This is a genomic window from Cellvibrio sp. (genome assembly GCF_039207905.1).
In the GTDB taxonomy this organism is placed as follows: domain Bacteria; phylum Pseudomonadota; class Gammaproteobacteria; order Pseudomonadales; family Cellvibrionaceae; genus Cellvibrio.
This window is the reverse complement of sequence record NZ_JBCECX010000031.1, coordinates 1-56969: the sequence shown is the minus strand read 5'-3', so window position 1 is coordinate 56969 and position 56969 is coordinate 1. Positions and strand designations below refer to the sequence as shown.

At 47.2% G+C, this 56969-nt stretch carries 48 protein-coding genes, 1 tRNA gene and 1 pseudogene; 43 read left to right on the top strand and 7 right to left on the bottom strand.

Annotated elements, in window-relative coordinates; all coding sequences use genetic code 11:
* Window positions 1-306 (bottom strand): annotated as a pseudogene (locus AAGC78_RS16800) (TIGR04219 family outer membrane beta-barrel protein); the annotation flags it as partial.
* 93 nt (window positions 307-399) lie between these two features.
* Complete coding sequence (locus AAGC78_RS16795) at window positions 400-1293, bottom strand: LysR family transcriptional regulator (RefSeq protein WP_435785256.1); 894 nt, start codon at window positions 1291-1293, stop codon at window positions 400-402.
* Between the two features lie 163 nt (window positions 1294-1456).
* Between AAGC78_RS16795 and leuC the strand changes: the two genes are divergently transcribed.
* The 19 genes from leuC (at window position 1457) to AAGC78_RS16700 (ending at window position 22838) form a co-directional block, all read left to right on the top strand.
* Window positions 1457-2881: a 3-isopropylmalate dehydratase large subunit gene (gene leuC, locus AAGC78_RS16790; RefSeq protein WP_435785255.1), complete on the top strand. Its 1425-nt coding sequence runs from the start codon at window positions 1457-1459 to the stop codon at window positions 2879-2881.
* An 11-nt stretch (window positions 2882-2892) separates the two neighbouring features.
* Window positions 2893-3540 (top strand): 3-isopropylmalate dehydratase small subunit, encoded by a 648-nt coding sequence (leuD, locus tag AAGC78_RS16785; protein WP_435785254.1) that lies wholly within the window; start codon window positions 2893-2895, stop codon window positions 3538-3540.
* Window positions 3541-3564: 24 nt separating this feature from the next.
* A complete protein-coding gene (leuB, locus tag AAGC78_RS16780; protein WP_435785253.1) occupies window positions 3565-4641 on the top strand; it encodes a 3-isopropylmalate dehydrogenase in 1077 nt (358 codons plus the stop codon).
* Between the two features lie 37 nt (window positions 4642-4678).
* On the top strand, window positions 4679-5788 hold the full coding sequence (gene asd, locus AAGC78_RS16775) for an aspartate-semialdehyde dehydrogenase (protein ID WP_435785252.1): 1110 nt from the start codon (window positions 4679-4681) through the stop codon (window positions 5786-5788).
* Window positions 5789-6150: 362 nt separating this feature from the next.
* Window positions 6151-9384 carry a FimV/HubP family polar landmark protein gene (locus tag AAGC78_RS16770; protein ID WP_435785251.1) on the top strand — a complete coding sequence of 1078 codons (3234 nt, stop codon included), beginning with the start codon at window positions 6151-6153 and terminating at the stop codon, window positions 9382-9384.
* 85 nt (window positions 9385-9469) lie between these two features.
* Window positions 9470-10363 (top strand): tRNA pseudouridine(38-40) synthase TruA, encoded by an 894-nt coding sequence (truA, locus tag AAGC78_RS16765; protein ID WP_435785250.1) that lies wholly within the window; start codon window positions 9470-9472, stop codon window positions 10361-10363.
* 132 nt (window positions 10364-10495) lie between these two features.
* Window positions 10496-11122 carry a phosphoribosylanthranilate isomerase gene (locus AAGC78_RS16760; protein ID WP_435785249.1) on the top strand — a complete coding sequence of 209 codons (627 nt, stop codon included), beginning with the start codon at window positions 10496-10498 and terminating at the stop codon, window positions 11120-11122.
* Window positions 11123-11154: 32 nt separating this feature from the next.
* Entirely contained in the window at window positions 11155-12381 is a 1227-nt protein-coding gene (gene trpB, locus AAGC78_RS16755; RefSeq protein WP_435785248.1) for a tryptophan synthase subunit beta, read from the top strand.
* Window positions 12382-12449: 68 nt separating this feature from the next.
* Window positions 12450-13259, top strand: a complete 810-nt coding sequence (trpA, locus tag AAGC78_RS16750; RefSeq protein WP_435785247.1) for a tryptophan synthase subunit alpha — start codon at window positions 12450-12452, stop codon at window positions 13257-13259.
* Window positions 13260-13337: 78 nt separating this feature from the next.
* Entirely contained in the window at window positions 13338-14198 is an 861-nt protein-coding gene (gene accD / locus AAGC78_RS16745) for an acetyl-CoA carboxylase, carboxyltransferase subunit beta (RefSeq protein ID WP_435785246.1), read from the top strand.
* Between the two features lie 20 nt (window positions 14199-14218).
* Entirely contained in the window at window positions 14219-15502 is a 1284-nt protein-coding gene (gene folC, locus AAGC78_RS16740; RefSeq protein WP_435785245.1) for a bifunctional tetrahydrofolate synthase/dihydrofolate synthase, read from the top strand.
* A 55-nt stretch (window positions 15503-15557) separates the two neighbouring features.
* Window positions 15558-16178: an SPOR domain-containing protein gene (locus AAGC78_RS16735; protein WP_435785244.1), complete on the top strand. Its 621-nt coding sequence runs from the start codon at window positions 15558-15560 to the stop codon at window positions 16176-16178.
* Between the two features lie 76 nt (window positions 16179-16254).
* Window positions 16255-16776 carry a CvpA family protein gene (locus AAGC78_RS16730; RefSeq protein WP_435785243.1) on the top strand — a complete coding sequence of 174 codons (522 nt, stop codon included), beginning with the start codon at window positions 16255-16257 and terminating at the stop codon, window positions 16774-16776.
* Window positions 16777-16804: 28 nt separating this feature from the next.
* Window positions 16805-18334: an amidophosphoribosyltransferase gene (purF, locus tag AAGC78_RS16725; protein WP_435785242.1), complete on the top strand. Its 1530-nt coding sequence runs from the start codon at window positions 16805-16807 to the stop codon at window positions 18332-18334.
* 18 nt (window positions 18335-18352) lie between these two features.
* The gene (locus AAGC78_RS16720; protein ID WP_435785241.1) at window positions 18353-19558 is read left to right on the top strand and encodes an O-succinylhomoserine sulfhydrylase; all 1206 of its coding nucleotides are present in this window, start codon (window positions 18353-18355) and stop codon (window positions 19556-19558) included.
* Window positions 19559-19642: 84 nt separating this feature from the next.
* Window positions 19643-19719, top strand: a tRNA-Val gene (locus AAGC78_RS16715).
* A gap of 168 nt (window positions 19720-19887) precedes the next feature.
* Complete coding sequence (htpG, locus tag AAGC78_RS16710; RefSeq protein ID WP_435785240.1) at window positions 19888-21792, top strand: molecular chaperone HtpG; 1905 nt, start codon at window positions 19888-19890, stop codon at window positions 21790-21792.
* A 160-nt stretch (window positions 21793-21952) separates the two neighbouring features.
* On the top strand, window positions 21953-22414 hold the full coding sequence (locus AAGC78_RS16705; RefSeq protein WP_435785239.1) for a methylglyoxal synthase: 462 nt from the start codon (window positions 21953-21955) through the stop codon (window positions 22412-22414).
* Window positions 22415-22622: 208 nt separating this feature from the next.
* Complete coding sequence (locus AAGC78_RS16700; protein ID WP_133682220.1) at window positions 22623-22838, top strand: cold-shock protein; 216 nt, start codon at window positions 22623-22625, stop codon at window positions 22836-22838.
* A 79-nt stretch (window positions 22839-22917) separates the two neighbouring features.
* Here AAGC78_RS16700 and AAGC78_RS16695 read toward each other — a convergent pair whose 3' ends face one another.
* Together AAGC78_RS16695 and mfd are read right to left on the bottom strand one after the other, a co-directional pair.
* The gene (locus AAGC78_RS16695; RefSeq protein WP_435785238.1) at window positions 22918-23790 is read right to left on the bottom strand and encodes a CsiV family protein; all 873 of its coding nucleotides are present in this window, start codon (window positions 23788-23790) and stop codon (window positions 22918-22920) included.
* Between the two features lie 32 nt (window positions 23791-23822).
* Window positions 23823-27287 carry a transcription-repair coupling factor gene (gene mfd, locus AAGC78_RS16690; RefSeq protein WP_435785237.1) on the bottom strand — a complete coding sequence of 1155 codons (3465 nt, stop codon included), beginning with the start codon at window positions 27285-27287 and terminating at the stop codon, window positions 23823-23825.
* Window positions 27288-27873: 586 nt separating this feature from the next.
* On the opposite strand from mfd, the gene AAGC78_RS16685 reads away from it, so the two are divergent.
* From AAGC78_RS16685 to sthA, 14 genes are all read left to right on the top strand, one after another.
* Window positions 27874-28317 carry an NADH-quinone oxidoreductase subunit A gene (locus AAGC78_RS16685; RefSeq protein ID WP_435785236.1) on the top strand — a complete coding sequence of 148 codons (444 nt, stop codon included), beginning with the start codon at window positions 27874-27876 and terminating at the stop codon, window positions 28315-28317.
* A 26-nt stretch (window positions 28318-28343) separates the two neighbouring features.
* Entirely contained in the window at window positions 28344-29018 is a 675-nt protein-coding gene (locus AAGC78_RS16680) for a NuoB/complex I 20 kDa subunit family protein (protein ID WP_435785235.1), read from the top strand.
* Window positions 29019-29075: 57 nt separating this feature from the next.
* The gene (gene nuoC / locus AAGC78_RS16675; protein ID WP_435785234.1) at window positions 29076-30842 is read left to right on the top strand and encodes an NADH-quinone oxidoreductase subunit C/D; all 1767 of its coding nucleotides are present in this window, start codon (window positions 29076-29078) and stop codon (window positions 30840-30842) included.
* A gap of 39 nt (window positions 30843-30881) precedes the next feature.
* Complete coding sequence (nuoE, locus tag AAGC78_RS16670; protein ID WP_435785233.1) at window positions 30882-31391, top strand: NADH-quinone oxidoreductase subunit NuoE; 510 nt, start codon at window positions 30882-30884, stop codon at window positions 31389-31391.
* A complete protein-coding gene (nuoF, locus tag AAGC78_RS16665; RefSeq protein ID WP_435785232.1) occupies window positions 31388-32701 on the top strand; it encodes an NADH-quinone oxidoreductase subunit NuoF in 1314 nt (437 codons plus the stop codon). Before nuoE ends, nuoF begins: the two co-directional genes overlap by 4 nt.
* A 14-nt stretch (window positions 32702-32715) precedes the next feature.
* Complete coding sequence (gene nuoG / locus AAGC78_RS16660) at window positions 32716-35442, top strand: NADH-quinone oxidoreductase subunit NuoG (RefSeq protein WP_435785231.1); 2727 nt, start codon at window positions 32716-32718, stop codon at window positions 35440-35442.
* A complete protein-coding gene (gene nuoH, locus AAGC78_RS16655) occupies window positions 35442-36434 on the top strand; it encodes an NADH-quinone oxidoreductase subunit NuoH (protein ID WP_435785230.1) in 993 nt (330 codons plus the stop codon). The genes nuoG and nuoH overlap by 1 nt, the downstream gene beginning before the upstream one ends.
* 11 nt (window positions 36435-36445) lie before the next feature.
* Window positions 36446-36994, top strand: coding sequence for an NADH-quinone oxidoreductase subunit NuoI (gene nuoI / locus AAGC78_RS16650; protein WP_435785229.1), 549 nt, complete (start codon window positions 36446-36448; stop codon window positions 36992-36994).
* 31 nt (window positions 36995-37025) lie between these two features.
* The gene (gene nuoJ / locus AAGC78_RS16645; RefSeq protein ID WP_435785228.1) at window positions 37026-37517 is read left to right on the top strand and encodes an NADH-quinone oxidoreductase subunit J; all 492 of its coding nucleotides are present in this window, start codon (window positions 37026-37028) and stop codon (window positions 37515-37517) included.
* A gap of 103 nt (window positions 37518-37620) precedes the next feature.
* The gene (gene nuoK, locus AAGC78_RS16640) at window positions 37621-37929 is read left to right on the top strand and encodes an NADH-quinone/ubiquinone oxidoreductase subunit 4L family protein (protein ID WP_435785227.1); all 309 of its coding nucleotides are present in this window, start codon (window positions 37621-37623) and stop codon (window positions 37927-37929) included.
* The gene (gene nuoL / locus AAGC78_RS16635) at window positions 37926-39791 is read left to right on the top strand and encodes an NADH-quinone oxidoreductase subunit L (RefSeq protein WP_435785226.1); all 1866 of its coding nucleotides are present in this window, start codon (window positions 37926-37928) and stop codon (window positions 39789-39791) included. The genes nuoK and nuoL overlap by 4 nt, the downstream gene beginning before the upstream one ends.
* A 17-nt stretch (window positions 39792-39808) precedes the next feature.
* Window positions 39809-41368, top strand: a complete 1560-nt coding sequence (gene nuoM / locus AAGC78_RS16630; RefSeq protein ID WP_435785225.1) for an NADH-quinone oxidoreductase subunit M — start codon at window positions 39809-39811, stop codon at window positions 41366-41368.
* 7 nt (window positions 41369-41375) lie between these two features.
* Window positions 41376-42818, top strand: a complete 1443-nt coding sequence (nuoN, locus tag AAGC78_RS16625; RefSeq protein ID WP_435785224.1) for an NADH-quinone oxidoreductase subunit NuoN — start codon at window positions 41376-41378, stop codon at window positions 42816-42818.
* Window positions 42819-43025: 207 nt separating this feature from the next.
* The gene (gene sthA / locus AAGC78_RS16620) at window positions 43026-44441 is read left to right on the top strand and encodes a Si-specific NAD(P)(+) transhydrogenase (RefSeq protein WP_435785223.1); all 1416 of its coding nucleotides are present in this window, start codon (window positions 43026-43028) and stop codon (window positions 44439-44441) included.
* Between the two features lie 68 nt (window positions 44442-44509).
* On the opposite strand, the gene AAGC78_RS16615 is transcribed toward sthA, so the two are convergent.
* Entirely contained in the window at window positions 44510-44851 is a 342-nt protein-coding gene (locus AAGC78_RS16615) for a hypothetical protein (RefSeq protein WP_435785222.1), read from the bottom strand.
* Window positions 44852-44876: 25 nt separating this feature from the next.
* Window positions 44877-45449 (bottom strand): PilZ domain-containing protein, encoded by a 573-nt coding sequence (locus AAGC78_RS16610; protein ID WP_435785221.1) that lies wholly within the window; start codon window positions 45447-45449, stop codon window positions 44877-44879.
* A gap of 145 nt (window positions 45450-45594) precedes the next feature.
* On the opposite strand from AAGC78_RS16610, the gene AAGC78_RS16605 reads away from it, so the two are divergent.
* Genes AAGC78_RS16605 through AAGC78_RS16595 form a run of 3 tightly spaced genes read left to right on the top strand, consistent with a single transcriptional unit; the run spans window position 45595 to window position 48812 of the window.
* On the top strand, window positions 45595-46833 hold the full coding sequence (locus tag AAGC78_RS16605; RefSeq protein WP_435785220.1) for a lipoprotein-releasing ABC transporter permease subunit: 1239 nt from the start codon (window positions 45595-45597) through the stop codon (window positions 46831-46833).
* A 54-nt stretch (window positions 46834-46887) separates the two neighbouring features.
* Entirely contained in the window at window positions 46888-47583 is a 696-nt protein-coding gene (lolD, locus tag AAGC78_RS16600) for a lipoprotein-releasing ABC transporter ATP-binding protein LolD (RefSeq protein WP_435785219.1), read from the top strand.
* On the top strand, window positions 47583-48812 hold the full coding sequence (locus AAGC78_RS16595) for a lipoprotein-releasing ABC transporter permease subunit (RefSeq protein WP_435785218.1): 1230 nt from the start codon (window positions 47583-47585) through the stop codon (window positions 48810-48812). The genes lolD and AAGC78_RS16595 overlap by 1 nt, the downstream gene beginning before the upstream one ends.
* A gap of 53 nt (window positions 48813-48865) precedes the next feature.
* Here AAGC78_RS16595 and AAGC78_RS16590 read toward each other — a convergent pair whose 3' ends face one another.
* Window positions 48866-49405 carry a DUF2062 domain-containing protein gene (locus AAGC78_RS16590; RefSeq protein ID WP_435785217.1) on the bottom strand — a complete coding sequence of 180 codons (540 nt, stop codon included), beginning with the start codon at window positions 49403-49405 and terminating at the stop codon, window positions 48866-48868.
* 194 nt (window positions 49406-49599) lie between these two features.
* On the opposite strand from AAGC78_RS16590, the gene AAGC78_RS16585 reads away from it, so the two are divergent.
* The 7 genes from AAGC78_RS16585 to murB all read left to right on the top strand — a co-directional run bounded on the left by AAGC78_RS16585 (window position 49600) and on the right by murB (window position 56737).
* Window positions 49600-51978, top strand: coding sequence for a DNA internalization-related competence protein ComEC/Rec2 (locus AAGC78_RS16585; RefSeq protein WP_435785216.1), 2379 nt, complete (start codon window positions 49600-49602; stop codon window positions 51976-51978).
* Window positions 51979-52166: 188 nt separating this feature from the next.
* Window positions 52167-52793, top strand: coding sequence for a MotA/TolQ/ExbB proton channel family protein (locus tag AAGC78_RS16580; RefSeq protein ID WP_435785215.1), 627 nt, complete (start codon window positions 52167-52169; stop codon window positions 52791-52793).
* Between the two features lie 16 nt (window positions 52794-52809).
* Window positions 52810-53235 carry an ExbD/TolR family protein gene (locus AAGC78_RS16575; RefSeq protein WP_435785214.1) on the top strand — a complete coding sequence of 142 codons (426 nt, stop codon included), beginning with the start codon at window positions 52810-52812 and terminating at the stop codon, window positions 53233-53235.
* 90 nt (window positions 53236-53325) lie between these two features.
* On the top strand, window positions 53326-54411 hold the full coding sequence (gene lpxK / locus AAGC78_RS16570) for a tetraacyldisaccharide 4'-kinase (protein ID WP_435785213.1): 1086 nt from the start codon (window positions 53326-53328) through the stop codon (window positions 54409-54411).
* A gap of 22 nt (window positions 54412-54433) precedes the next feature.
* Complete coding sequence (kdsB, locus tag AAGC78_RS16565; protein ID WP_435785212.1) at window positions 54434-55195, top strand: 3-deoxy-manno-octulosonate cytidylyltransferase; 762 nt, start codon at window positions 54434-54436, stop codon at window positions 55193-55195.
* Window positions 55196-55207: 12 nt separating this feature from the next.
* Window positions 55208-55681 carry a low molecular weight protein-tyrosine-phosphatase gene (locus AAGC78_RS16560; RefSeq protein WP_435785211.1) on the top strand — a complete coding sequence of 158 codons (474 nt, stop codon included), beginning with the start codon at window positions 55208-55210 and terminating at the stop codon, window positions 55679-55681.
* 33 nt (window positions 55682-55714) lie between these two features.
* Window positions 55715-56737: a UDP-N-acetylmuramate dehydrogenase gene (gene murB, locus AAGC78_RS16555; protein ID WP_435785210.1), complete on the top strand. Its 1023-nt coding sequence runs from the start codon at window positions 55715-55717 to the stop codon at window positions 56735-56737.
* The last annotated feature ends 232 nt before the right edge of the window (window positions 56738-56969 follow it).

Here is a 56969-nt window from a genome sequence, read left to right as displayed (position 1 = left end):
GCCAATGCTGAAATTTTGGCTCAGAGTGCTTGTTTGTTCGCTGGTGATATCGTTATGTTGAACTTTGATGTTGGGAAAAAAAGGCACTGGATGTTCGAGTGCAATGTAGTAGTAAGTATTGTTGTCGTCATCCATGCCCAGATCTGCAGCTGAAGTTGCTGGCTTACCTGCGGAGCCGCTGTATTCTGTTTGCCAGGTTCCTGCTCCTGCATAAATACCAAAAATAGTATCCGCATTAGCGTGGCATGCAATGCCAAGAATAGCGGTGCTAATTGAGAGCTTAAGAAGGGGCGAAAAAAAATTCATAACATGATCCTGTTCTATAGGGAAAATCGGGTATCAGTCTACCCAAGCAGTAATGACAAATGTGTGGATTGAATATAAAAGTAAGGTAATTTTTTAAGGTGAGGTTGTTAATTGTTCGTGCTGGCTATTTTTTAATGAGTCCAGAAATACGCGCGCTGCATTATTTAACGTGCGTTGCCCGTGATGAATGTAGCCGAGTGGGCGCATAATCGGTGGATGTTCAACATCTAATGTGTGCAATTGGCTGTCAATAATTCGTCTGGGCAAAACGCCCCAGCCGAGCCCAATGCTCAGTAGCATTTTAATCGTGTCGAGATGGTTGGATACCATGCCGATATTGAGCGGCAATTGTTCGCGGTCAAATAAATTTTTGATCAGCTGTGTCGTGTAAGTGTTCGTATCCGGCATGATTGTCGGATGTTGGCTTAAATCGGCCAGCTGAAGATGCGGTTGCGTTGCAAGTGCATGGGTGGGCGAGACAACGAAGTGGAGTTGGTCGTGCCAGAGGGTTTCACTCTGGAGTCGTGCGTCCTGTTGAAGCGCGAGCGTAATAATGGCGATGTCGAATCTGCCTTGGAGTATTTCATGATAAGCCTGCTCCGAATCGAGAAAGTGTAAATCCAGTTTTACTTGGGGGTAACGCGTCGAAAAATCCCGCAAGTAGGGTGGTAAATAGTGCAGCCCCACATGGTGGCTGGTGGCGATACTCAGCTTGCCTTGAATATCTCCCTGTAAATCCGCAATCGCCCTCTGTGTAGCGGCGACCTCACCTAAAATTAACTTGGCTTTGCTTAACAGTAGCTGACCAGCTTGGGTTAAAGCGATTTGTCTGCCAATTCGGTCAAATAACGATGCTTTTAATTGTTCCTCTAACAGGGCTATGCGCTTGCTGATCGCTGGCTGAGTCAGATGTAAGCGCTCGGCAGCAGCAGAAAAAGAACCATGTTCGGCAATTGCAACAAAGGCATGTAAATGTTGAGTATCCATTGCTCTATTTTTAGTCTATTCCTTTTTGGAATGCAATATATAAAAAAGATAAATTTGTTTTATGGGTTGTCTGGACGTAAGATCGCGTTAATTGATTTGAATGTCAGGCGGGCGTTGATCTGCCGTATAAACACCGTGTAAGCCGATCTTTTGGAGATTCACCATGTCATCAGCTAAAACGCTTTACGACAAACTTTGGGATGCCCACCTCGTTCGCCAGAGCGACGACGGCTCAGCTCTCATTTATATAGACCGCCATATTGTTCACGAAGTGACCTCGCCGCAGGCATTTGATGGTTTGCGTATGGCTGGCCGTAAGCCTTGGCGCGTGGATTCAATCCTTGCGACGCCAGATCACAATGTGCCGACTACGCAGAAAGAGCGCGCCCACGGCGTGAAGGGGATCGAGGACCCGGTATCCTTGATTCAGGTGCAGACTCTTGATGATAACTGCGATGAATTCGGTATCGTTGAGTTCAAAATCAACGATCACCGTCAGGGTATTGTGCATGTGGTTGGCCCGGAAACTGGTGCCTGCTTGCCTGGTATGACCGTAGTTTGCGGTGATTCCCATACTGCAACCAACGGTGCCTTGGGCTCATTGGCGCACGGTATTGGTACCAGTGAGGTCGAGCATGTGATGGCGACTCAGTGTTTGGTCGCCAAAAAGATGAAAAACATGTTGATCAAAGTGGATGGCAAACTTGGCTTGGGTGTGACTCCAAAAGACGTTGTACTTGCCATCATCGCTAAAATCGGCACTGCGGGCGGCACTGGCTACGCAATGGAATTTGGCGGTCAAGTATTTCGCGATATGAGCATGGAAGGCCGTATGACGGTTTGTAACATGGCGATTGAAGCTGGCGCACGTGCCGGTATGGTTGCTGTGGATCAAACCACTATCGATTACGTGCAAGGCCGTACTTATGCGCCCAAGGGTGATTTGTGGGAAAGAGCTGTTGCTGATTGGAGAAACTATGTCAGCGATGAAGGTGCTCACTTTGACGCCGTAGTTGAAATTAACGGCGCTGAAATCAAGCCGCAAGTTAGTTGGGGGACTTCACCGGAAATGGTGGTGTCAGTTGAAGATAAAGTGCCTGATCCTGCTAATGAAGCTGATCCGGTTAAGCGCAACGATATGATTCGCGCATTGCAATACATGGGGTTGCAGGCGAACCAGCCGATTATCTCGATCCATGTGGATCGCGTATTTATCGGTTCTTGCACCAACTCGCGCATTGAAGATATTCGTGCCGCTGCAGAAGTTGTAAAAGGTCGTCAGAAGGCCGGCTCTGTTAAAGAGGCGATTGTTGTTCCCGGTTCTGGTGCTGTGAAGGCGCAAGCGGAAGCGGAAGGTTTGGACAAGATTTTTATCGCGGCAGGTTTGGAGTGGCGTGAACCTGGTTGTTCCATGTGTTTGGCAATGAATGCCGACAAGCTCGGGGCTGGAGAACATTGCGCTTCTACGTCAAACCGCAATTTCGAAGGTCGTCAGGGTTACGGTGGCCGCACGCATTTGGTGAGTCCTGCGATGGCAGCAGCAGCAGCGATTGCCGGTCATTTTGTTGATGTTCGCACATTTAACTAAAGGGGCACAGCATGAAAAGTTTTACCGTATTGCAAGGCATCGCTGCTCCTATGGATCGCGCGAATGTCGACACAGATATGATTATCCCAAAACAATTTTTGAAATCCATCAAGCGTACTGGCTTTGGCAAAAACTTGTTTGATGAATTGCGTTATCTCGATGAAGGCAAGCCCGACCAAAGTTGCGAGGGGCGTCCGGTGAATACCGAGTTCCCGCTGAATTTTCCGCGTTATAAAAATGCCAGTGTTTTGCTCGCACGCGAAAACTTTGGTTGTGGCTCCAGTCGTGAGCATGCGCCTTGGGCATTGGATGATTACGGCTTTCGTAGCGTCATTGCTCCAAGTTTTGCCGATATTTTCTTCAACAACTGTTTCAAAAATGGATTGTTACCTATCATCTTGAACGAAGAGATTGTCGATAAACTGTTTAAAGAAATGTACGCAACTGAAGGTTATCAATTAATCATTGATTTGCCTGCGCAAGTAGTCAAAACCCCAAGTGGTGAAGCCTTTTCATTTGAAATCGACGCCTTCCGTAAGCACTGCTTGTTGAATGGTTTTGATGATATAGGTTTAACGCTCGAGCATGCAGATGCTATTCGCGCCTATGAAGCCAAAAAGCGTGTAGAGACGCCTTGGTTATTCGACGTAGTGAAATAAATATTTTTTTAATTGGAGTGTCCTGTGGGAAAGCATATTTTAATTCTGGAAGGTGATGGTATAGGTCCGGAAATCGTTAAAGAAGCGCGTAAAGTGCTGGATGTGGTTAATGCGAAATTCGATCTGGGTTTAACTTTTGAAAATGAATTGATGGGTGGCTGTGCGATTGATGTGCACGGTGTTCCTTTGGCAGATTCTACGCTCGAACGTGCGCGCCAAGCGGATGCGATTTTGTTGGGTGCGGTTGGTGGTCCCAAGTGGGATAAGCTGGATCGTTCAATTCGCCCGGAAAAAGGCTTACTGAAAATCCGTTCGCAATTGGGTTTGTATGCAAACCTGCGTCCGGCGTTGTTGTATCCGCAATTGGTGGATGCATCTTCGCTGAAACCGGAAGTGGTTTCTGGTTTAGATATTTTGATTGTACGCGAATTGGCCGGTGGTATTTATTTTGGTGAGCCACGTGGGATTCGTGTATTGGAAAATGGTGAGCGCGAAGGCTACAACACCTATAAGTACTCCGAGAGCGAAATCATTCGTATTGGTCGTACGGCATTTGAAATGGCGCGCAAGCGTAATGGCAAGGTGTGTTCTGTCGATAAGGCAAACGTACTTGAAGCCACTATGCTGTGGCGCGAGGTGATGGATACCTTGCACAAAGAGTATCCAGACGTAGAGTTGTCGCATATGTATGTTGATAACGCTGCGATGCAGTTGGTTCGCGCACCAAAACAGTTTGATGTGTTGGTGACTGGAAACATGTTTGGTGATATTTTATCCGATGCTGCTGCTATGTTGACGGGTTCAATCGGTATGCTGCCGTCGGCGTCTTTAGATAAAGATGGTCGTGGTATGTATGAGCCTTGTCATGGTTCTGCGCCGGACATCGCCGGGCAGGGTATTGCTAATCCGCTCGCAACTATTTTGTCGGTATCGATGATGTTGCGTTATTCGCTCGGATATCCGCAAGTTGCAGATGCAATTGAAGTGGCAGTTGGTAAGGTGCTGGATCAAGGTTTCCGCACGGCCGATATTTATACTGAAGGTACGACCAAAGTATCTACCTCGCAAATGGGCGATGCTGTTGTTGCAGCGCTTGCCTAATCATCATTAGCGTATGAATTGTTAAAGAGAGACGGAAATGAAAGTAGGTTTTGTAGGTTGGCGCGGTATGGTGGGCTCCGTATTGATGGAGCGTATGCAATCAGAAAATGATTTTGCTGATATCGAGCCAGTATTTTTCACCACCTCCAATGTTGGTGGTGCTGCGCCGGCGGTAGCTGCTGGTTTGCCTGCATTGAAAGATGCGTATTCTGTAGATGATCTTAAGCAACTGAATGTGATTGTGACCTGTCAGGGTGGCGATTACACCAACGAAATTTTCCCGAAATTGCGCTCTTCCGGCTGGAATGGCTACTGGATTGATGCTGCTTCAAGTCTGCGTATGGAAGATGACGCCGTTATTATCCTTGATCCAGTTAATCAGGGTGTTATTGATTCGGCGCTGAAGAAAGGTGTTAAGAACTTTATTGGTGGTAACTGCACTAACTCGATCATGCTGATGGGTGTTGGTGGTCTGTTCCATGCCGGTCTGGTGGATTGGGTTAGCTCTATGACCTATCAGGCTGCGTCGGGCGGCGGTGCTAATCACATGCGCGAATTGTTGAAAGGTATGGGTGTGATTAACAGTGCTGTGGCTGATGAGCTGGCAACGCCTTCTTCCGCCATTTTGGATATCGACAGAAAAGTGGCTAACACTATTCGTAATGATGTGCCGCGCGAATTCTTCCCGGCTCCTTTGGCTGGTGGCCTGATTCCATGGATTGACAAGCAATTGGATAATGGTCAGTCAAAAGAAGAGTGGAAAGGGCAGGCTGAAGTTAATAAAATTTTGGGCAATGATGACACTATTCCAGTTGATGGTCTGTGTGTGCGCATTGGTGCTATGCGCTGCCATAGCTTGGCTTTGACCATTAAGCTCAAAAAAGACCTGCCGCTTGCTGAGATTGAGTCCATTATCAAGTCGGGTAATGATTGGGTGAAGTTCGTGCCAAATGACCGCAGTATCACTGAGCAAGAGTTGACTCCTGCTTCAATTACTGGCGGTCTCAAGATCGGTGTTGGTCGAGTGCGCAAGTTGAATATGGGGCCAGAATATGTCTCTGCCTTCGTGATTGGCGATCAATTGTTGTGGGGAGCGGCAGAGCCTCTGCGTCGTATGTTGCGCATCCTCCTCAATGAGGCCAAATAAGCTCCCAAGTGATTTTTACTCCTGAAAAAATTAAACCCCAAGGCTGTTTCAGTCTTGGGGTTTTTTCTTTTTATAACCATTTGGGGGGTAAACAAGGATTTAAATGTCAGTCATTTTTCACATTTTTGTAAAAACATACCGGCAAATTATCAAAAAAGCGGCTTTGTTGTGGCTTTGTCAAGACCCCGAGTATTGATAAAAAGCTATTTATAATGAATACTTACGAACGATACTGAAGATTCATTCGAGGTTTTGTGCCTCTTCAACGTAGCGATCGACCCAAGTGTAATGCTGCGTTAATCAACTAAAATGTCTGGCTAATCATGTGCAATTCAGCCGTGGAATAATAAAAGGATAGCGCTATGCGTCTTCGTCAGTTGGTTTTAGCCTGTGGTCTTACTTCATTTGTGCTGTCGCCTTATGCGAGCGCTTTGGGGTTGGGTGAGGTTAAGCTCAAGTCAACGCTTAATCAGCCGTTGGAGGCCGAGGTCAAGCTGCTTGACACGCGTGATCTCACTGCAGAGCAGATTTTGGTCGCCTTGGCATCTCCTGCTGACTTTGAACGAAATGGTGTGGATCGCCTTTATTTCTATACCGAGCTTCAGTTTCGCGTAGATTTTGAGTCCTCTGATGGCCCCAAAGTTGTGATTACTTCTCGCAATCCTGTACGCGAACCCTATTTGAATTTCCTGATTGAGGCCCGTTGGACTGCTGGCCGCTTATTGCGTGAATACACATTGTTGATGGACTTGCCTACTTTTGATGAAGGAAGTTCTACCCGCGCTGCTCCTGCTCCTGCTGCAGCTACCAGCACCTCAACCCCGCAACCTCGAACTGCTCCGGTAGCGACAGCAACCCCCAGGGCAACGACTGAACCTGCTGTAAGCAGCCAGCCAAGACAGGCTGCACCGGTTGCTCGCAAGGCCAGTTTGAGTGGTAATGAATACGAAGTGCGGAGCAACGATACCCTGTGGGAGATAGCTCAGCGCGCACGTCCTGACTCAAGCGTTTCTGTTCATCAAAGCATGATGGCACTTTATCGCGCCAATCCAGATGCCTTCATTAACGGTAATATCGATAGATTGCGCCGTGGGCAAGTGCTGCGTATCCCTGATGCCGCCGAGATGAGCTCGCTCGGTAAATCTGAGGCGGTCAGCCAATTTACGCAGGCTTCCGGTAATACTGAACAAGGTGCCCAGCTCAATGCATCGCGCCGTGCAAGTGCTACCCGTACTGAATCAACGGAAGTTAGTGGTCGCGTGAAATTGGCGGCACCTGCGGCTGGCACTAAAGGTAGTGGCCAGGGTAGTGGTGCAAATAATGGTTCCGGTAATGCGTTGGAGTCGGAGCTTGCAGGCACTTTGGAAGAGTTGGATAAATCCAAAGCAGAAAACACCGAGCTGAGTTCTCGTGTAAAAGATCTTGAAGCTCAAATCCAAACCATGGAGCGTTTGGTTGCTGTCAGTAATGAAAAGCTGCGCGCCCTGCAAGTTGCATCCGGTCAGGCAGCAGAAAGCGTTGCATCGGCTAAGGCTGCTGCTGTGTCTTCGGTGTCGGCACCGGCTGCCGAGACTGCGCCAGTTGCTACGGAAGCTGCTCCCGCAGTCGCAGAGGCTACATCTGCAGCTGCCTCCAGTGTAGCAGCGGCAGTTACTCCTCCGCCTTCAGCTACTCCAGCACCGGCACCAGCAAAAAAAGTTGTACCTCAGCCTGTTCCAGAGCCTACCTTGGTTGATACTGCAGTAGAAAATGCACCTTGGATTGGTCTGGGTGTTCTCGGCTTATTGGGCGCTGGTTATTTTGCTTATCGTCGTCGCAAGCAAGCAGAAGAAGAGCAAATTGAAGAGAGCGAAGATGTATTTGCCATAGATGACTCAGCTGGTACATACGACGAGCCAGTGGATGACGTAAATCATTTTAATGAAATTAACGAAACCTCTTTGTTTGAAGAGCAAAGCGAAACCACAACAGTTGCCGAAACAGGTGATGTTGTCGGTGAAGCGGATATTTACATTGCGTACGGCAAGTTAGATCAGGCTGAGGAGATGCTGGTCAACGCGCTGCAGAAAGACCCCACTTCAACTGATATCCGCATGAAACTGCTTGAGGTTTACGCCCAGCAGCAAAATGCCCCTGCGTTTGACAAGCATTACGCTGCGCTTTTACCGCTGGCGGGTGGCATGTTGTTGGCGCGTGCATCTGAGTTGCGTGAGGGAATTTCGGGGGCAGGTGAGTTCGATCCTGTCAGTGCTCCGAATGAATCCAGTCTTGATGAAGAATTAGATCAGTTTGCGTTGGATGATTTTAATCTGGACGATGATTTGACTGATGCGCCTGCAGCTGTTGCCAGTGCAGATGAGTCAGGCAGTTTTGACTTCGATCTTGATCTGGATGACGACGAGGCAAATCTGGGGTCATCTGTTGTCGATACATTGCCAGAAGAAACGGCAAATGAGTTTGAGTTGGATTTTGAAGGTGACGTAGCTGCTGCGTCTGAAGCTGATGATCTGTCTGAATTGTCCTTGGCGCTTGATGAGTTGGAAACCGATACTCTCCCGCAAGATGTTGAGGTAAAAGCGCCATCTATTGAAGATGAGTTTAATTTTGATCTTGATGATGATCTTCAGTTAAGCGATTCGGCTTCAGCGAGCATCCCGCCTGTGGCCACTGTGGAGCCAGAATCATTAGATGTGTCCGCTGATGATTTCAATTTGGATATGAACGTCGATGATGTTGATCTGGCTGCGCTTGATCATGAGATGGAAAGTCTCGACGTCGATTTTGAAGATGATTTGCTTGCCGAAAAGGCGCCCGTAAGTGAGTTCGAGCTTGATTTGGATGATGACTTCGAGCTGGCCACAGCTGAATCTTTGGACGGTGATTTATCTGCATCCAATCTAGATTTGACCGATGATTTGGATAAAGTGACTGAGGTTGGTGGTTCTGAGGTTGATAGTTTCGAGGCTGATGGTTTCGATCTTGATGACGATCTCAATCTTGATGATTCAGTTGTTGCGGTGGACACATCCGATGTGGCGGAGCTTGATAGTGATCTGCCAGATTTTGACTTGGATAATGAGCAAAGCTTCAGTCTTGATGATGCATCTTTGGAAAATGATGATTTTGATCTGGCTTCGCTTGAGAGTGAGCTCGGTGAGCTGGATACATCGACAGAACTTACCGGTAATGATTTTGCTAGCAATGATGCTCTCCCGGTTGATTTGGAATTGCACGATGAAATTCCGGCACCGGTAGAAGCTTCTGTTCAGGAGCCTGAATTGGCTGCTGATGAGGATCATGAAGAGGATTTGTTTGCTCAGGCGCTGTCAGATTTCTCGGGCGAATCTGATGATATCGATTTGAATGAATTCTCCAGCGATGAAGCCGCTTTGGCTGACCTGTCCGATGACGATATGGATGCAGAGTTGGATTTCCTTGCGGATGCTGATGAAGCTGCAACCAAGCTGGATCTTGCCCGCGCTTATATTGATATGGGTGATACCGAAGGCGCGAAAGACATCTTGTCTGAGGTGATTGGTGAGGGTAACGACGATCAGCGCAAAGAAGCTAATGAGTTGCTCGGCCGTATAGGTTAATTTCTGCTTGTTAAAAAAGCCTTGCATTCAGGTGCAAGGCTTTTTTATTTTTGTATCCCCAGATTTTGGTGGTGGTCCATTTTCGATGAGTCAAAACTACGTTCCTACATCCAAGCCTTATGCACGCAATGGTGAAGTGGTGGCTGATACCATTTGGCCGGAGGGGATGCATCGTATTGCATTGGGTATTGAGTATAAGGGAACCGATTATCACGGCTTTCAGGTTCAGCCAAATGGTGTCAAGACAGTGCAACAGGCACTTGAGAAGACGCTCTCTATTATTGCGGATGAGCCTGTGAGCCTGGTGTGCGCAGGGCGCACAGATGCCGGTGTGCATGCTACTAATCAAGTCATTCATTTTGATACCTTGGCGGTAAGGCCGGAAAAGGCCTGGTTGCGCGGTACTCGTCCGCATCTGCCGGACTCAGTGAGTGTTCGTTGGGTGAAAGAGGTTATCCCCCAATTTCATGCGCGTTTCAGTGCGCTTAATCGAACCTACCGTTACCTGATAACCGATGCGAAAACGCCGTCAGGCTTGCTTCACGATCAAGTTACCTGGTCGTCTCGGCCATTGAATGTTGATGTGATGAGAGAAGCTGCAAGCCATTTGGTTGGCCAGCATGATTTCACGTCTTTTCGCGCGACCCAGTGCCAGGCTAAAAGTCCAGTTCGTCGGATTGAATACTTGCACCTCGTGCGGCGTGGTGATTTGATCGTGTTAGAGGTACAGGCCAATGCATTTCTGCATCATATGGTGCGCAATATTGTCGGTGTTCTTATGGCCGTAGGCGCGGGCGATAAACCGGCCAGCTGGGTAGCAGATGTTTTGGCGGCACAGGATCGCAGTGCAGGCGGCGTTACCGCCAAGCCATTTGGACTTTATCTGGTTGGTGTTGATTATCCGGCTCAATTTGGCTTGCCTGTTAGCGCACCGGGGCCATTATTTTTTGCCGAACCTTTGGGTGGCTTTGCACCTTAAGGTTGAATCTGGAGCCGTGGTTTTGCGGCTTTTCACTATAAGTTCTGTTATTATCCCCGCCTAATTTTTGATGCATCTCCCTTTTTTGATACTCATTTGAGCGTGAATGATTAGCCGTTGGAGAGTAAGCGTTTGTCTCGATCGCGAGTAAAGATCTGTGGTATTACCAACGTTGATGATGCGAGAGCTGTCGTCGATGCGGGTGCCGATGCGTTGGGATTGGTGTTTTATCCTGCCAGCCCGCGTGCGGTCACGCTTGAACAAGCGCGCGAAATTGCATTTGTGGCAGGCCCTTTTACGGTAGTGACCGGTTTATTTGTAAATGCTGCCCCTGAGTTTATGGCAGCAGTATTGGCGCAGGTGCCATTGCAACTGCTGCAGTTCCATGGTGATGAAACGCCAGACTATTGTGAATCGTTTCAGCGCCCTTATATGAAAGCAATCCGGATGCGGCCAGAATTGGACGTCGCTGCAGAGATCGCTAACTACCCAGGCGCGTCGGGCATTCTGTTGGATGCATATCGACCTGGAATACCCGGGGGTACTGGCGAAACATTCGATTGGGCGCGGGTGCCACAATCACCGGGCAAGCCGATTATCCTCGCCGGTGGTTTAACGTCAGCAAATGTGGCGGACGCTATCCATACAACCCATGTGTATGGGGTGGATGTGAGCGGTGGTGTAGAATCGGCACCCGGTAAAAAAGATCATGGCAAAATAATGTCTTTTATCAATAACGCTCGGCTTGCGGTGTATTAACTGCAGGCCAGCTTCTTACAGGTGATTAAACGGTGAGCAATACTGAGCAGTATTCCGGCATTGATTACAATGCTTTTCCCGATGCGGAAGGTCACTTCGGTCCATACGGCGGCCGCTTTGTTTCCGAGACGTTGATATACGCCCTCGATGAACTTCAATCCATTTACTCTAACTTGAAAGATGACCCTGGCTTTCAAGCTGAATTCGATAAAGACATGGCCCACTATGTTGGCCGTCCGTCACCTTTGTACCTTGCTGAGCGCTGGACCCGTGAACTAGGCGGCGCGCAAATCTATTTGAAGCGTGAGGATCTTAATCACACTGGCGCACACAAAGTTAACAACACCATTGGTCAGGCGTTGCTTGCAAAATTCACCGGGAAATCCCGCGTGATTGCCGAGACTGGTGCCGGTCAGCATGGTGTTGCCACTGCCACTGTGGCTGCGCGTTTAGGTTTGAAGTGCCGTGTTTATATGGGCGCTGAAGATGTGAAGCGTCAGGCGCTTAATGTGTACCGTATGAAGTTGCTAGGCGCGGAAGTGTTTCCGGTAACCTCAGGTTCACGCACGTTAAAAGATGCAATGAATGAAGCCATGCGCGATTGGGCGACCAATGTGGATGACACGTTTTACATTATCGGTACTGTTGCCGGCCCGCATCCTTATCCACAATTGGTACGTGACTTCCAGTCGATTATCGGTCGTGAAGCGCGTCGTCAGTGCTTGGAACAAGCTGGTCGTTTGCCAGATGCGCTGGTCGCTTGTGTGGGCGGCGGTTCTAACGCCATTGGTTTATTTCATCCGTTCCTTACCGACGAATCAGTCAAAATGTACGGTGTTGAAGCGGGCGGTTTGGGTATAGAAACAGGTAAGCACGCTGCGCCACTCAATAAAGGTATTCCGGGGGTTTTGCACGGAAATCGCACTTATTTAATGGAAGACGAAAACGGCCAGATCATCGAGACCCACTCGGTTTCAGCAGGTTTGGATTATCCCGGTGTTGGCCCTGAGCACTCATGGTTGAAAGATATTGGTCGCGTTAATTATGTTGCGATCAATGATGACGAGGCGCTTGCTGCATTCCGTAAGGTCACTAAAACGGAAGGCATTATGCCGGCATTGGAATCCAGCCACGCCTTGGCCTACGTAGAAAAGCTGGCGCCAACCATGAGTAAAGATCAAATTATTATCGCCAACCTTTCTGGTCGTGGGGATAAAGATATTTTGACTGTGGCGGGATTAGACGGCATTACCGTCTAACACCAGCAAGGGTTGATAAGTTTTCAAGAAATCGCTGCTGCGGCGGCAGATATAATCAGGAATTGTCGATGAGTCGTATTTCCCAGCAGTTAAGCCAAGCCAAAGCGGCGGGCAAAAAAATATTAGTGGCTTATGTGGTTAATGGTGATCCTTATCCTCAAGCGACCTTACCAACTCTGCATGCATTGGTAGAGCAGGGTGTAGATGTCATTGAGTTAGGTGTACCTTTTTCTGATCCTATGGCCGAAGGGCCGGTTATTCAAAAAAGCCATGAGCGCGCACTTGAGCACAACATCAGCTTAAGAGGCACTTTGGATGTCGTTAAGCAATTTCGCGCTACCAACAACGTTACTCCAGTAGTGTTGATGGGATATGCCAACCCGGTTGAGCGATTTGGTTACGCGGAGTTCGCAAAAGCTGCTGCTGAATCAGGTGTTGATGGTTTGTTAACCGTAGATCTTCCGCCAGAAGAAGTGGTGACGTTAAAGCGCGAGCTTGACACCTATGGTTTGGATAATATTTTCTTGTTAGCTCCAACCACTACAGTGGAACGCGCACAAAAAATTGCCAGTCATGCAAGTGGCTTTCTCTATTACGTTTCACTGAAAGGCGTTACCGGTGCAGGCCATTTGGATGTGGATGCGGTAAAAGAAAAACTGAACAGCTTCGGTCAATTAAAAGATCTGCCTGTATGTGTGGGTTTTGGTATTAAAGATCCCGCTACCGCAAAAGCAGTTGCAAGCTTGGCTGACGGTGTTGTTGTGGGAAGCGTGTTGGTCGATAAAATGGGCAGTATGGTAGATAAAAGTGCCGATGAAATTGCAGCGGCTGTTGGTGATATCGCCGGCGGTATTCGCGCAGCTATAGATTCTATTTGATAGTTAAAAAATTTCGCCTGCTTGCTTCGGCAAGCAAGCCTACTCCATTAAATTGAAATAGAGCACAGAGAAGCAACCATGAGTTGGTTAGATAAAATTATTCCAAGTATTTCCCGCACTGATACCAAGCGCAGCAACAAAGTGCCAGAAGGTTTGTGGGAAAAATGTGTCAAATGTGATGCTGTTTTATACAAGCCAGAAATGGAAAAAACGCTCGACGTTTGTCCGAAGTGCGATCATCACATGCGTGTTGGTGCGCGTTCTCGTTTGAATATGTTTTTGGATCCGCAAAATCGGCAGGAGTTGGCGACAGATGTAGAACCAATTGATCGTCTGAAATTCAAAGATATTAAAAAATACAAAGACCGTCTAACTACGGCCCAAAAAGAAACTGGCGAAAAAGATGCATTGGTTGCAATGCGTGGCGAACTAAAAGGCATGCCTATCGTTGCAGTTGCATTTGAGTTCGCATTCCACGGTGGCTCGATGGGTTATGTAGTAGGTGAGCGTTTTACTCGCGCTGCAACCATCGCGCTAAAAGAAAATATTCCTTTTGTTTGTTTCTCCGCTACCGGCGGCGCGCGTATGCAAGAGGCGTTGATTTCGTTGATGCAAATGGCGAAAACAAGCGCGGTTATTGAACGTTTAAAAATGCAAGGCACTCCTTACATTTCAGTAATGACCGATCCTGTATACGGTGGTGTTTCTGCAAGCCTTGCATTGCTGGGTGATTTGAATATCTGTGAACCAGGTTCTCGTGCCGGTTTTGCTGGCCCAAGTATTATCGAGCAAACTATTCGCCAGAAATTGCCGAAAGGTTTTCAGCGCGCAGAGTTTTTGTTAGAGCATGGCGCCATCGATATGATTATTCATCGCCGTGACATGCGCGATAAATTGGCATCACTGTTGGCGAAGTTTACCCGCAAAGCCGCTGTTTAATTGCTATCTACTTTAACCCTATGCAATTGAATTCGCTTCCCGCTTGGTTGGATTGGTTGGAAAAAAACCATCCAACCGAAATCGATCTTGGTCTCGCCCGAATCACCTGTGTGGCCCAGCGAATGGGCTTGTTAACCACCAGTGCAAAAGTGATTACCGTTGCAGGCACAAACGGCAAAGGCTCTTGTGTAACTGCTACAGCAGCATTACTTGATGCTGCAGGACACTCTGTCGGTGTTTACACTTCTCCGCATTTACTTCATTACAACGAACGAATTGTCGTTAACGGTAAGCCTGTTGCTGACGAAGAAATTTGCTCTGCATTCGAGGCTATCTTTAATGCGTGCCAACAAGTATCACCTGATTATCCTGATTCTGTCAGCCTGACTTATTTTGAGTACGGTACTTTAGCTGCTCTGGAAATTTTTCGTCGCCGGCAAGTAAGTGCGATGGTGTTGGAGGTTGGGCTCGGTGGTCGTCTTGATGCAATAAATATTATTGATGCGGATGTCGCTGTGATTACCAGTATTGCGCTCGATCATATGGATTGGTTAGGCGATAACCGTGAAGCAATTGGTTATGAAAAGGCCGGGATAATGCGTGCGAACAGACCGGTAGTCTGTGCAGATTTTTATCCGCCCCAATCAATATTGGATCACGCACAAAAGCTTTCGGCTTCACTGTATCTAATAACGCGCGATTTCGGTTATTCAGTTAACGGTGATTCTGCGTGGGATTGGTGGAGTGACAGTTCGACGTTTGCTGCACAACCGCTTCCGCAACTGCCTTTGCCGAGCATCGCTGCGGCCTTGCAAGTGGGTAGACTTCTCGGTTTGGATTTGCTGCAGTTAGATGCCTTTTCCCGCGTAGCAGAATTGCGTGTTCCCGGTCGTTTTCAGTTGGTGCAGTGGCGCGAGCGGCAAGTCATTCTTGATGTTGCACACAACCCGGCTGCAACCGCTTATCTGGTTGAGCGTTTGGTGCAGACTGTTGCTGCCGATGCAAAAATCCATGGCATAGTGGCAATGATGGCTGATAAAGATCGCGCACAAAGCTTGTATAACCTAAAAGATCAGATCAACAGCTGGTATATCGCCGATTTATCCTTTATTCCGCGTGCGGCAAGTGTTGAACAATTGCAGCAGAATTTGGTCGATCTAGGGCGGGGGAGTCAGTATTCTGGCTCTGTTGCCAATTGTTTAGAGGCTGCTTACGAAAACTCCAATCAAGGCGATTGTATTCTTGTGTTTGGATCTTTTTATACAGTTGCCGCAGGTTTGCAGACGCTAAATGCAATGCCTTAGTGATGGTGTTTCATCGCATACGTTTTTATAACAGGTTTTTGTGCAGAGGTTTTAGGTGAGAGAATCCGTAAAACATCGATTAATTGGCGCAGCAGTTCTTGCAGCAATTGCCGTACTTTTCTTGCCCAGCTTTTTCAAGGATCGTCAGCAATACCAGGTTGATACCAGCTCCCATATTCCCGGTCGCCCGAGTATCACCGCTGTTGGTTTTAATGAGCCCAAGCGACCCGACGGAATTGAATCGGCACCTGCACCGGAAACTATGTTTGTTCCTGATGAAAGTGAAGCCGTTTCGGTTACCCAGATACCGCCCGCAGAAGAAGTTGCTCCAACTGCTGAAGTGGCTGCAATTGCATCATCTGCGCATGCCGTCTCTTCTAAATCTGTTTCCAGTGTTGCTGCAGTTCCGGAGCTCCCCTTAAATGCCCAAGGTTTACCGGATACTTGGGTAATTCAAGTGGCGAGCCTTAGTGCTCAAGAAGGGGCAAACAAATTGCGTGATCAATTGCAGGCGGAAGGTCATAAGGCTTACGTCCGTGCTGTTCCAAGTGCCAATGCGACTATTTATCGCGTATTTATTGGACCCAAGCAGGATAAGGCGCAGGCTATTGCGATCAAGACTCAATTAGACAAGCATCTGAAAGTGAATTCGCTTGTTTTACCCTTCAAACCCTAAAGCCATATTCTCACGCCTCTGTTAGAATGCGCGCCTCTGTAAACCTCTCATCAATGATTTTGGAGCGGACGGGCGAATGATTTGGGCTGATTGGGCCATTGTCGGGATTTTTTCCCTGTCCTGTTTGATCGGCTTGATTCGTGGTTTTATGCGTGAAGCCCTCTCATTAATAATCTGGGTTGCGGCAGTGCTTGTGGCCAAGGTGTTTGGCGGCCAACTTGAAATTCTGCTGGTCGACCAAATTGAATCACCCTCTGTGCGTATAATGACGGCTTATGCCGTTTTATTTATCGCGACTCTATTGCTGGGCGCTATGCTGAGTTATCTCATTGGTGCTTTGGTACGTGCTACAGGTCTGTCCGGCACTGATCGTCTTCTGGGAATGGTTTTTGGTGCGGCGCGCGCATTTATTATCGTGATGGCATTGTTGATTCTCTTGCCTGGTTTTATTCCGGTCAATGAAGAAGAGTGGTGGAAACAGTCACAATTAATTCCCCATTTCCTTGCGTGCGAGGAATGGGTCAGGACTGCTTATGACCAGCTTAGCCAGTGGTTAATGACATTGTTTGGCAGTGTTGAAAGCGGTCAAAAAGTTTAAAGTTGTTAATAGCTATTGAGGCAAACTTATGTGCGGCATTGTAGGTATTGTGGGTAAACGCGATGTGAATGTGCAACTTTACGATGCGTTGACCATCTTGCAGCACCGCGGTCAGGATGCCGCCGGTATGGTCACCTGCGAAAACGGACGCATGAGCCAGCAGAAGGCGAATGGTCTGGTGCAAGATGTATTTAGAACCCGCCATATGCAGCGCTTGCTCGGCACTATGGGGATCGGACATGTCCGCTATCCGACAGCAGGTAGCTCAGGTCCGGCATTGGCTCAACCTTTTTATGTTAACTCACCTTACGGTATTGCCCTTGCGCACAACGGCAACCTGACCAATGCCGATAAGCTCAACGAAGATATTTTCAAAACTGATTTGCGTCATGTAAATACTGATTCAGATTCAGAAGTATTGCTCAACGTATTTGCACATGAACTGCAAATGCAAGGCAAGCTCAACCCGACTGCCGACGATATGTTTGCCGCCGTTGCTGGTGTTCATAACCGTGTGACTGGTGGTTATGCAGTAGTAGCCTTGATCGCTAATTACGGCTTGGTTGCCTTCCGCGATCCAAACGGTATTCGCCCGTTAGTGTATGGCAAGCGTCAGTCGGAAGAGGGCGGCGTTGAATATATGGTTGCGTCTGAAAGCGTTGCGCTTGATGTGTTGGGCTTTGAGTTACTCGGTGATGTTGCACCGGGCGAGGCAGTTTATATCACTGAGGAAGGTGAATTAAATCGCCGCCAATGCGCTAAGTCACCACGTTTGACTCCGTGTATTTTTGAGCATGTATATTTTGCGCGTCCGGATTCCATTATGGATGGCATTTCGGTGTACAAAGCACGTTTGCGCCAAGGCGAAAAACTGGCCGAAAAAATTCTGCGCGAACGTCCGGATCATGACATTGATGTGGTTATTCCTATTCCGGATACCAGTCGCGTAGCAGGTCAGGCTCTCGCGCAAAAGCTGGGTGTAAAATTCCGCGAAGGTTTGGTGAAAAACCGTTACATCGGCCGAACCTTTATTATGCCTGGTCAGCAACAGCGTAAAAAATCCGTGCGCCAAAAGTTGAACCCAATTGAGTTGGAATTCAGAGACAAAATTGTATTGTTGGTAGATGACTCCATCGTACGCGGCACCACTTGTCAGCAAATTATCCAGATGGTGCGTGATGTAGGCGCGAAAAAAGTGTATTTCGCTTCGGCAGCACCTGCGGTGAAATATCCCAACGTATACGGTATCGATATGCCAACAACGACCGAGCTGATTGCCAGTGGTCGTAGTGAAGCGGAAGTGTGTGAAGAAATCGGCGCTGATTGGCTGATCTATCAAGATCTTGAGGATCTAATTGCTGCATCTGCCGAAGGCAATAGCAAAGTAACCGAATTTGATTGTGCCGTATTTAACGGCGAATACTGTGCTGGCGACGTTACTCCGGAATATTTGGAGAAGGTTGCAGCAGCGCGTAATGACAGTGCTAAATCAGGCAAGAAATCCGTCAAACAAATGGAGCTGCCAATTGGTTTACACAATGGTGCAGCGCGCGGATAAATTATTGAGTTGATGAGTATGGAAAAATTTGACGAACATTTAGCTGAGGATCCGTTGTTCGGTGCAGCACTGGACACACTCGCGATTCGCGCCGGGCAATCGCGCTCGCATGAAGGTGAGCACAGCGAAGCCTTGTTTCTCACTTCAAGCTATGTTTTCGCGAGCGCACAAGAAGCAGCTGATCGTTTCTCGGGTGAGCAACCGGGCAACGTTTATTCGCGCTATACCAATCCAACTGTGCGTATGTTTGAAGAGCGTATCGCCGCGTTGGAAGGTGCAGAATCAGCAGTTGGAACTTCATCCGGTATGGCGGCAATTTTGTCGACCTGCATTGCGCTACTGAAATCCGGTGATCACATCTTATGTTCGCGCAGCGTGTTTGGTACAACAACCGTGCTCTTCACCAAATTTTTACAAAAGTTTGGTGTGACTACGACCTTTGTTAATCCAACTGATTTTGCGCAGTGGGAGTCGGGTTTTACCGCCAATACCAAATTGGTTTTTGTTGAGACTCCATCAAACCCTTTGTGCGATGTAATTGATATTCAACGCCTTGCTGATTTAACTCATGCTCGCGGTGCGTTACTGGCGGTCGATAATTGCTTCTGCACACCAGCATTGCAAAAACCATTGGCGTTTGGGGCGGATTTAATTATTCATTCCGCCACTAAATATATTGATGGTCAAGGTCGCTGCCTCGGTGGTGTTGTCGCTGGCTCAAAAAAATACGTAGATGAAGTGCTCGGTTTTATTCGCAGCGCCGGACCAACCATGAGTCCATTTAACGCATGGGTATTTTTAAAAGGCCTTGAGACATTACGCCTGCGGATGGAAGCCCACTCGCGTAATGCATTGGAATTGGCGCAATGGCTCAATGCACATCCCAATGTGGAAAAAGTGTTTTATGCCGGGTTACCAAGTCATGTGGGTCATGAGTTAGCGGCCAAGCAGCAAACCGCTTTTGGTGGTGTTTTATCGTTCCGTGTAAAAGGTGGAAGAGACGAAGCTTGGAAGGTTATCGATGCAACACGCATCATGTCGCTTACCGCTAATTTGGGCGATACCAAAACCACTATCGTCCATCCGGCAACCACTACACATGGTCGTTTGTCGCCAGAGCAAAAAGCTGACGCAGGCATTACCGAAAACCTGATTCGTATTGCCGTTGGTTTGGAAGATATTGGTGATTTAAAAGCCGATCTTGCACGCGGCTTGGGTCAATGATTCGCAGTGAATAGGGAAGGGTGCAAAAAAGTCATTTTGGGTCTTGTCCTTGCGGATTCACCTTGGTAAAGTGCGCCCCTCTTTAGGACTATAGCTCAGTTGGTTAGAGCACCACCTTGACATGGTGGGGGTCAGCAGTTCGAGTCTGCTTAGTCCTACCAAAATCGTTAAAAAAGCCGCTTTTTAGCGGCTTTTTTATTGTCTGAATTTTCTCCCTCTCTTTTATACCCTTGAATTCCTTAAGGCTTACCCCATCTAGTGGACATCTCCGCCGTTACTGGCGGTTGTTATTCGTTCACACCTTTGTGTATGTACCCAGGAGTTAGAAAATGACCGTTGATGCCCGCAAAGAAACCCGTGGCTTTCAGACAGAAGCCAAGCAGTTGCTGCATTTGATGATTCACTCGTTATATTCAAACAAGGAAATTTTCCTGCGTGAGCTGGTATCCAATGCGTCGGATGCGGCTGATAAATTGCGTTTTGAAGCGGTATCAAATGGTGATTTATACGAAAGTGATACGGAATTAAAAATTCGCATCAGTTTCGATAAAGATGCAAAGACACTGACCATCAGCGATAACGGCATAGGTATGTCGCGCGATGAAGTGATTGAAAACCTGGGTACTATCGCCAAATCAGGCACTGCGCAATTTATGCAAAAATTGTCTGGCGACCAGAAAAAAGATGCGCAATTGATTGGTCAATTTGGTGTTGGTTTTTACTCTGCATTTATTGTTGCCGACAAAGTTGTCGTAACAACTCGCCGCGCAGGTGCGCCCGCAAATGAAGCAGTGCGCTGGGAATGTACCGGTGATGCAGAGTTTACGGTTGAGTCAGTGGAAAAAGCTGATCGCGGTATGACGATTGAGTTGCATCTGAAAGATGATGCGTTGGAATTTGCTGATCACTGGCGTTTGCGTTCTATCATCAAAAAATATTCTGACCATATCGCAATTCCGGTGGTAATGAAAAAACAAACTCCTGCTGGTGAGGATGCTGCAACAGCAGAGCCAGAGGATGAAGTTATCAATACCGCTACTGCGCTTTGGACTCGCTCACGTTCAGAAGTGACTGACGAAGAATACAAAGAATTTTATAAGCATGTGAGCCATGATTTTACCGATCCACTGAGCTGGAGCCACAACCGCGTGGAAGGTAATCTGGATTACACCAGTATGTTGTTCATTCCTGCGCGTGCACCTTATGACTTATACAATCGTGATGCTTCGCGTGGTTTGAAATTGTATGTGCAACGCACCTTTATTATGGATGATGCGGAACAATTCCTGCCGTTGTACCTTCGTTTTATCAAAGGGGTAGTGGACTCTAACGATTTGAGTTTGAACGTCTCCCGCGAAATCCTGCAAAAAGATCCTAACATCGACAGCATGCGTTCGGCCTTGACCAAACGGGTATTGGATATGCTGGCGAAACTGGCGAAAAGTGAACCGGAAAATTACAGCATTTTCTGGAAAGAATTTGGCCAAGTCATTAAAGAAGGTCCGGCAGAAGATTTTGCTAACCGCGAAAAAATTGCCAAGCTGCTGCGTTTTGCCTCAACCCATACTGATACTGCCGAGCAGAACCAATCGCTTGACGATTATGTGGCGCGGATGAAAGAAGGGCAGGAGAAAATTTATTATATCGCCGCCGAAAATTTCAACACTGCAAAAAGCAGCCCGCATCTTGAGGTTTTTCGCAAGAAAGGCATTGAAGTATTGTTGTTGAGTGATCGCGTTGACGAATGGTTGATGAGCCACTTGGCTGAGTTCGATGGCAAATCTTTGCAAGATGTAGGTAAGGGTGAACTCGATTTAGGTAAGCTCGACAGCGAAGAGGAAAAGCAAGCGCAAGAAAAAGTGGCGGAAGCCTTGAAACCATTATTAGAGCGCGCAAAAACAGCATTGGAGGATCAAGTATCCGAAGTGCGCATTACCCACCGTCTGACAGATTCTCCGGCTTGTGTTGTTGTAGGTGATCACGACATGGGCGCACAAATGCGTCGCATCCTTGAAGCTGCAGGACAAAAAGTGCCTGAGTCCAAGCCTATTTTTGAGCTAAACCCTGAGCATCCTTTAGTGAAAAAACTGGAACAGGAAACTAGCGACGAACGTTTTGGTGATTTGGCGCATATCCTGTTTGACCAAGCGAATCTCGCTGAGGGGGCACAGCTGCAAGACCCGGCAGCTTATGTGCAACGTCTTAACAAATTATTGTTAGAGTTAAGTCATTAAGTATTAGTCATTCTTACTGCTGTGATTTTTTTACAGCTGTTATTGAAGATGGCCTTGTCTGAGTGATTCTGTCTATACTCAGGCAAGGTCATTTTTTTTACTGATAAATTAGTTGCTAGCGATTTAATTCCTCACTTTATGAATTAACCGGGTGGATTTTATGGAATACAAAGAAATAAGTTTGCCGGCCGCAAAATCGATTGCATTGGTTGCGCATGACAATCGAAAAAAAGATCTTTTAGCCTGGTGTAAAAAGCATCGCGCAGATCTTAGTTTGCATACACTTTTCGCTACAGGAACCACGGGTACACTGATAGAAAATGAAACCGGTTTACCCATTACCAAGCTTATTTCCGGCCCCTTAGGCGGGGATCAGCAAGTGGGTGCGTTAATCACTGAAGGCAAGCTGGATATGTTAATTTTTTTCTGGGATCCCTTCGAACCAATGCCACATGACCCTGATGTAAAAGCCTTGCTGCGCATTGCAGCGGTGTGGAATATCCCGATTGCTTGCAACCAAAGCTCAGCTGATTTTATGGTGTCATCGCCGCTTTTTAACGGTGAATCCCAACATTGGGTGCCGGATTATGCGGCTTACATGGCGAAACGTGCATTAGCCTAGCTTTTTTGTCGATGAATGTGCCTACTTGGGCAAATAAGCGACAAAAAAATCACCTCTTATTTCCAAGTTTTGTTAATATCTGTTAACGCGGGTTTTTTAGTTCTATTAACCCGGTTTTGGATAGCGGCTAGCCTGTTGCGCTGGCGATCAACGGATGAAGCAAACCGAGCAAATAACAATAAGCAGCAAGGCTGTAGAGGTGTTTCATATGGCAGATCGTGAAATGGGCACTGTTAAATGGTTTAACAACGTGCGTGGATACGGTTTCATAACCAGAGGAGAAGGAGGCGAGGATATTTTTGTGCATTACCGAAATATCCGTGCGGAAGGTTACCGCTCATTGGCTGAAGGTCAAAATGTTGAATTTCAGTTACAACAAGGTGATAAGGGCTTACAAGCGGAAGATGTAGTACTGCTGGGCTGATGTAAACTTCACTTATGTATTAAATAAAAACACCGGCAATTGCCGGTGTTTTTATTTGTACGTAGAAAATTGCGTGTAATTATTCAGCGCTGCTTACAGACGGTGTAGCTACTGGAGGATAAGGTGTTATCTGAATAATAATGCCCACCACCGGATGATCTATGTAGTGAATTTCATTGCTGCGCATATCGCGCTCCTGTTGCAGCAAAATAATATTGCTTGTATTAAAAGCACTGCCTTGTGTTGTCGATGAATTACTTTCCTGTTGCTGCGCTTTGTCATTGGCAAGGGCTTGTTCCAATTCCATTTCTGAATCAGCGGATAATGTATTTGCAGTTGCTGCTACTTTAGTGGGTGGTACTGGTAATTCTGGCCATTTTACGCTTGGTTCTGTACCTGTATTACTTTCAAATTGTGCAAACCATAAATTGGTTTGCAATTCCAGATAAGTGGCAACGCTTAAGCGAATGCTACCTTCAAGCGATTGGTGTTGGCCGAATGTTTGTCCGCCAGTGATGATGATAGATTTTGCACTATTTTTATTGGTGATGACTTGGCGCCAGGCATTGTGAAATAACACTTCGTTGCGTCCACTGCGCTGCAGCTTTTGTGCTTGTGCATTCAGCAGTCGCTCGTTGGCGGGCAACATGTAAAATTGTTCTTTGGTGGTATCAATACCCGAGCCTGAGCTTTTCAATTCAACCCAATTACTTGGGTAGCGCAATTTGATATTGCTGGGCCAGTGCTCCTGATTGTTGCTGTCGTTGCGCGCGAACACAATCATTTCGACTTGATACCAACCTTCATGATTGCTAAAAGTAGCCGTCGGCTGTTGTTGGGCATTTGCTGTTGTGGTGTAGAGGCTAGTACTTATCACCAGTAAAACAGTCGACTGGATCAGTCTGTTTGTTCTGCAGCCAAATAAAAAAGCAGCCAAATTTTTTAATAACATATTAAGTTCCTGAATGATATCCAGTGTGAGAATCAGTTTATTTTAGGATTTAAATAGGTCAACAAATCCGCCACTGTCTGGATTCGTTTTTCGGTTGTATCCATATCCATCACGAATTTTAATTGGTCGGCGCCTTCCAATTTATAAATGCGCGGTTGGCTTTGTACCAGTTTCACAATGAGCAGCGGGTCTACACGCGTATCGCTCGCGAACTCCACTTTGCCTCCGCGATTATTGGCTTCCAATTTGGTGATGCCAATAGCCTCGGCATTCAGTTTGATTTGGGTTACGCGGAACAGGTTTTTAATTTGCTCAGGTAAGAGACCAAAGCGATCAATCATTTCAACTTGCAGGTCGCGCAAGGATTCTTCGCTATCGGCATTGGCAAGCCGTTTGTACATAACGAGACGCGTATGTACATCGGGTAAATAATCTGCGGGAATTAATGCAGGGATGCGCAGATTGATTTCGATTGCTTCGCTGAGCGCTTTTTCCAGATCGGCCTGTTTGCCTTGGCGAATGGCTTTAACGGCGCGATCAAGCATATCCATGTAAAGCGAGAAACCAATAGTTTGGATTTGGCCGCTTTGTTCTTCGCCTAGCAATTCACCTGCACCGCGAATTTCCATATCGTAAGTTGCCAAGGTGAAGCCCGCACCCAAGTCTTCCGCCGCGCCAATGGCTTCGAGGCGTTTGTGTGCATCATCGGTCATTGCGCGGCGATCTGGCGTTAATAAATAGGCGTAGGCTTGATGGTGTGATCGGCCCACGCGTCCGCGCAATTGATGCAACTGCGCAAGACCAAATTTGTCTGCACGATTAATGATAATGGTATTGGCACTGGGGATGTCGATCCCGGTTTCGATAATGGTTGTACATACCATGATGTTGAAGCGCTTGTGATAAAAATCCGACATGACGCGCTCAAGGTCGCGCTCGCGCATTTGTCCGTGGCCAACAGCAATACGAGCTTCGGGAATCAGCTCTTGTAAATCACGTGCGACTTTTTCAATGGTATCCACTTCGTTGTGCAGATAATAAACTTGGCCGCCGCGCAAAATTTCGCGCAGGATCGCTTCTTTAATCGTCGCTTCATCATAAGTTCGCACAAACGTTTTTACCGATAAACGACGTGCCGGTGGTGTTGCGATAATAGATAGATCACGAATGCCCGCCATCGACATATTCAATGTGCGTGGAATAGGTGTGGCGGTCAGGGTGAGAATATCAATCTCGGCACGCAAGGCTTTTATCTGGTCTTTTTGGCGCACACCAAAACGATGCTCTTCATCGATAATTAATAGACCAAGATTTTTGAATTTAATATCCGGCGATAAGAGTTTATGTGTACCAACGACTATATCTACTTTGCCTTCGGCAAGACGTTCAAGTACCTGATTCACTTCTTTGGTGGTGCGGAAGCGTGAGAGCACTTCAACGGTAATTGGCCAATCGGCAAACCGGTCTTTTAATGATTCGTAATGTTGTTGGGCGAGCAGGGTAGTCGGGGCAAGTATCACTACCTGTTTTCCGCCGTGAGCAGCGATAAATGCGGCGCGCATCGCCACTTCAGTTTTGCCAAATCCTACATCACCACAAACCAGTCGATCCATTGGTTTGGATGAAAGCATATCCTGAAGAACAGCTTCAATTGCACGCTGCTGATCGGCCGTCTCTTCAAACGGAAAGCTTGCGGCGAATGCTTCATAAGCTGTTTTGGGGTCAGGAAATGCGTGACCTTTACGCGCGGCGCGGCGCGCATAGACTTCGAGTAATTCTGCAGCGGTATCGCGAATTTGTTCAGCGGCTTTGCGGCGAGCTTTTTGCCAGGATTCACTGCCTAATCGATGCAGCGGCGCTAAGTCATCCTCTGCGCCGCTGTAACGGCCAATTAAATGTAGGCTGGTGACAGGAACATAGAGCTTGGCTTCATCCGCATATTCCAATGTCAAAAATTCATTGGTTTGGTTGTCGATGGTAATCGTTTCGAGGCCGCGATAACGCCCGACGCCGTGATCAATATGAACAACTGAGGCTCCGATTTTTAGTTCGGTCAGGTTTTTTACGATCAGGTCGGCATTGTCTTGGGTTTGCTTGCGTCGACGTTGCTGTTGGATGCGTTCGCCAAATAATTGTGACTCGGCAATTAATGCAATCTTGGGATCTGTTTGCAGCAGGCCTTGCTCTAATGGTGCGACAGTAATGGCAAGCTTTTCGTTTTGGGTGAGGAATTCGCTCCAGCTATTTACCGTTGCTGGTCTTACTCTAATTCGACTTAACAGCTCCAGCAGTGTTTCACGGCGGCCAGCAGATTCTGCACAAAATAATACGCGGCCATCGAACTCCATTAAAAAGGCCTGGATCGCAACCAGTGGGTTTTCTGCTTGTGCCCTGATAGGAAGCGACGGCGTTGCCAGTGTAGAAAAGTTGTAATTCCCTGCTTTATCGTCAAGTTGCCCAGCCTCAATAAAGGTGCGGCAATAGTTTTTTAAATGGCCGAAGAACTCATCAATAGCGAGATAAATATCGCGTGGCGCGAGCAGTGGGCGCAGCGGATCTACGCGGCGGCTCTCGTAGCGGCGTAATAGTTCAACCCAAAAGTTTTCGGCTGATCTTTCAATGTCGCCCAATGAGTACACTTGCGTATTTTGTGGAAGGTAATCAAACAAGGTGCTACAGCTTTCAAAAAACAGCGGCAGATAGTATTCAATTCCGGGTGGTGAAATTCCGGCGCTGACGTCCTGGAATATAGGGCAGGCTTTATGATTTACATCGAAGCGCTCAAGCCATTGCTGCTTAAATAGACTGATACCACTTTTATTCAGTGGGAACTCTTTTGCGGGTAGCAATTGAATTTTATCGACTTTGTCTATCGTCATTTGCGTTTCGGGATCGAAAGTGCGAAGACTTTCGATTTCGTCATCAAATAGATCGATGCGATAGGGACTGTCGCTGCCCATGGGGAAAATATCCATGAGTGAACCGCGCACAGCAAATTCACCGTGTTCATAAACGGTATCGACACAATGGTAACCAGCGCGCTCAAGATTGGAGCGTAATTGATTGGTGTCTATCTTCTCACCGACGGCGACCATCAAACTGTTGCCAACAAGATAGGTCTGCGGCATTAACCGCTGTAGCAGTGTTGTGACTGGGACTACAAGGATTCCCTGTTTAATGCCGGGCAATTTATAAAGGGTACTTAAGCGTTCCGAAATAATATCTTGATGTGGCGATATGGTGTCGTAGGGAAGTGTCTCCCAGTCGGCCAGATGCAGGACGGAGAGCTTTTCCTGATTTTTTGCAAAAAAAGATAATTCGCTTTCGAGGCGAATAGCGGAGCTGGTGTCTGCTGTTACAACCAAGCTCAACCCGTTATGTGCTAATGCTGCATTAACAATCGCAAGAGATTGTGCACTGCCATGAAGCTGCCCCCATGATTGTCGGTTGCCGGAGCGAGTGGAGAGGGGAGGGGTAACAGGAGAGTGCAAAACCATAGAAAACCTGAATCACTATTTAATGAGAAAAATAATCGATAAGCGCGGTATCAATAAATCGGCGAGCAGTTGTCGGGCGATTTTCTTTTTCGTCGACCGGATTCGCATCGCTATAATTTGATGGACATTGTACCTGTCCAGGGGAAAGGCTCTAGTGTGAAATCGCAGAAATAGAATGAAGGCGGTTATTAATTAGACTATTTTTCATTGCGAATAGAAATTTTTTGCAGTAAGTGCTTCAAATACATGAAACTTTTTTGTAATCGAGGTTTGAGTCTGGTTCGATAGTTGCTACAATGCGGTGCGTTTCCATAAGCGGTTTTCAAAACACTTTGGTGGTGCAGGCATTTTTGCGTAGGGAATGCGATTTTTAATGACGGAATTTACGCCTTTTTTGCACACTGCTTATAGTTATCCATAGAGAATGCCGGCCGATTTCAATTCGCCTCAAATTTCGTAAGTCTTTTTGTCGAGCATGCTGGGTTAGTGACGACATCATAAACCTTGCATTCTACTATCGCAATAAGATTAATTATCATCTGCGTATTATTTGCATTTTGCGTGATTCGCTGTTGGAGATTACTTGATGTCAATTGACACCATTGCGCATAACTGGTCCTTCGCTGTTTATATCTTTGGCGTTCTTTTTGTTTGTGTATTTATGCTTGCTATTCCCGTTCTCATGGGTGGGCGTAGTAAGGGCAGGGCTAAAACCGAGCCGTTTGAATCCGGTATTGTCTCTGTAGGTGGTGCACGCCTACGTCTCTCGGCGAAGTTTTATTTGGTCGCCATGTTTTTCGTAATTTTCGATCTTGAAGCATTGTTTCTCTTCGCTTGGTCAGTCTCTGTTCGTGAAAGCGGTTGGGCCGGTTTTATCGAGGTCGTGATTTTCGTTTCTGTTCTTCTCGTTGGTCTTATTTATATCTGGCGCATTGGTGCGCTCGACTGGTCATCTGAAAAGCGTCGTCGCCGTATTAACGATAAGACCAAAGCTAAAACCAAGACTGACGCTACTGTAAATTCCAATTAAGTTTTAAGAATCCTGAGGTTTTCCTGATGGACTATACCCTGACGCGTATTGATTCCGACAATTCAGAAGTTCGCTACCCTGAGCAGCCCCGGGAGCGGGTAAGTGATCCACTGGAAGATCAGGTTCACAAAAATATTTATTTAGGCAAGCTGGAGGACATGGTCCACGGCGCAGTCAACTGGGGACGTAAAAACTCCCTATGGCCTTATAACTTTGGTTTGTCATGCTGTTACGTGGAAATGGCGACCGCTTTTACCGCGCCTCACGATCTCGCCCGTTTCGGCGCAGAAGTAATTCGTGCATCACCCCGCCAGGCTGACTTGATGGTAGTCGCCGGTACCTGCTTTATGAAGATGGCTCCGGTTGTTCAGCGCTTGTATGACCAAATGCTTGAGCCTAAGTGGGTTATTTCCATGGGTTCCTGTGCAAACTCCGGTGGCATGTACGATATTTACTCAGTTGTGCAGGGCGTTGATAAATTCCTGCCGGTTGATTTGTATATCCCAGGTTGCCCCCCACGTCCTGAAGCCTTTTTGCAAGGTTTAATGCTGTTGCAGGAATCGATTGGTAAAGAGCGTCGCCCATTGACATGGGTTGGTGGTGATCAAGGCGTCTATCGTCCGGTGATGCCAGCGCAGCGGGATGTTAAACAGGCTGAACGTATCCAGGTAGTAAACCTGCGTGAGCCTGATGGCGTATAACCTGTAGGTTTGCGCCCCCCCCTTCAAAGAATTTTAATTTTAGTGATGAGCTGATAGATGGCTGAGAATGCGACTCTAGATACCGCTTTGCCTCAGGTAGTGAGCGAACTGTTTGCTGAATTTGGTGAGGGAACCTTCGTGGTTCAACCTACCAAAGATGACGTTCCTACACTTTGGGTAACGCGCGATAAGGTGGTTGAGGTATTGCGTTTTTTACGTGATCTACCGAAGCCTTATTCAATGCTGTATGACCTGAGTGCGATGGATGAGCGTTTACGTACTCATCGCTATGGTTTGCCAGCGTCTGATTTTACCGTTTTCTACCATCTGCTCTCGATTGAGCGCAACAGCGATATCCGCATCAAGGTTGCTCTCTCATCAGATAGTTTGAGTCTCCCCAGTGTTATCAAAATCTGGCCAAATGCTAACTGGTATGAGCGTGAGGTGTGGGATTTATTTGGCATCGAGTTTGATGGTCACCCATTGCTGGTGCGCATCATGTTGCCGCGTACCTGGAAAGGGCACCCTCTGCGTAAGGATTATCCTGCGCGCGCAACTGAATTCGATCCTTTCATGTTGAATGCTGCCAAGCAGGACGCTGAACAGGAAGGTTTGCGTTTTAACCCGGAAGAGTGGGGCATGAAACGCGGTACCCAGGATGAGGACTTCATGTTCCTTAACCTTGGTCCTAACCACCCAAGTGCGCACGGTGCTTTCCGTATCGTGTTGCAGCTTGATGGTGAAGAGATTCTCGATTGTGTTCCGGATATTGGCTATCACCACCGCGGTGCGGAAAAAATGGGTGAGCGTCAATCCTGGCACAGCTATATACCTTACACCGATCGTATCGATTATCTCGGTGGGGTAATGAACAACCTGCCTTACGTATTGGCAGTTGAGAAACTTGCGGGTATCAAAGTGCCTGCACGTGTTGAAACTATTCGTGTGATGATGGCTGAGTTCTTCCGCATCACCAGTCACCTGTTGTTCCTGGGTACTTACATCCAGGACGTTGGTGGCATGACACCGATTTTCTTCATGTTTACCGACCGTATGAAAGCCTACGACGTAATCGAGGCAATCACTGGTGGACGTATGCACCCGGCTTGGTTCCGTATCGGCGGTGTTGCTCATGATCTTCCAAACGGCTGGCAAAAACTGGTGCGCGATTTTGTTGAGTGGATGCCTAAGCGTCTTGCTGAATACGAGAAAGCGGCAATCAGAAACAGCGTTTTAAAATCACGTACCATTGGTATCGCCCAGTACAACTCTAAAGAAGCAATTGAGTGGGGTGTAACTGGACCAGGTTTGCGTGCAACCGGTATTGATTTTGACTTGCGTAAAGCACGTCCTTACTCCGGTTATCAGAATTTTGATTTTGATGTTCCTCTTGCTCATAACGGCGATGCTTATGATCGTTGTCTGGTTCGCGTTGAAGAAATGCGCCAGAGCTTGCGTATCATCAAGCAGTGTTTGGAAAACATGCCTGAAGGTCCGTACAAAGCAGACCATCATTTAACTTGTCCGCCACCGAAAGAAAAAACCCTGCAGCACATCGAGACCTTGATCACTCACTTCCTGAGTGTGTCATGGGGTCCAATCATGCCAGCAGGTGAGGCGAGTCAGTTAATTGAGGCAACCAAAGGCATCAACAGTTATTACCTGACGAGCGACAACTCCACTATGAGTTATCGCACGCGTATCCGTACACCGAGTTTTGCGCATTTGCAGCAAATGCCGTCGGTGATTAACGGCAGCATGATTCCGGATTTGATTGCTTACCTGGCCAGTATCGACTTTGTAATGGCCGACGTTGACCGCTAATTATCCAGTAACCCAATTTAATTATTTGTACTGACTATTATGATTATTTGTACTGATAGCAACCGTCCCAATGTCGAGCCCTACGTGTTGGCCGATGAAGACCGTGCTGAAATCGAGCACCACATTCATCACTACGATGATTCGCGCGCTGCGTCTATTGATGCATTGAAAGTTATCCAGCGTCGCCATGGTTGGGTGCCTGATGGCGCTATTCAACCTGTGGCAGATTTGCTTGGAATTTCTGCGCCGGATCTTGAAGGTGTAGCGACGTTTTATAGTTTGATTTTCCGTCGTCCAGTTGGCCGTAACGTTATCAAAGTGTGCGACAGCATTGCCTGCCACCTGATGGATTATGAAGTCGTTCAGGATGCAATCATCAAGCACATTAATGTTGGTCTTGGTGAAACTACAGCTGATGATCGTTATACCTTGTTGCCAATTTGCTGCTTGGGTACCTGCGATAAAGCGCCAGCCATCATGATCAATGATGACACCCACACTAATCTGACTCCCGAGCAAATCCCGGCATTGTTGGAGAAATATGTATGACCACTCTTTCCAACCTTGGCGAGATCAAACCGCTGACGTATCGCATTGTTGATAATAAGCCGGTAGTCGATATCAAAGAATATGAAGCACTGGACGGTTATTTGTCTGTGCGCACTGCAATTCCTGCAATGTCACCTGCTGATGTTCAGGCTGCAGTAAAAGATGCAAACCTGCGAGGCCGTGGTGGTGCAGGTTTCCCTGCTGGTATTAAGTGGGGACTGATCCCAATGGGACCAGATGCCGGTGCAAAATATCTCGTGTGTAACGCGGATGAAATGGAGCCGGGAACTTTTAAAGATCGCCTGTTAATGGAGTGTTTGCCGCATCAATTGGTGGAAGGCATGATCATCGCGGCTTACGCGATTCAGGCAAAACGCGCTTACATCTTTTTGCGCGGTGAATATGTTCTCGCAGCAAAACATTTGAATGAAGCCATCGAGCAAGCCAACGCAAAAGGCTATCTCGGCGAAAATATTTTAGGTTCCGGCTGGAGTCTCGATATGCATGTGCATACCGGGGCAGGGCGCTACATCTGCGGTGAAGAAACCGCCTTGATTAACTCGCTTGAAGGCCGTCGCGCCAACCCAAGAGCCAAACCGCCGTTTCCGCAAATTGCGGGTCTATGGGGTCGCCCAACCATCGTTAACAACGTGGAAACCCTGAGCAACTTATCGCACATCATCAACCGTGGTGCTGACTGGTTTAAAGGCTTGTCCCAAGGCAAAAGCCCTGATGGTGGAACCAAAATTTACGGTGCTTCCGGCAAGGTGAAAAATCCTGGTTTGTGGGAGTTACCAATCGGTACTACTGCACGCGAAATCATTTATGAGCATGCAGGTGGTATGCGTGATGGTTTAGAGCTGAAAGCCTGGTTACCGGGTGGTGCATCTACCGACTTCCTGACTCCGGATCACCTTGATCTGGCGATGGATTTTGACACGATTATGAAAGCTGGCAGCCGTATGGGGACTGGCTTGGTGATGGTTGTTGATCACACCCAAAGCATGGTGTCTGCGGTGCGTAACCTCGAGCAATTTTTTGCGCGTGAATCTTGCGGCTGGTGTACTCCTTGCCGCGATGGTTTGCCATGGTCGGTAAAAATGCTGCTGGCGATTGAGCGCGGTGAAGGCAAACCAGAATATCTGGATATTTTGCAACAACTGACTCGTCAGCTTGGCCCAGGTAAAACTTTCTGCGCGCATGCGCCGGGAGCTATGGAGCCACTGCAAAGTGCATTGAAATATTTCCGTTCCGAATTTGAACAAGGCATAGCAGCTCCAGCAACCGCTGCAGCTACTGCTACTGCGTAAGGGCTATATAAGTCATGGCTACGATTCACGTTGATGGTAAACAATTAGAAGTTAACGGCGCAGACAACCTGTTGCAGGCGTGTTTGTCGTTGGGACTCGATATTCCTTACTTCTGCTGGCACCCGGCATTAGGCAGCGTTGGTGCCTGTCGCCAATGTGCGGTAAAGCAATACGCTAATGCCGACGATAAGCGCGGTCGTCTGGTGATGTCTTGTATGACACCGGCAACCGATAACACTTTCATCTCGATTGAAGATGAAGAAGCGAAAGAGTTTCGCGCAAGTGTTGTTGAATGGTTGATGACCAACCATCCGCACGATTGCCCCGTGTGTGAAGAGGGTGGCCACTGTCATTTGCAAGATATGACGGTAATGACTGGTCACGATTCCCGTCGCTACGATTTCACTAAACGTACTCACCTGAATCAGGAATTGGGTTCGTTTATCAGTCACGAAATGAACCGCTGTATCGCTTGTTATCGCTGCGTGCGTTATTACAACGATTACGCTGATGGCTCCGATTTGGGCGTATACGGTGCGCACGACAACGTTTACTTCGGTCGTGTTGAAAGCGGTACTTTGGAGAGTGAATTCTCCGGCAACCTGGTAGAAGTTTGTCCTACCGGTGTGTTCACCGACAAAACTCACTCCGAGCGTTACAACCGTAAGTGGGATATGCAATTTGCCCCGAGCGTATGCCAGGGTTGTTCTGTTGGCTGCAATATCAGCCCGGGTGAGCGTTACGGTGAATTGCGTCGTATCGAAAACCGTTACAACGGTTCAATCAACCATTACTTCCTGTGTGACAAAGGCCGTTTTGGTTACGGTTATGTCAACAACGAAGATCGTCCTCGCGTTCCATTTTTGCGTGCTGCTAACGGCCTTGGTGCCACCACATTGGATGGCGCTTTGGATTGGGCGATTGCCGCACTTAAAAACTCCAAAAAAGTGGTTGGTATCGGTTCACCACGCGCAAGCATTGAAACTAACTACGCACTGCGTTCATTAGTTGGTGCAGACAATTTCAGTGCCGGTTTTGAAGCCGCTGAGCAAAAACGTGTTGAATTGGTGCTGGACATTCTGCAAAACAGTGGCCTGCATACTCCACCAGTGCGTGACCTCGAAAACAAAGATGCCGTATTTATTCTGGGTGAAGACTTAACCCAAACTGCAGCGCGTATTGCGTTGGCATTGCGTCAGGCAGTGAAAGGCAAAGCCTACGAAATGGCTGCTGAAAAGCGTGTATCCGAGTGGGCGGCTGAAGCAATTAAAAATATTGGTCAGCATGCGAAGAGCCCATTGTTTATTGCCAGCTTCCAGGAAACTCGTCTTGATGATGCTGCGACTGAAACTTATCGCGCTTCAGTAGAAGGTATTGCGCGTTTAGGTTTTGCGGTAGCCAATATTATTGATAGCAATGCACCTGCAGCGAATGACCTGAGCGATGCAGAACGCGCATTGGCACAAACTATCGCTGATGCATTACTTGCTGCAAAAGCCCCCTTGGTTGTGTCCGGTACTTCAGTAGGTTCCGAGTCTATTATCAAAGCAGCCGCAAACATTGCCCTCGCACTGAAAGCACGTGAAAAAGCAGTAGCAATTACTCTGGTTGTTCCGGAAGTAAATAGTTTGGGTGCAGCTTACTTGAGTGGTAAATCAGTGGTTGATGCACTGACTGCATTGAAAGATGGCACCGCTGATACTGTTGTTATCGCTGAAAATGATTTGTATCGACGCGCACCAAAAGAACTGGTTGATGCAGCACTGTCTGCGGCCAAATCTGTAATCGTTCTTGATCATCAAGTTACTGCGGTGCAAGAAAAAGCGCATCTCGTATTATCTGGCGCAAGCTTCGCTGAAGCGGATGGTACTGTGATTAACTGCGAAGGTCGCGCGCAGCGCTTCTTCCAAGTTTATGACCCGGCGTTCTACGACGCTAAAGTGCAAGTGAAAGAAGGCTGGCGCTGGTTGCATGCGATTCACACGGCGGTTGAAGACAAGCCATTCTCATGGACTCAACTGGATGAAGTCATCGATGCTGTTGTTACCGAGCTTCCAGCTCTCGCTGAAATTCGTGATGCAGCACCTAATGCAGACTTCCGTATTAAAGGTTTGAAACTTGCGCGTGAGCCGCGTCGTTATTCTGGTCGCACGGCAATGCGTGCAAACATCAGTGTACATGAGCCGCGCGCATCGCAAGATAGCGATTCGGCATTGGTGCACTCAATGGAAGGTTATGTTGGTCCGGAAAATCCGGCGGCATTGACTTCATTTGCATGGGCTCCAGGTTGGAACTCACCACAAGCCTGGAACAAATTCCAGGACGAAGTTGGTGGCCATTCACGTAAAGGTGACGCAGGTAAGCGTTTGATCGAAGCACGTGCTGATGCAAGCTTCAATTATTTCAACGATGTACCTGCAGCATTTGCTCCTTCAGACAGCAAGTTGCGCGTTTCTCCGCTGTACCACATGTTTGGTAGTGAAGAGATGACTTCAAAAGCGGCCGTTGTTGCTGACAGAATCCCGGCACCTTATGTAGCCATTTCTGTTGCGGATGCCGAGCGCATCGGTGTTAAAGACAATGCAACAGTGATTGTACGAATTGTTAATAACAATCTGCGTTTGCCGGTGAAAGTCAGTTCAACTCTTGCAACTGGTAGCTTGGGTTTACCGGTTGGCCTGAGTGGCATTCCAACATTTGTTGGTGAGACCTGGGCGCAAGTTATGCAGGAGGCTGTGTAATGTTTGATTGGGTAACGCCAGAGTTGGCTGAAATTTTCTTTACCGTATTTCAGGGTGTTGTAATTCTGTTGGTAACGGTGCTGCTCGCTGCTTATCTCAGTTTGATTGAGCGTAAGTTGCTTGCTTGGTGGCAGGATCGTTATGGTCCTAACCGTGTAGGTCCATACGGTATGTTCCAGATCGTGGCCGACATGTTCAAAATGTTCTTCAAAGAAGACTGGACTCCACCATTTGCCGATAAATTAACGTTCCGTCTTGCTCCTGCAATTGCAATGGGAACGATTTTGTTGTCAATGGCGGTTATCCCTGTCACTCCAACCTGGGGCGTAATCGACTTAAATATCGGCCTGTTGTTCTTCTTCGGTATGGCTGGCCTTGCGGTTTATTCGGTGATGTTCGGCGCTTGGGCGTCCAATAACAAATATGCCTTGCTAGGTGGCTTACGTGCTGCTGCGCAAACTGTTAGTTACGAAGTATTTATGGGCTTGGCACTGATGGGCGTGGTGGTGCAGGCGGGATCCTTTAGTTTGCGCGATATCGTGGAAGCCCAAGCAGGTTTGTGGAATATCATCCCGCAGTTCTTTGGTTTCTGTACCTTTCTGATTGCCGGTATTGCAATCACCCACCGTCACCCATTTGACCAACCGGAAGCTGAGCAAGAGCTGGCTGATGGTTACCACATCGAATACTCAGGTATGAAGTGGGGCATGTTCTTCGTTGCGGAGTACATAGGTGTAGTTGTTGTTTCGGCGATGATTGTGACTCTGTTCTTCGGTGGTTGGCAGCCTTTGCCTTACCTTGAATTCATTCCGCCATTTATCTGGTTTGCGGTAAAAACAGCCTTCTTTATTATGTTATTTGTGCTGGTACGTGGCTCCTTGATGCGTCCTCGTTATGACCACGTAATGAAATTCAGTTGGTTGGTTTGTCTGCCTCTGACATTGATCAACTTAATTGTCACCGGCGCTGTTGTGCTGCTGAATCAGGGTTAAGGTTAATTATTATGGTCAAAAAAATTATCTCCCTTGTAAAAGGGGCCGGAACTCAGGTGCGCAGTGTGGCGATGGTTTTCAGCCACGGCTTCCGCAAGCGTGACACCATCCAATACCCGGAAGAAAAAGTATATCTGCCACCGCGTTATCGTGGTCGCATTGTGTTGACGCGCGACCCAGATGGTGAAGAGCGCTGCGTAGCTTGTAACCTTTGTGCGGTTGCTTGCCCTGTAGGCTGTATTTCTCTGCAAAAGGCAGAGACGGATGATGGCCGTTGGTACCCTGAGTTTTTCCGTATTAACTTTTCGCGTTGTATCTTCTGCGGAATGTGTGAGGAAGCGTGTCCGACAACAGCAATTCAATTGACTCCTGATTTTGAAATGGCGGAATACAACCGTCAGGATTTGGTGTATGAGAAAGAGCATTTGTTGATTTCTGGCCCGGGTAAAAATCCGGATTACAACTTTTATCGTGTTTCCGGTATGGCAATTGCGGGCAAGCCAAAAGGTGCTGCGCAAAATGAAGCCAAACCTATCGATGTAAAAAGTTTGTTGCCTTAATTCCGGCCCGACTGAAGAGAAGAGACATTCGATGGAAATTGCATTTTACATTGCCGCCGCAATCGCGATTTATTCAACCTTGCGTGTAGTTACTAATACCAATCCGGTTCATGCGCTGCTGAGTTTGATTGTGTCGTTGTTAGCGGTTGCTGCCATATTCTTTATGCTCGGTGCACCTTTTGCCGGTGCGCTTGAAATTATCGTTTACGCCGGTGCCATCATGGTGTTGTTCGTATTCGTGGTGATGATGCTTAACGTAGGGCCTGCTGTTTCTATGCAAGAGCGCGCTTGGTTAACACCCAAAACCTGGGTGGTACCAGCAATTCTTGCAGCAGTGTTGCTTGCTGAAATGCTTTACCTGTTGCGCGATGGCACCTGGAGCCAAGCCGGCCATACGTTGGTTGATGCAAAGCAGGTGGGTATATCCCTGTTTGGTCCATATTTGTTAGTGGTTGAACTCGCCTCTTTGCTGTTACTTGCAGCATTGGTTTCGGCATACCACTTGGGTAAACGCGACGACTAAATAGTCGACAACAATTTAAAAACTAAGCTGTCCGGCGTCCTCTTTAAGGAGTACCGGATAAATGGCAAAGCGCGTTGCGCGTAATCGAAAAAGGTGTGCGTAAATGATAGCAATACCTATGGAGCAGGGCCTTGCGGTAGCTGGTGTGCTCTTTGTTCTTGGATTGGTTGGGGTGATGGTTCGCCGCAACATTCTATTTTTGTTGATGTGTCTTGAAGTAATGATGAATGCCGCAGCCTTGGCATTTGTCGTTGCGGGCAGTCGTTGGGGTATGCCTGATGGACAAGTCATGTTCATCCTGATCCTTACCTTGGCTGCAGCTGAAGCAAGTATCGGTTTGGCGATAGTGTTGCAATTTTATCGTCGCCATCATTCTCTGGATATTGACGTTGCGAGTGAGATGCGCGGATGAATTTTCTCTACTTAACATTCCTGTTTCCCGCAATCGGCTTTTTGCTATTAGCTACATTGCGCACCCGTCTTTCTGAAAATGTGGCCGCTGCTATTGGTGTCGGCTCTTTGGGGCTTTCAGCGTTAACGACAGTTTATGTCGGGATCGATTTTTTAAATAACGTAGAGCAGGGCGGCAAGTACGTTCAAACACTGTGGTCTTGGATGCAGGTTGGCGATTTCGATGCAAGCTTTGGTCTGCATTTGGATGGTTTGTCGCTGACTATGCTGGGTGTAATTACCGGTGTTGGTTTCTTCATTCACCTGTTTGCCTCTTGGTACATGCGTGGTGAGGCAGGTTACGAGCGTTTCTTCTCTTACATGAACCTGTTTGTTGCCAGCATGGTATTGCTGGTGTTGGGCGATAACCTTGCTCTCTTGTATCTAGGTTGGGAAGGTGTAGGTCTTTGTAGTTACCTGTTGATTGGTTTTTATTATTCAGATCGCGCAAATGGCGAAGCTGCTATCAAAGCATTTACCGTTACCCGTGTGGGTGACGTGTTTATGGCTATCGGTATCTTCATCATTTTCCAACAACTCGGCACTCTGAATATTGAAGAGATCCTTGTTCTTGCTCCTCAAAAGTGGGTTGAAGGCGACCCAATGGTTGTTGCAGCTTCTTTGATGTTATTAGGTGGTGCGGTAGGTAAATCTGCGCAATTGCCACTCCAAACCTGGTTGGCAGATGCGATGGCAGGCCCGACGCCGGTTTCTGCATTGATCCACGCCGCAACAATGGTTACCGCGGGTGTTTATTTGATTGCTCGTACTCACACTGTTTTCGAATTGGCTCCGGATGTACTGTTATTGGTGGGTGTGGTTGGTGCAGTTACCTTGTTGATTGCTGGTTTCTCCGCACTGGTGCAAACCGATATCAAGCGCGTACTCGCATACTCCACCATGAGTCAGATTGGTTACATGTTTCTTGCGCTGGGTGTTAGTGCTTGGGATGCGGCGATTTTCCACTTGATGACTCACGCATTCTTCAAAGCATTGTTGTTCCTCTCTGCTGGTGCCGTAATCATCGCGTGTCATCACGAGCAAAACATTTTCAAGATGGGCGGCCTTTGGAAAAAGATCCCATTTGTTTATGCATGCTTCCTGGTCGGTGGCGGTGCTCTTGCAGCCTTCCCATTCCTAACTGTCGGCTTCTTTAGTAAGGACGCAATCCTGCTGCAAGCCTACGCAAGTGGTCACACCAATTTGTTCTGGGCTGGATTGGTAGGTGCATTGTTCACTTCTATCTACACCTTCCGCCTGATTTTCATCGTATTCCACGGCGAAGAGAAAACCCACGCTCACGCAATTCACGGCATTTCCTACTGGTTGCCGCTGGGTGTGCTGTTAGTACTCTCAACTTTCGTTGGTGCGTTGATTCATCAACCGCTGGAAGGTGTGTTGCCTGAGTTCACTTCTCCAACATTGGAAGAATCCAAACACTTTGTTGAAATACTGGCTATTGGTACCGGTTTAATTGGATTGGCATTGGCATTCGTATTCTTCTGGGGCGAGCGTCGTATTGCTAAAGCAATCGCTGAGAGTGGCTTGGGACGTTTGTTGTCGCCAATCCTGCGCGATGGTTGTGGTTTCGATTGGTTATACAGCTGGTTGTTCGTAAAACCCTACCTGTTCATTGCGGCTATCAATCGCCACGATGTGATCGACAAGTTATTTAATTTGATTCCGTCTCTGGCAAAACTGGGTAACAGCGCAATGAGCGTGACCGAAAATGGTCGTGTGCGTTGGTATGCCACCAGTATTGCGCTGGGTGCGGTGTTAGTGCTGGGCGCTGTCCTGGTTTTACAAGTTACTTTTACTCATTAAGAAGGATAAGCCAGACCATGACTCTTTCGGCACTGATCCTGATCCCGTTTTTTGGCGGCCTTTTGTGCTGGCTAAGCGAGCGATTGGGCGCAGGCGTCCCACGGTGGATTGCCCTTATTAGTATGTTTCTTGTGCTCGCCATAGGTGTAAACCTGTGGCTTACCGGTGATTACACCAGTATTGCCGGAACCGGCGGGCTTAATTGGCAAGTTGAAGAACAATATTCCTGGATTCCGATTTTGGGTGTGAGCATCCATTTTGGTTTGGATGGTTTGTCGCTGGTGATGGTGTTGCTCACTGGTTTACTTGGTGTTGTTGCTGTTGGTTGTTCCTGGAAAGAAATCAAAACCAACATCGGTGCATTCCACATGAATTTGTTGTGGAGTTTGGCTGGTGTTCTCGGCGTTTTCCTTGCGCTGGACATGATGCTGTTTTTCTTCTTCTGGGAAATGATGCTGATTCCGGTTTATTTCCTGATCGCCCTGTGGGGGCATTCGGCCCATAACGGAGCTGTTCGCGTAAAAGCTGCAACCAAGTTCTTCATCTACACCCAAGTGGGTGGATTGGTGATGCTTGTTGGTATCCTGGCGCTGGTTTTTGTCAACTTCAACGCGACCCAGCAACTCAGTTTCGATTATGAAACCTTGCTTGGTGCTCACAAGTTGATGAGTTCGGAATTGCAGTTTGCATTGATGATGTGCTTCTTCATTGGCTTCGCGGTTAAATTACCAATCGTTCCTGTGCATGGATGGTTGCCTGATGCGCATGCTGAAGCACCTACTGCAGGTAGTGTTGACCTTGCAGGTATTCTGTTGAAAACAGCAGGTTACGGCATGCTGCGTTTTACCTTGCCATTCTTCCCGGATGCATCACAAGAATTTGCTAATACCGCAATGTTGCTCGGTGTAGTGGGTATTTTCTACGGAGCGTTCCTCGCCTTTGTGCAAACCGATATAAAACGTTTGATTGCCTACACCAGTATTTCCCACATGGGTTTTGTGCTGATTGGTATCTATTCAGGCAATTTGTTAACGCTGCAAGGTTTGGTGATTCAAATGGCTGCACACGGTTTGTGTGCTGGTGGTCTGTTCATTCTGGCGGGCCAAATTTACGAGCGCACTGGTACGCGTGACATGCGAGAGATGGGCGGCCTTTGGGCGAAATTTACTTACTTGCCGCCACTGTTGATGTTCTTCGCTGCTGCGCTGCTCGGTATTCCTGGTACGGCTAACTTTGTGGGTGAGTTCCTGATTTTGTTGGGCGCTTTCAAGGTGGTTCCAGTGATCACTATCATTGCAACTGCAAGTTTGGTATTGGCTGGTGTTTACTCACTGATCCTGATTCATCGCACTTTATTTGGCCAACCAGCTTCAGAGCAAAAGTATGCAGATTTGTCGCTTCGGGAAATCAGCATCGTATTGTCTCTTGCGTTAATTCTGCTGTGGGTTGGTTTCTATCCACAACCGCTATTGAATGTGTCTGTGGACGCGATGACTTTTATCCAGCAAACCTATGCACCGGCAGATGTTTCAGTACCTCTGCCAATTGGGGGCGCAGCGTCCCCAGTCGCTCCATGAGGCCACTATGAATTTAACACTCGAATCTTTTTTACCTTTAGCTCCGGTTGTTTTACTGAGCCTTACTGCTGTATTGGTAATGTTGGCTGTTTCGATCAAACGCAACCACTGCGTTAGTTATTGGATAACTATTGCAGGTCAGTTGGCTGCATTGATGTCAATTTTTGCCTTGGATGGTTTTGCGATTGATCGTGTTGCAACACCGGTAACCGGTTTGATTCTTATCGATGGTTACGCGTTTTTCTACAGCGCACTGGTGATTTTTGCCTCGCTGGTTTGTACCGTATTTTTGCGCAATTTCATTGAGAGTTACGGCAACAACAAAGAAGAAGTTTACATGCTGTTATTGATCGCAGCTGTAGGTGGGGTAGTGCTGGTATCAAGCAGTCATATGGCTGGTTTCTTTATCGGTTTGGAATTGTTGTCTGTACCTGTGTACGGCATGGTTGCTTACACTCATGAGCGTAGTCGTTCATTGGAAGCTGGTGTGAAGTATTTGATCCTCTCTGCTGCTGCTTCAGCATTTATGTTGTTCGGTATGGCATTGGTATATGCCCAGACTGGCACGATGTTGTTCGCAGATCTTGGCGAGAAGTTCGCACAGCACGGCGGATATTTGGCGGGCTTCGGTGTTGCGATGATTGTCATTGCAATGTGCTTCAAGCTTTCACTAGCTCCATTCCATTTGTGGACTCCGGATGTGTATCAAGGTGCACCAGCTCCAGTTGGTGCTTTCCTTGCCACTGCAAGTAAATTGGCGATTATTGCGATCCTGATTCGTTTCCTCGGCCAAGTTCCCGGAGAATTGACCAGTGTGTTGCAACCCGTGTTAGCAGTTATCGCAGTCATATCTATTGCGGTAGGTAACTTCCTCGCTCTGACTCAAACTAACCTGAAGCGTATGTTGGCTTATTCTTCTATCGCACATATGGGTTATTTGTTGATTGCTTTGATTGCAGGCAGCTCAATTGATATCGAAAGCGCCAACGTGTATCTGCTGACTTATGTGGTTACCAGCCTTGCTGCCTTCGGTGCAATTAGCGCGCTGTCCCATGCCGGTAACGCGCTTGATGCAGAAGAAGTTAATCACTACCGCGGCTTGTTCTGGCGTCATCCGGCACTTGCTGTTGCCATGACCTTTGTAATGCTTTCCCTTGCTGGTATCCCGCTTACTGCCGGTTTTATCGGTAAGTTCTATATTTTTATGACTGGCGTTACGACGACAAGCTGGATTTTGTTGGCGGCACTCATTATTGGTAGTGGTCTGGGTCTTTATTATTATCTGCGCGTTATGGTTGCTTTGTATGACCGCACTAATAACAACGCAGAGCAGGACAAATCACCTATAGGTGGTGTTAGTGTGGCGGTTGTAATGTTCCTTGTCGCGTTGGTGTTGTGGTTGGGTGTCTACCCACAACCGATGTTGGAATTTATTAATACGCTGCATTAATCGCGCAAAAAAAGGCTCCCATCGGAGCCTTTTTTGTTTCTGGCTCTCCTGTTCTTATACGGGTCACAATCTTCGTCTGTTTGGATTCCTGCACTCTACTTTTATTAGTTTTAGTCGGTGGATAATTAATCCTTAAATTTACTGCGAAAAAAGAACGCCTATTGCTAAACTAAATATGCGCCAACATTGATAAGTAAGGGGAATAAATTGACTGGTCGTAAAAAATCGGCAGATCACAGCTACGATCTCTTGGTAATTGGCTCCGGCCCGGCAGGCGAAAGTGCTGCCATTTCTGCATCGAAGGTCGGTAAACGCGTTGCAGTGATAGAGAACAGGGCTCTGGTGGGCGGTAGTTGTGCACACAAGGGGACTATCCCGTCCAAATCCCTTCGTCATGTAGTTAGGCAAGTCATCCAATTCAAAAGTAATAGTTTGTTTCGTGAGATAGGTGATAGCCGTCGCCTGACCTTCCCCCGAGTGTTGCAATCAGCGGCGAAAGTTATTCCCAAACAAGTAGAGATGCACACCAATTTTTATGTGCGCAACCGCGTGAATGTGCATATTGGCCAAGCTTCATTTGTCGATGCCAATACCGTTAGCTTGTCTTTGTTGGACGGTGGTGTTGAAACAATTTATGCCGAAAAAATTGTCATAGCGACAGGCTCAAGACCTTATCGCCCAGCTGATGTCGATTTCAATCATCCGCGTATTTATGACAGCGATACAATTTTAGAAATGGAGCATACCCCTCGCCATATTATTGTTTATGGTGCGGGTGTGATCGGTTGTGAATACGCATCCATTTTTTCTGGATTAGGCATGCGGGTTGATTTAATTAATAACCGTGACCGCTTGCTGTCATTCCTTGACGATGAAATCTCTGATGCGCTCAGTTATCACCTGCGTGATAGCGGTGTAACTGTTCGCCATGCTGAAGAATATGAAGCAATTGAAGCGAGTGATTGCAGCGTTACTCTGTTCCTCAAGTCAGGAAAGCGCTTAAAGGCAGATGCCATTCTTTGGTGTAACGGACGCAGTGGTAATACTGACGGTTTAAATTTGGATGCGATTGGTTTAAAAGCAGATCATCGCGGAAATTTAAAAGTCGACGATTGTTATCACACTGAAGTTGAAAATATTTATGCGGTTGGCGATGTGATTGGCTGGCCAAGTTTGGCGAGTGCATCCTACGGTCAGGGGCGTGCAGTAACCGGCGGCATTTTTGGTGATGAATGCAAACTGGTACAAGATGTTCCTACCGGTATTTATACTCTTCCGGAAATTAGTTCGGTAGGTAAAACCGAAACTGAATTGACCCAGGCCAAGGTGCCATATGAGGTTGGTCGTGCGCTGTTTAAAAATACTGCACGCGGGCAAATCAGTGGCGAAGATGTTGGAATGTTAAAAATACTTTTCCATGTCGATACCTTGGAAATTCTCGGTGTTCATTGTTTTGGTGCGGAAGCGGCAGAGATTGTTCATATCGGCCAGGCGATTATGAAACAGTCGGGTGAGGGCAATAATATTCATTATTTCCTCAACAATATTTTTAACTATCCGACGATGGCAGAGGCTTATCGTATTGCAGCGCTTGATGGGGTTAATCGCATTAGTCGTCGTTAAGGCATGCTTGGTTGGAAAAATAAAAGGCGCGATTGAGATCGCGCCTTTTTACTTTTTATCAGTCCAATTTATTGGGCTGGGCTTTGGGTATCACTTTCTGGTGTTGATGCCTTTGGTTGAAAGTTTCTTACACAATGGATAACGGTATTGCTATCAAAATACACCGTGAACTCCTGATACCGCCAGCGAGAGATTGGTGGCTGGCCTTTGGCTGGGACTTCTTCAAGTGCCTCTCCAAATAAACTTTTGACGCGCTCTTTGCTCATACCTTTGCTTGGCATATCTATGGCAGCTTGAGTTTTCGCTTGTTCACCAACTGGAATACGGATCTCTTCTGCTACTGAACAATGAATATACATCGATGTAGCAAAAATGCTGGCGATGGATAGAGAAAGGAGTTTCTTAGGCATAATTCCCCTGCAATTATTCCGATGGTTATTGCAAATACTGTTGGCTTTTTCGACGCTCAGCCATTTGTGCTCGCATAATTTGTTGGCCAATTAATTGTTGCTGGCTATCACTAACGCGATGAAATTTTGCCGCAATTTGGTATTCGCCGGTGTTACTGGGTTCACAGCGAATGATTTTGGCAAACAACACCATTCCGGCATTACTGGGTAAAAAAATTAACCGCAGTGCGATGAAACCGTTCGGCTCCAGTGCGCGCGAACTGCCAAACGCAATTCCGCCTTCGCTCAGGTTTACTTGTTTGATAGTTTTTGACGGTGGAAGGGGTTTGGAATCTGCCATTAGTTGCTGGCTGATGATGTCAATTTTTCGGTTCAGGTTATGCAGATACTCACCCAACGCACGGCTGGTATCTTTGATCTGGTGGAACAGATGAGCGTTGTCATTATCGATCTTCCGTAGTTCCGCGAACAGTTTTAACGAGGCAGTATTGGGAAACTGTAATTCCGCTGCAGCAGTATTTGCAGTTATCTCTTCAACCTCTTTAAATTCAAGGGCGATACTTTCATCGATACGAAAGTAGCTACGGCGTTCACTCATGGTTCAGGTTCCAAAAATTGTGATGCAGTAAACATAGCACAAGCTGCCTTGGCTGTTCAGTTTTTAGAAGGTAACTCCGCTGATTTACTGATGTAAATGGCGGGTTTTACTTGAGCAAACGGGGGCAATTGGGTTTAATGCGTCCATGCTAAAAAACATCCCCCTTTATATCGGCCTACGCTATACCCGCGCCAAGCGTCGAAACCAGTTTATATCCTTCATCAGTGCCTTTTCCCTTGTGGGCATGGCGCTTGGTGTTATGGCGTTGATCATAGTCTTATCTGTGATGAATGGCTTTGACCGCGAAATGAAGGAGCGCATTCTCAGTGTGATTCCGCACGGTTTTGTTGATCAGGTTCCCGCCGTGAAGGATTGGCAGGCGCTCTCTGCAAAAGTGAATCAGCATCCGCAGGTGGTTGCATCTGCTCCCTATATCGCCAGCAGTGCAATGGTTAGCTTCGCTGGTGGTGTAGAGGCTATCGAGTTACAAGGTGTTTTGCCCGAAGTGGAAGCCAACGTGTCCGTGGTTGATCAGCGTATGTTTGTCGGCTCTATGGCGCAACTGCAGCCGGGTGAATACGGCATTGTGATGGGGCGCTTGCTGGCCAGCCGCTTGATGCTCACATCTGGCGACAAAATCCGTATTACTTCGCCCGAGATCAATATTACCCCCATGGGGGCGTTTACTCGCTCGCGTAGCTTTACTCTTGTTGGTGTGTTTGAGGTGGGTGCGCAAGTCGATAGCACCTTGGCTCTCATTCACCTACAAGACGCGCAAAAGTTTTTGCGGCAGCCTGGAGTGCAAGGTCTGCATGTTAAAACAACCAACATGTTTGATGCCGCAACAGTAATGGCTGATTTGCGCGCGCAACTGGGTGATGAATTTCGTGTGAAAGATTGGAGTCAGACCCAAGGCAGTTTATTCCAGGCGGTGAAAATGGAAAAAATTGTAGTCGGCGCTTTATTGATGATTATCATCGCGGTTGCTGCATTTAATATTGTTTCAAGCTTGGTGTTAATGGTTGCTGATAAGCGCTCGGACATAGCTGTGTTGCGTACCATGGGCGTAAGCGCGCGTCAGGTAATGGCAATTTTTATTGTGCAGGGCAGTGCAGTGGGTTTTTTTGGAATCTTCATCGGCACCGTGATTGGTTGCGTTGTTGCGTTATTTCTTACGCCGATTATGTCTGGCGTCGAAGCTGCTTTCGGTATGCGTGTGTTTGATCCGGATGTATATTTTATTAGTCAGTTGCCATCAGTGGTGTTATGGCAAGACGTTGTATTTATTGCCGGTGTTGCACTGTTGTTGAGTTTTTTTGCAACTCTCTATCCGGCTTATCGCGCCGCACAAATTGAACCTGCTGAGGCGCTGCGCTATGAGTAAATATGTGTTCAGGGTAAATATGATCTGTTGCGTTACTCCTAAAGGTTTCGTGTTATGAATGAATCCGCTCCGGTTTTAATTTGCCAGCAGGTGAGCAAAAGTTATCGCCAAGGTTCGCTCGCAGTTGATGTGTTACGCAATGTTGATTTTCAGATCAATGCGCGCGAGCGTGTTGCGATTGTTGGGGCATCCGGTTCCGGTAAATCAACACTACTGAATATTCTCGGTGGTTTGGATGTGCCTGATTCCGGTGACGTTAGTGTTGCAGGAGAGCGTCTGTCGCACATGAGTGCTGATGCGCGCGGTCGCTTGCGTAATCGCAGTCTGGGATTCGTTTATCAATTCCATCACTTGTTGCCGGAGTTTACTGCACTGGAAAATGTGAGCATGCCGTTATTGATCGGCAAGCAACCTATTGCAGTTGCAAAGCAGCGCGCATTAGAGTTGTTGACGCGTGTGGGACTGGCGAAGCGTGTCGATCACAAACCTTCAGAATTATCCGGCGGCGAACGCCAGCGTGTTGCGATTGCACGCGCGCTCGTTACTAATCCTGCGTGTGTGTTGATGGATGAACCAACTGGAAATCTCGATAGTCACGCTGCCGATTCAATTCAGGCGTTGATGCTGGAATTAAACCAATCAATCGGTACCAGCTTTGTGGTGGTAACGCACGACCCACGACTTGCTGCACGTATGGATCGTACGCTTACATTGGTCGATGGCGTACTTGTCGGAGCAGAGGCTAACTAATGCTTAGCCGTTATATTTTTCTGGTTGGAACCCGCTACGGTATTTCTCACCGCCATAGTCATTTAGTTTCATTTATTTCGCGCTTATCCACCGCGGGTTTGATCATTGGCGTTGGCCTGCTGATTCTGGTCATGTCGATCATGAATGGTTTTGATAAAGAGCTGCGCGAAAATATTCTCGGTGTTATGCCGCAAGCAGCCATTTATCATCGCCATGCAATTGAGCAGCCCGAGCAGTTAATTGCTGAGCTTAAAAAGCACCCGCAAGTTTTAGCTGCCTCACCTTTTGTGCAATTACAGGGTTTGTTGAGTCATCAAAAACGCGTTGCACCAGTTAATATTTTTGGTATTGATGCAGCACAAGAGCATACAACATCCAAGTTGCCGCAATTTTTACCTGAGGGCACACTTGAGAAATTAGCCAGTGCTGAAGCAGCAATTATTATTGGGCGTGGCGTTGCAGAAAAACTTAACGTACAAGTGGCTGACACCATCAGCTTAATTATTCCTGTTGAGGGAAATGCGGCGCCGAAAATTAAAGTCGTTCATGTGCTAGAGGTTTTAAATACCCATACTGATATAGATAACGCATTGGCGCTGATGGCGATTGATACGGCAGCTGAATTGTCTGGTTATCCGGGGCAAATTACCGGCGTTCGCTTAAAAGTAGATGATCTATTCGCTGCGCCACAAGTTGTGCGCGACATTATGCAAACATTGCCAGCAGATTATTACGGATCAAGTTGGATGCGCACTCATGGTGGCATTTACCAATCAATCCACATGTCTAAAAACATGGTCGGTATGCTGCTGTTTTTAATTATCGCTATTGCTGCGTTTAATCTGGTTTCTACATTGATTATGGTTGTAGTGGACAAACAGGGCGATATTGCAATTTTGCGCACTATGGGCGCATCCACTACGGAAATCATGGCGATTTTTATGGTGCAAGGTGGGTTGATCGGTTTGATTGGTACGTCTATAGGCTTGGTGTTAGGTATTACCTTGTCCTATTTTGTTACGCCGTTAGTGCAGTTGATCGAGCGTATTTTTGGTGTCCAATATTTACAATCCGATGTTTATCCCATCACCTATTTACCCTCAGAAATTGTCGCAGGTGATGTTGCTAAAGTGGTTATCACTGCACTACTAATCAGCTTTTTTGTAAGCCTCTATCCCGCATGGAGAGCAAGCAAAATTCAACCTGCTGATGCACTTCGTTACGAATAGTAAACCCGCAAATCAGATGAATAAAAAGCCCGCAAATGCGGGCTTTTTATTATTCATTTTTTTGTTTCAGCTGCTTGTTCAGCGCGTTTCTTTTTTCGCTTGCTCCAGTTGTTGGCAACATTCCAGCGCCAATAAAATTGCATAATAAAATACCCCAGCGCGCCAAAGAAAAGTCCTGATAGTACTGAACCTGCCAAAAGCGGTTTCCATAAGTGACCGAACTCATTCGCCAGCCAGTCCCAACTTAATTCCGGTTCAATCATCAATGGTTGCGATTGCAAGAAAAAGCTACCAACTTGATAGGTAATGAAAAAGAAGAATGGCATTGTGAATGGGTTCGTAATCCATGTCAGCGCCACCGTGATGGGAAGGTTACAACGAAATAATAAAGCTGCGCCTGCTGCCGCTGGCATCTGCCCGGGTATTGGCAGGAGTGCGATAAAAAGCCCCCAGAAAAATGCGACAGAAACAGAATGACGATTCAAATGAAATAGGTTTGGGTCGTGTAACAAATGCCCCAAAAACTGTAACGCAGGATTGCTTTTGATCGCTGTGGGTGTGGGAATAAACCGTTTTAATAGATTGCGCGCCATGCTAAAACCAGTGTGCCGCCAAAAATGAACGCGCATTATGCATTTAATTATTCACCAACACTATGCGGTTGTTATCTTAAGGATTGCGAGGCAAAATTGCCTCTGAGCGCAAGATGCCCCAGTTGCGCGACAATCTGATGACAAAGGAATATCGGATCGGTAATTCGCTACCGGTAACAATAAAGGACTATGGAATGCCTCTCGCACTACTGCTTTTTTCCGCTGGTGTTATCTCCGTCAGTTTTTTCTCCCAATTGCCTCCCCTATGGTGTTTGTTGTGTCTCTTTCCTCTGGCGCTAGCTGGTTGGCGATGGTCGTTGCTGCGCTATGTGTTTGCGTTGGCTTCCGGTTTGGCATGGGGGATTTACTCGGGGCATAACCTACTTGCTATTCAGCTTGCAGATGAGTTTGCGGGTAAGGATTTGATCGTGATTGGGCAGATTCAGGGCTTGCCAGAGTTGGATGAGCGGCGTTTGCGGTTTGATTTCCGGGTTAATTCCGTGGTCACAACCGGAGGGCTGATGCTACCGGTTAGTCAATTCCCTCCAAAACTCCAGTTAAGTTGGTATCAATATTCACGCAATGGTGCCGCTGGCAATTTGCCTCAGCTCTCAGTGAGTGATACATGGCAATTGCGCGTTCGGCTCAAGCGCCCGAGGGGATTTGTTAATCCGTCGGGTTTTGACTATCAGGCCTGGTTATTGCGGCAAGGTATTGGTGCTACTGGCTATGTGCTGGAGCATCGCAACAATCAGCCGTTGCCGGATGATGGTCGATGGCACATTGGTGATTGGATCGATCAGCAGCGTCACTCATTACAGCAATGGATAGTTGCACGAAGCCATAGTAGTGAGCGAGGCATCTTGGTTGCACTCCTTATCGGTGATCCATCGCTAGTCGAAAAAACTCAATGGACTCGCATGCAACAAACAGGAACGAGTCACCTGATTGCTATTTCTGGATTGCATGTTGGTTTTCTTGCGATTTTTGGTTTCTATACAGGGCTTTTTTTGGGAAAGCTAGTGCAGTTGTTGTGGCATCGTTGCCCAGCATTAGTGATCGCCTGGTGGTCCGCAATCGTATGTGCAAGTTTTTATTCTGCGCTCGCTGGTTTTAATATTCCTACGGTACGCACATTAATTATGTTGGTTGTTTTTTATTGTGCGTGTATTTGGCGGCGCAGTGTGCGTGTGTCCGATATCTTTTGTTTTGCATTGGCGTTGGTCGTTATCATCGACCCGCTAGCAGCACTTGATATGGGTTTCTGGTTATCGTTTGGCGCGGTAGCAATGTTATTAATTTATTTTTCCGGTCGTATGATCTCCAAAAAAGTACCTGGTCCTTGGTCAGGATTTGGTTTAGCAGCTATGTTGTATGGATTTATACGTTCACAGTGGGTGATGTTTATTGGGATGTTGGTTCCGCTTAGTGTGCTTGTCAATAATATTTCTCTAGTGGCTCCCGTCGCCAATGCGATTGCAATTCCGGTAATTACTTTTTTTGTTGTGCCGTTGCTGTTGATCAGTGCTGGTGCGCGGGATTTGTCGACCAGCCTGAGTGATTTTTTATTGAATTGTTCCGCGTGGTTGATGGAGATAGTAAAAGTATTTTTGGAAAAATTACTTTTACTGGCGGGTTCATGGTCTAGCCCAGTGGTGGCTTTTAATTCGGCATTAACTGTTTTAATCGGCTTGAGTTGTCTTCTCCTTCTGTTGCCCAAAGGCTTATTTCCAAGGGTATTAGGTTGGTGTGGGATTGGGGTGGGAATTGGTTTGTGCTTTTTTGTTGATGCTCCCGGGCGACCTGATTTAAAACTCGCGGTGTTGGATGTGGGGCAGGGGACAGCTGTAGCGGTGCAAGTTGGTAGCTATACATTGGTGTACGATGTTGGGCCAAAATACACGGATAGTTTTGATGCCGGTAGCGGCATAGTTGTACCTTACTTGTCTGCCCAAGGCATAGTGAATATTGATCGATTGGTTGTGAGCCACGGCGACATGGATCATGCGGGAGGTCTTGCCGGCTTATTAGAAAAAATACCTGTTGATCAGATGTTTGCAGGGCAACCAGAAAAAGTGACTCACAAGGTTGATGCACAGAGTTGTCATGAAGCCGCTAATTGGGATTGGCACGCCGTTAAATTTTATTTTTTACGGTTTCCACAGCTCAAGAGTGCAAATGCAAATAATCATTCTTGTGTTTTGCTGATTGAATATGCAGGACAAACTATTTTGTTGCCCGGGGATATTGAAGTATCAGTAGAGAATCTATTGTTGCGCGAACAACAGCTTCCACAAAAAATTAATCTCGTACTTGCCGCGCATCATGGCAGCAAGACATCATCCGGTGTGCAATTTGTTAATTCTACGGTGCCGGATGTTGTCGTTTATTCGGCTGGTTATCGTAGCCAACACGGCCATCCCCACCAAGATGTACGCAAACGTTTCCAAAATACGGGCAGCCGGGAAATTAATACTGCAGACGCTGGCGCGGTCGTTTTCGCGTGGGACAAGGGACAACTTCAATCAGTACAGGAATATCGTAAATCTCATAAGCGCTATTGGTTTGATTAGATTGAACGGTTGGATTTATGTGGCCATGCGCTAAACCTTGCGCAAATCTGTAAATGCTATTGCCGTACTCCTTCACACATTTGTAGTCTATCCTCACGCCAACCATGGCAATCCCCATTTCTTGTGGTAATGTACGCCGCAATTCGAGTTGGCACTTAAATGGGCTGGACAATAAGAGGAATAGAGCTGTGATTGAGATTTTCTTAGCTGGTGGTATTTTGATGTGGCCGCTGCTGGGCTGTTCACTGGTTGTGATCGCTATTAGCGCCGAGCGTTATTGGACACTGAATCCCGCCAAAATTGCTCCCAAAACCTTGCTTGCCCAAGTATGGAGCTGGATTAAAAATAACCAGCTTGATGCCACCAAATTGCGTGAACTTAAGCAATCTTCTCCTCTTGGATATATTTTGGCCGCTGGCTTGAGCAACTCCAAGCATGGCCGCGATGTCATGAAAGACTCCGTTCAGGAGGCTGCCAACAAAGTTATCCACGACCTTGAGCGTTATATCAGTGCCCTCGGCACCATTGCCAACCTTGCACCTTTACTTGGTTTGTTGGGGACTGTGTTGGGGATGATCGAAATTTTTAACGGAATTCTTTTGAACGGCACAGGCTCAACCAACGTGCTGGCCGGAGGTATTTCTATTGCGCTCTATACAACAGTTGCCGGTCTGGTAGTGGCTATTCCTGCCACGGTATCGCATAAGTTTTTCCAGCGCCGTATTGATGGAATTGTGGTCAATATGGAAGAAGAGGCAATCAAACTGATCGACGCTCTACACAGTGAGCGTCGTGTCGACGTGAAACTGGTTTAACAGGTCGAGGTTATACGTGAAATTTCGTCGACAAGAGCGCCAGGAAGATTTTATCAATTTGACCCCTTTAATTGATGTGGTCTTCATCCTGCTGATTTTTTTTATGGTTTCGACTTCCTTTACCAAAGAGAGTCATCTGACGGTTAGCTTGCCTGAAGCTGTGGGCACGCCGCCGAATGAGCTGCCTCAGCAGATCGAGATTTTGATCGCTGCAGATGGTAGCTACGCCATCAATGGTAAGGCTTTAGTGAATACCAAGGTTGAAACCTTGAAGTCCGCGTTGCAGAAGACTGCTGAAGGGAATAACAAGACTCCATTGGTTATCACTGCTGATGCCAAAACACCGCATCAGGCTGTAGTTCAAGCGATGGATGCAGCAGGGCAGTTGGGCTTTGCTCATTTAAGTATCACCACCCGCCAACCTGAGCCTGAAAAAGACTAGCGACTCGGTTACAATTCCCCAGCTTCGCCATTTCAATGGACTTTTGTATCGACGATGCAAAAGTCCTTTTCGTTTTTACAGGGCCATAATTTGAACTCACCCAACTCCCAACCTCCAAGCAGGCAATCTTCAACTGAGCTTCGGCAGACAAAAGAAGATAGCTGGTTGGCAGCCTGGTATGGTTCGCGTCGTTGGACCCTGTGGTTGCTGCCGCTCACTGGGCTGTTTGTATTGTTATCGGCTGCACGCCGTTTTTGGTTGCTGCGCTATGCCGCGCGCAAGTTAGCCACGCCAGTGATAGTTGTCGGTAATATTTCTGTGGGTGGAACGGGCAAAACTCCTTTGTTGATCACCTTAGTTAAATGGTTGCAGCAGCAGGGATTCAATCCCGGTGTCATTAGCCGTGGTTACGGCGGCAATGCACCTCATTACCCCTATTTGCTGGATGCTTCCAGCTCAGCCGCAGAAGCAGGTGATGAACCTATATCTATTTTTCAGCAAACAGGCTGCGCTGTTTGTGTTGGACCCGACAGGATTGCATCAGCCAGATTTTTGGAAGACGAAGGCTGCGATATTTTATTAAGCGACGATGGTTTGCAGCATTATCGACTGGCGCGCGACATTGAAATTGCAGTAGTTGATGGTCAGCGTAGTTTGGGTAACGGTTGGCGTTTACCGGTAGGGCCATTACGTGAAGCTGCGTCGCGCTTAAAAAATGTTGATTGGGTGATCGTCAATTCACCTGCTGACGGTTTTGTGTTACCGGGCATGGAAGATTTGTTTTACATCCCGATGCATGTAGAGCCGCAAGATTTTATTAACCTGCAATCAGGTGAAAAATTGCATGGTACCCATTTCAATAATGCGCAGGTCAATGCAGTTGCTGGCATCGGTAATCCGCAACGGTTTCAGCAAACGTTGACCTCTTTAGGTGTTCAATCATCGTTGCGCATTTTTTCTGATCATCACGCCTATGTACCGGATGATCTCGTGTTTGATAACCATCTTCCGGTAATTATGACTGAAAAAGATGCGGTGAAGTGCAAAGCATTTGCACAATCAAATTGGTTTTATCTGCCGATAAATGCCAACTTACCCGATACATTTTGGCCAGCATTCCAGCAAAAAATACTGCGTGCTGTTGAGCAGAAAAAAGAACTTTTTAAATTCAGATAGAATCATAGAGACGGAACCCAATATGAGTTTTTATGTCGTTATTCCTGCACGTTATGCTTCCACTCGTTTGCCCGCAAAACCCTTGCGGGAAATCGCCGGTAAACCAATGATCCAACATGTGTATGAGCGTGCATGTGAAAGCGATGCGGTACAAGTGATTATTGCCACTGATGATGCGCGTATCGAAGCAGTTGCAACTGCATTTGGTGCTCGTGTTTGCATGACGTCTGCCGCACACAACTCAGGTACCGATCGATTACAAGAAGTGGTAACTCAATTGGGATTGGGGGATACCGATATCATTGTCAATGTGCAGGGAGATGAGCCCTTAATTCCTGCTGCGGTGATTAATCAGGTCGCTGAAAATTTGGCGAAAAACCAGTATGCCGGCATGGCGACATTGAGCGAGCCAATTCACAGTTTGGAAGACTTCCGCAATCCCAATATTGTTAAAGTAGTGAAAGATCAACTGGGTAAAGCGCTTTATTTCAGTCGTGCCCCCATACCTTGGCCGCGCGATCATTTTGCCAAAGGCGATACAAGTGAGTTGCCAGATAATTTTCCTGCACAGCGCCATATTGGCATTTATGCGTATCGTGTTGCGCTATTGAATCGTTTCGTTACCTGGCCGCAAGCGTCTCTGGAGCAGATTGAATCGCTGGAGCAGTTGCGTGTGTTGGCTAATGGCGAGGCAATCCATATCGCTGAGGCTTGTGCTGCTGTACCTGGTGGTGTCGATACCGAAGCGGATTTGCAGCGTGTGAAAGCGATTCTGGAAAATTAAAAGGGCGATAGTATGACTAAGGTACTGTTTGTATGTTTAGGAAATATTTGTCGCTCACCAACGGCAGATGGAATTTTCAATCACATCGTTGTGCGCGAAAAATTGGATCAAAAAATAATTATTGATTCAGCTGGCACCGGTGATTGGCACATAGGTAAGGCCCCCGATTCTCGCACAGTCGCCGCGGCACGCACGCGCGGTTACGACTTGTCAGTATTGCGTGCACGCCAGGTAAGTGCGCGCGATTTTGAAGAATTTGATTATGTGTTGGCGATGGATGAGTCTAACTTGTCCGATTTGCAGCGAATGAAGCCGACAACCTATACCGGTCATTTGGGATTGTTTTTGGACTTTGGTTCGCGTGGTGATTATCGCGAGGTTCCCGATCCTTATTATGGTGGTCACGACGGTTTTGAGTTGGTGCTGGATTTGGTGGAAGATGCTGCGCAGGGTTTGTTAAATCACATTCGTAACCGCGCGCATTAATTAATCGTTATTTGTTTTAAAGGTGAATTGGTAGTGCCACTTTTTCTGCCTCATTTTAATTTGCAAAAATTCAATACACTTGCTGTTCCGGCAATTGCCCAGTTTTTTGTCAGTGTAAAAACTGACGATGAACTGCGCGAAGCCTTGGCGTTCGCGCGCGCAGAAAAACTGCCACTGATGTTATTGGGTGGCGGTAGTAATATTGTATTGCGCGATGATTTTCCTGGCTTGGTAATCCATATCAAAAGTCAGGGGAAAGAAGTTGTTAGCGAGAATGATGACTTTGTCTGGTTGAAAGTGGCGGCGGGAGAGAATTGGCATCAGTTGGTGGAATACACACTGGATAACGCTCTTTATGGCTTGGAAAACCTGTCATTGATTCCAGGTAGTGTCGGCGCAGCCCCGATCCAGAATATCGGAGCCTATGGTGTTGAAATCAAGGATGTCGTTGCAGAGCTGTCCGCGTTGAACATCAGCTCAGGGCTTAAGGTCACTTTTACGAATGAAAGCTGCCAGTTTGGCTATCGCGATAGTATTTTTAAGCGCTCGCTTCTGGATCAGTATGTAATTACCTCGGTGACATTTAAGTTGCGCAAGCAACCGCAGCTGACGCTTTCGTATCCTGCTTTACGAGTGGCCTTGTCTGACACTCCTGAACAAGACATTACAGCAGAGCAGGTGAGTGCGGCCGTTATCGCCATTCGTCAGTCCAAATTACCTGATCCCGCTGAGATCCCCAATGCGGGTAGTTTTTTTAAGAATCCAGTTATTGGAATCGAACAGTTTGAGCTGTTGAGATCGCAGTACCCGGCAATAGTGTCGTACCCGGTTGATCCCGGTTTTGTGAAACTGGCTGCGGGCTGGCTGATAGATCAAGCGGGCTGGCGTGGCAAAGGAGTTGATGGTGCTGTTGTTCATGCATTACAAGCGTTGGTGTTGACGAATCCGGATGGATTACCGGGGTCGGCTGTATTGGCTTTGGCCGAACAAGTGCAAGCTTCTATTGCAGAGCGCTTTGGTGTGATTTTGGAGCTTGAGCCGCGAGTTTATCCCTGACTGTAACGGCGCGAATATCCATAAAGGTAATAAAAACAACGCGATAATTAATTATTGGCATTTAATCTAGCTAAAACAGGCGATTAAATAGTGGTAGTTTGGCCCGAGTCTCACTACAATCATTAAAAATGTGCCATCACTTTTTTGGCAGTTATAACAACAATGCTATGTATCCGTTTTCGGATTGGGGGCTAGTTTGACAAAGATTCTCGTAGTCGATGATCACGATCTA

Coding starts and splice junctions, on each gene's coding strand:
- AAGC78_RS16615 (WP_435785222.1), bottom strand. CDS start 44,851: ATGCCTAAGAAACTCCTTTCTCTATCCATCGCCAGCATTTTTGCTACA.
- trpA (WP_435785247.1), top strand. CDS start 12,450: ATGAGTCGTATTTCCCAGCAGTTAAGCCAAGCCAAAGCGGCGGGCAAA.
- nuoE (WP_435785233.1), top strand. CDS start 30,882: ATGATTATTTGTACTGATAGCAACCGTCCCAATGTCGAGCCCTACGTG.
- nuoK (WP_435785227.1), top strand. CDS start 37,621: ATGATAGCAATACCTATGGAGCAGGGCCTTGCGGTAGCTGGTGTGCTC.
- mfd (WP_435785237.1), bottom strand. CDS start 27,287: ATGGTTTTGCACTCTCCTGTTACCCCTCCCCTCTCCACTCGCTCCGGC.
- AAGC78_RS16685 (WP_435785236.1), top strand. CDS start 27,874: ATGTCAATTGACACCATTGCGCATAACTGGTCCTTCGCTGTTTATATC.
- nuoF (WP_435785232.1), top strand. CDS start 31,388: ATGACCACTCTTTCCAACCTTGGCGAGATCAAACCGCTGACGTATCGC.
- kdsB (WP_435785212.1), top strand. CDS start 54,434: ATGAGTTTTTATGTCGTTATTCCTGCACGTTATGCTTCCACTCGTTTG.
- AAGC78_RS16770 (WP_435785251.1), top strand. CDS start 6,151: ATGCGTCTTCGTCAGTTGGTTTTAGCCTGTGGTCTTACTTCATTTGTG.
- truA (WP_435785250.1), top strand. CDS start 9,470: ATGAGTCAAAACTACGTTCCTACATCCAAGCCTTATGCACGCAATGGT.
- purF (WP_435785242.1), top strand. CDS start 16,805: ATGTGCGGCATTGTAGGTATTGTGGGTAAACGCGATGTGAATGTGCAA.
- folC (WP_435785245.1), top strand. CDS start 14,219: ATGCAATTGAATTCGCTTCCCGCTTGGTTGGATTGGTTGGAAAAAAAC.
- nuoC (WP_435785234.1), top strand. CDS start 29,076: ATGGCTGAGAATGCGACTCTAGATACCGCTTTGCCTCAGGTAGTGAGC.
- nuoL (WP_435785226.1), top strand. CDS start 37,926: ATGAATTTTCTCTACTTAACATTCCTGTTTCCCGCAATCGGCTTTTTG.
- lolD (WP_435785219.1), top strand. CDS start 46,888: ATGAATGAATCCGCTCCGGTTTTAATTTGCCAGCAGGTGAGCAAAAGT.
- leuD (WP_435785254.1), top strand. CDS start 2,893: ATGAAAAGTTTTACCGTATTGCAAGGCATCGCTGCTCCTATGGATCGC.
- AAGC78_RS16560 (WP_435785211.1), top strand. CDS start 55,208: ATGACTAAGGTACTGTTTGTATGTTTAGGAAATATTTGTCGCTCACCA.
- AAGC78_RS16595 (WP_435785218.1), top strand. CDS start 47,583: ATGCTTAGCCGTTATATTTTTCTGGTTGGAACCCGCTACGGTATTTCT.
- AAGC78_RS16795 (WP_435785256.1), bottom strand. CDS start 1,293: ATGGATACTCAACATTTACATGCCTTTGTTGCAATTGCCGAACATGGT.
- AAGC78_RS16700 (WP_133682220.1), top strand. CDS start 22,623: ATGGCAGATCGTGAAATGGGCACTGTTAAATGGTTTAACAACGTGCGT.
- AAGC78_RS16730 (WP_435785243.1), top strand. CDS start 16,255: ATGATTTGGGCTGATTGGGCCATTGTCGGGATTTTTTCCCTGTCCTGT.
- AAGC78_RS16705 (WP_435785239.1), top strand. CDS start 21,953: ATGGAATACAAAGAAATAAGTTTGCCGGCCGCAAAATCGATTGCATTG.
- AAGC78_RS16585 (WP_435785216.1), top strand. CDS start 49,600: ATGCCTCTCGCACTACTGCTTTTTTCCGCTGGTGTTATCTCCGTCAGT.
- nuoJ (WP_435785228.1), top strand. CDS start 37,026: ATGGAAATTGCATTTTACATTGCCGCCGCAATCGCGATTTATTCAACC.
- nuoN (WP_435785224.1), top strand. CDS start 41,376: ATGAATTTAACACTCGAATCTTTTTTACCTTTAGCTCCGGTTGTTTTA.
- nuoM (WP_435785225.1), top strand. CDS start 39,809: ATGACTCTTTCGGCACTGATCCTGATCCCGTTTTTTGGCGGCCTTTTG.
- nuoI (WP_435785229.1), top strand. CDS start 36,446: ATGGTCAAAAAAATTATCTCCCTTGTAAAAGGGGCCGGAACTCAGGTG.
- asd (WP_435785252.1), top strand. CDS start 4,679: ATGAAAGTAGGTTTTGTAGGTTGGCGCGGTATGGTGGGCTCCGTATTG.
- nuoG (WP_435785231.1), top strand. CDS start 32,716: ATGGCTACGATTCACGTTGATGGTAAACAATTAGAAGTTAACGGCGCA.
- AAGC78_RS16605 (WP_435785220.1), top strand. CDS start 45,595: ATGCTAAAAAACATCCCCCTTTATATCGGCCTACGCTATACCCGCGCC.
- accD (WP_435785246.1), top strand. CDS start 13,338: ATGAGTTGGTTAGATAAAATTATTCCAAGTATTTCCCGCACTGATACC.
- nuoH (WP_435785230.1), top strand. CDS start 35,442: ATGTTTGATTGGGTAACGCCAGAGTTGGCTGAAATTTTCTTTACCGTA.
- AAGC78_RS16610 (WP_435785221.1), bottom strand. CDS start 45,449: ATGAGTGAACGCCGTAGCTACTTTCGTATCGATGAAAGTATCGCCCTT.
- AAGC78_RS16720 (WP_435785241.1), top strand. CDS start 18,353: ATGGAAAAATTTGACGAACATTTAGCTGAGGATCCGTTGTTCGGTGCA.
- AAGC78_RS16695 (WP_435785238.1), bottom strand. CDS start 23,790: ATGTTATTAAAAAATTTGGCTGCTTTTTTATTTGGCTGCAGAACAAAC.
- AAGC78_RS16590 (WP_435785217.1), bottom strand. CDS start 49,405: ATGGCGCGCAATCTATTAAAACGGTTTATTCCCACACCCACAGCGATC.
- AAGC78_RS16680 (WP_435785235.1), top strand. CDS start 28,344: ATGGACTATACCCTGACGCGTATTGATTCCGACAATTCAGAAGTTCGC.
- htpG (WP_435785240.1), top strand. CDS start 19,888: ATGACCGTTGATGCCCGCAAAGAAACCCGTGGCTTTCAGACAGAAGCC.
- leuC (WP_435785255.1), top strand. CDS start 1,457: ATGTCATCAGCTAAAACGCTTTACGACAAACTTTGGGATGCCCACCTC.